Raw genomic sequence first — 54937 nt, forward strand, 5'->3', positions numbered from 1 at the left:
CGTCATCGTGAAACGCGTCGAGACAGGCGCGGCCCAGGCCCTTGCGGCGGTGGTCGGGATCGGTGGCGATGGTCAGCAGCTCGGCCTCGTCCAGCACGACGCGCCCCAGGGCGAAAGCATGGTCCCGTGTGACCAGGACGGCCCCCGGCTGGGCCAGCAGGTCGCGGAACCCGTCGGCCGGGAAGGGCGGCGGCACGGTGATGGCGCGGGCGTGGAGCCGGGCCAGGTCCTCGGGCGTCATGCGACCGGGGGCTGGGCGCGGGCGGGGGCGGCGTCGGGCGGGCGCACGTAAAGCGGCGCGGGCCGTTCGGGCGCGGTGTCGCCGCCCATGTGCCGCCGCTCGGCGATCTCGCAGATGCGCGGCGCGATGGCGTCGAGGTCGGTTTCCAGCGCGGGCAGGCCCAGGGCGGGGCCGACGTGCAGCGCCAGCGGGCCGACCGCCTGCATCCCGGCGCCCGTCGCCAGGTCGCCTGGCGGATCGGAAGGGTCGATCAGGCGGGCAGGGCCGTCCGGGGCGCCGTCGCGATAGGCGCGCACGTGGGCCATGTCGCGCGGCGCGGGCAGGCAGACCAGCGCATCGCCCGAGGTGGCCGACAGCGCGACGTCGAAGCTGGACACGCCATGGCAGGGGCGGTCGAGGCCCAGGGCAAGCCCCCGTGCCGCCGCGACGCCCACGCGCAGGCCGGTGAAGTTGCCGGGACCGATCCCCACTGCCAGCGCATCAAGGTCGCCCCAGCAAAGGCCCGCCTGCGACAGCAGCTCTTCCAGCATCGGGATCAGCCGTTCGGCCTGTCCCCGCGCCATGTCTTCCTGTGCCAGCGCCACGAGCGACCCGCCCGAACGCAAAGCGGCCGCGCAGTGCGCGGCCGATGTGTCGAAGGCAAGAAGCGTCGGTGCGTCAGGCAACCGGCCGCACCTCGATGACCTCGGGGATGTAGTGGCGCAGCAGGTTCTCGATCCCCATCTTCAGCGTCAGGGTCGAGGACGGGCAGCCGGCGCAGGCGCCCTGCATGTGCAGGTAGACGACGCCACGCTCGAACCCGTGGAAGGTGATGTCGCCGCCGTCCTGCGCCACGGCCGGCCGCACGCGGGTGTCCAGCAGTTCCTTGATCTGGACGACGATCTCACCGTCGGGGCCTTCGTGGTCGGCATGGCCGCCCGACTGGTCGGCGCCGCCCGCCATGACCGGCTGACCGGACTGGAAATGCTCCATGATGGCACCCAGGATCGCGGGCTTGATATGGTCCCACTCGGTCCCGTCCTGCTTGGTCACGGTGACGAAGTCGTTACCCAGGAACACGCCCGTGGTTCCGTCGACGGCGAAGATGCGCGTCGCCAGCGGCGAGGTGTCGGCGGTTTCGGCCGAGGGAAAGTCGGCCGTGCCGGTCTCGAGCACGGTCTGGCCGGGCAGGAACTTCAGCGTGGCGGGGTTGGGCGTGGATTCGGTCTGGATGAACATTGCGGCGTCTTCCTTACTGCTGCACCCGATATGCGGAATGGCGCCCGCCATGTCAAGGACTCTAGAACCGTTCTAAAGTAGCCCCAGCTGCCGCGCGCCCATGAGGATGGCCAGCAAAATGGGCTGGTGCAACAGGTAGATCACCAGCGAATGCCGCCCCATGCGGGCCAGCAGGTCCGAGGCGACCGGGCCGCGGGGCAGGGGGGCGATCCGCGCCACCAAGAGCCCCGCCAGCGTGGCGGCGAACCAGGGGAAGACCGGCTCGTAATCCAGGGCGAACCAGCGGGTCGGCGACAGCCCGAGCGGGTAGAGCGCGGGGTGCGAGAAGACATCCGAGGTCAGGAGATGCGGCGCGGCCAGCGTCAGCAGGGCGGCCAGCGCCACGAGCCAGCCGGGCGCGAACAGGAACGGCAGCGCCAGCACCGAGAAGACGGCGATGGCGTGCAGGATGCCGAACCACACCGCCGCGCCCATGGCGTAATGCGTGGCGAGCGTGACCGCGGCGGCGGCCAGCATCAGTTGCCCCAGCCGCCGCAGAAACCCGCGCCAGCGGACACCGCGCCCGTGGGCCAGTTGCAGCGACACGCCCGCCAGCGCGATGAAGCTCCCGGCGATGGACATGGCGAACAGCCGCCAGCCCGGCGCGCCGCCCACGTCCCATTGGGTAACGCCCAGCATGTCCAGGTCGTAGCTGAAGTGGAAGACGACCATCGCAACCAGCGCGATGCCCCGCGCCCGGTCGATCCAGGCCACGCGCGCGGCCGGACGGGCGCCGGCCTCCACCGTGCCGTGCGGGCGGTCGCCTGCGCTCATTTCAGGTGATCGCCTCGAGCTGTTCCTTGCTCAGGTTGCCCGGCACCACGGTCAGCGGCACGGGCAGCGATCCGGCGATCTTCGACAGGTGCTGGACCAGCGGCCCCGGCCCGCCCTTTTCGCTGCTGGCGCCGAGAACCAGCACGCCGATCTCGCCGTCTTCCTCGATCTGCGCCATGAGCTGCGGCACCGCCTCGCCTTCGCGGATGACCAGCTCGGGATCGACGCCCTGCCGGTCGCGCATCCACTTGGCGAAGACCTCGTAATGGGCGCGGATCCGCTCGCGCGCCTCTTCGCGCATGATCTCGCCCACGCCGACCCAGTGGTTGAACTCGTCGGGGGCGATGATGGACAGGATCTGCACGCCGCCGCCCGTCCGCGCGGCGCGCATGGCCGCGAAGCGCATGGCGTTCAGGCATTCGCGGCTGTCATCGAGGATGACGAGGAACTTACGCATGGATACCCCTGGGGTGTCTTCGACGCGGATGATGCATGCCGTCCGTCGGCCTGTCCAGCCGAGCGGCGCTGTCCGCCGTATACGAAAGACGCCTGCGCATTGTGCTGACGCAGGGTCATATGCCTCAAAATCCGGCAATCGAGGCGGGCCTTGCGGGTCTCAACCGCTGAGTCCTGTGCGAATCCGCCTCCGAACGCTCCATTCGTCCCGCCGGGTGATCAAACCGGCATCAGATGTGCGACGGCGCCACCAGTCTGCGAAACCGAACCGCGCCGCCGCACGCGCAACCGAAATTGCGTGGGCAGGGATATGTTGCGGTGACGGCCCGTGTCGAGCCGGAATCCCCCCGTTCCGCGCGCCTGATGAGGGGTCATCATGTCTATCCGTTCCGTTCTTCTTTCCTCCGCCGTCGTTCTGGGGGCGCTTCCCGCCGCCGCCCAGGACGTCTCGTGCCCGATCAAGGTCGGTGTGCTGCACTCGCTGTCGGGCACCATGGCCATCTCCGAGACCACGCTGAAAGACGCCATGCTGATGCTGGTCGAACAGCAGAACGAGGCGGGTGGCGTGCTGGGCTGCGAGCTCGAGGCCGTGGTCGTCGACCCGGCGTCGGACTGGCCGCTCTTCGCCGAGAAGGCGCGCGAACTGCTGAGCGTGCACGAGGTCGACGTGATCTTCGGCAACTGGACCAGCGTGAGCCGCAAATCCGTTCTTCCGGTCATCGAAGAGCTGAATGGCCTGCTGTTCTACCCGGTGCAATACGAGGGCGAGGAGTCGTCGAAGAACGTCTTCTACACCGGCGCGGCGCCGAACCAGCAGGCGATCCCGGCTGTGGATTACTTCCTCGAGGAACTGGGCGTCGAGAAATTCGCGCTGCTGGGCACCGACTATGTCTATCCACGCACCACGAACAACATCCTCGAAAGCTACCTGAAGGATGCGGGCATCGCGGACGAGGACATCTTCGTCAACTACACCCCCTTCGGCCATTCGGATTGGTCGACCATCGTGTCGGACGTGATCGAACTGGGCTCGGACGGCAGCCAGGTGGGCGTGATCTCGACCATCAACGGCGACGCCAACGTGGGCTTCTACAAGGAACTGGCCGCCCAGAACGTGAGCGCGGATGACATCCCCGTCGTCGCCTTCTCGGTCGGCGAGGAAGAGCTTTCGGGCCTCGACACCTCGAACCTCGAAGGGCACCTGGCCGCGTGGAACTACTTCATGTCCGCCGACACCGAGGCCAATGCCGAGTTCATCGCCGCCTGGCAGGACTTCATCGGCAGCGAGGACCGCGTGACCAACGACCCGATGGAGGCCCACTATATCGGCTTCAACATGTGGGTGAACGCGGTCGAAGAGGCCGGGACCACCGACGTGGACGCCGTGCGCGAAGCCATGTGGGGCCAGGAATTCCCCAACCTCACCGGCGGCACCGCGGTGATGGGCACCAACCACCACCTGGCCAAGCCCGTGCTGATCGGCGAAATCCGCGCCGACGGCCAGTTCGACATCGTCACCCAGACCGACCCGGTCCCGGGCGACGCCTGGACCGACTACCTGCCCGAGTCGGCCGTGCTCGAGTCCGATTGGCAGGAGCTGGAATGCGGGATGTACAACACCGAGACCGACACCTGCGTGCAGATCAAGTCGAACTACTGACCTGAGCCTCTGGGGCGCGCCGGCCGACCGGCGCGCCCATTGCCCTGACCGGGACGATCCATGCGCCGCCTTTTCCTCGCCCTCGCCCTTGCCCTGTGCCTGTTCGCCCCCACCGCGGTGGTCGCGCAGGACCTGCAATCGATCCTCCAGACCCACGCCGACGAGGTCGCCGACCCCGGCCGCCGCAGCGTGGGCGTCGTGATCGACGACCTGCTGGCCGCCGGTTTGCCCAACGCGCCGGATTTCCTGGCCGCGTGGCAGGACCGCGACATCGTCCGTGACACCGCCGATGGCCGCTTCTACCGCGCCGGGCGCACGTCGGACGGGCAGATCACCCTGATCGACCTGGACACCGGCGCCGGGGCCATGGTGCCCGAGGACCGCGTGGAAGAGGTTCGGCCCAATGGCGGCGTGCGCCGGGTGCTGGGCGGCGCGCTGGTCCGCTTCCGCCTGTCCGACCCCGCGCCCGAGGTGCGGCGCGAGGCGCTGACCTCCATCGCGCGGCGGCCCGATGCCGACCAGATCGAACCGCTGACCCAGTCCATTCCCGACGAGCCCGTCGCCGCCATCCGTGCCGAGAAGGATCGTCTGCGCAACATCCTGATCGCCCGTTTCGGCGAGACCACCGAGGCCCGCGTCGAGGCGATCGAAGGGCTGGGCGGCACCGTGTCCTCCGACGCCCGCGCGGCGCTGAGCCAGATCCTCGAGACCGAGGAGCGCGTGGCGGCGACCCTGCCGGATGACGTCAACGTCGCCCGGATCCTCACCCCGGGCGAGGACATCAGCCGGGTCGAGGCCTATGGCCGGCTGGTCGACGAAGGCCTGGCCCCCGCCCGCGTGTCCGATGCGGCGCTGCGCGACGCGTTGATCGCGGCGATCGAGGACGGCACCGTCGCGGGCGTGCCGGTCGAGACGCTGGACACCGACGCCGCCCGCCGCGACGCCTATGTCACCCTGGCCGAAGCGGGCGAGGTTCCGCCTTTCGTCACCGAGGAAGAGGTCGACGCCGCGCTGACCGATCACGTGTTCTTCGCGGCCTACGACGAGGACGATCCCGCCATCACCGACGCCGCGCGCGAAACGCTCGAAGCGGTGGATCTGCGCGTCGGCGCCGCGCAGACCGCCGATCTCGCGCTCGACGCGCTGTCGCTGGCCTCGATCTACTTTCTGGCGGCCATCGGGCTCGCCATCACCTTCGGCGTCATGGGGGTCATCAACATGGCCCATGGCGAATTCATCATGATGGGCGCCTATACCGGCTATGTCGTCCAGCAATTCGTGCCCGACTACACCCTGTCGCTGGTGATCGCGCTGCCGCTGGCCTTCCTGGTCGCGGGCGCCGCCGGGATCGCGATGGAGCGGCTGGTGATCCGGCACCTCTATCACCGCCCGCTGGAGACGCTGCTGGCGACCTTCGGCATCTCGATCGCGCTGCAGCAGCTGGCCAAGAACATCTTCGGCACGCAGGCGCGACCGCTCACCGCGCCGGGCTGGCTGGACGGGCAGTGGGTCCTGAACGAGCTGGTGGGCATCAGCTATATCCGCATCGCCATCTTCGTGCTGGCGGCGCTGTTCCTGGGGCTCTTGCTGTTCATCCTGAACCGCACGCGGCTGGGGCTCGAGGTGCGAGCGGTCACGCAGAACCCGGGCATGGCGGCCAGCATGGGCATCGACCCCGACCGCATCAACATGGCGACCTTCGGCATCGGCTCGGGCATCGCGGGGATCGCGGGCGTGGCCATCGGCCTCTACGCGCAGGTCACGTCCGAGATGGGCGCCAACTACATCGTGCAAAGCTTCATGACCGTGGTCGTGGGCGGCGTCGGCAATGTCTGGGGCACGCTGGCGGGGGCGGGGCTGATCGGCGTCCTGCAGAAGCTGATCGAGTCGCTGAACCCGTCCAACACGCTGGCGGCGCAGACCTACATGATCCTGTTCATCATCGTGTTCATCCAGTTCCGGCCGCGCGGCATCGTCGCGCTGCGCGGACGTGCGGCGGGGGACTGAGCCATGGCCGTCAGCGAAAGCCTGCCCCTGCGCCCCACGCCGCGTCCCGCCACGGCGCCGTCGACCTGGGTGTTCCTCGGGGCGCTGGCCGTCTTCACGCTGGTCGTCACGGTGATGGCCAGCCAGGGCATGATCTCGACCGCCTTCGTCAAGACGCTGGGCAAGACCCTGTGCCTGATGCTGGCCGCCGTCGCCATGGACGTGGTCTGGGGCTATACCGGCATCCTCAGCCTCGGGCACATGGCGTTCTTCGGGCTGGGCGGCTACATGATCGGGATGTGGCTGATGTACGCGCGAACCGAGAACATCGTCGCGCCCGCGCTGGCCCAGCAGCCCCTGCCGCCCACCCAGGACGAGATCCGCGATGCCATCGGGTCGCAGATCTTCGGCGTCGTGGGGTCGTCCGACTTTCCGCTGGTCTGGATGTTCTCGCATTCGCTGGTCGCGCAGCTTGCCCTTGTCGTGCTGGTGCCGGGGCTGCTGGCGCTGGTCTTCGGCTGGCTGGCCTTCCGCAGCCGAGTCACGGGCGTCTACCTGTCGATCCTGACGCAGGCGATGACGCTCGCCCTGGCGCTCTACCTCTTCCAGAACGACAGCGGTCTGCGCGGCAACAACGGGCTGTCGGGGCTGCAGAACATTCCCGGCTACGAACAGGTGCCGCAGGCGACGATCTCGCTGTGGTTCCTGTGGGCCTCGGCGCTGGCACTGGCGCTGGGCTACCTGCTGTTCGCCTGGGTGGTGTCGGGCAAGATGGGCAGCGTGCTGCGCGCCGTGCGCGACGACGAGGCGCGGGTGCGGTTCCTGGGCTACCACGTGGAGGGCTTCAAGCTGTTCGCCTTCACCCTCACCGCGGTGGTCACGGGGATCGCGGGCGCGCTTTATTACCCGCAGGCAGGCATCATCAACCCGGCCGAGATCGCGCCCATCGCCTCGATCTACCTGGCGGTCTGGGTCGCCATCGGCGGGCGCGGGCGGCTCTACGGCGCGGCCATCGGCGCGGCGCTGGTGTCTCTCCTGTCCAGCTGGTTCACCGGCGGCGGCGCGCCCGACATCAACCTGGGCGTCTACACCGTGCAATGGACCGACTGGTGGCTGGTGCTGCTGGGCCTCAGCTTCGTCTGCGTGACGCTGTTCGCGCCCAAGGGCATCGGCGGGCTGGTGGACCTGGTGCAGGCGCGGCGCGTGCCCGACCGGCAGGGGGACTACGGCCCCGACAAGGGCGCCAAGCGGCAGGAGGAGGGCCGCGAATGACCCTGCTGGAAGTTTCGGGCGTGTCGGTCAGCTTCGATGGCTTCCAGGCCATCGACAACCTGTCCTTCTCCATCGGCGAGCCCGAGCTGCGCGCCGTGATCGGCCCCAATGGCGCGGGCAAGACCACCTTCATGGACATCGTGACCGGCAAGACCCGGCCGGATTCGGGCCACGTGCTGTGGGGCGAGGACAACCGCAACCTGGTGGGGCTCAGCGAGCAGGCCATCGCGCGGCTGGGCGTGGGCCGCAAGTTCCAGAAGCCCACCGTGTTCGAAGCGCAATCGGTGCGAGACAACCTGGCCATGGCGTTGAAGGCGCCGCGGGGGCCGTTCGACGTGCTGCTGCGCCGAAGTGTCGACGAGGGCCGCTTGCACGAGGTCGCGGCCGAGATCGGGCTGGAAGATCACCTCGACCGTCCCGCCGGTGCGCTGAGCCATGGGCAGAAGCAGTGGCTCGAAATCGGGATGCTGCTGGCGCAGGAGCCGCGGCTTCTGCTGGTGGACGAACCCGCGGCCGGCATGACCACCGCCGAGCGTGAGCATACCACCGACCTTCTGAACCGGCTGGCCCAGCGGCACGCCATCGTCGTGGTCGAGCACGACATGGCCTTCGTCCGCCGCCTGGGCTGCAAGGTCACCGTTCTGCACGAGGGCCGCGTGCTGGCCGAGGGATCGCTGGACCACGTGACGCAGAACAAGGACGTGATCGATGTCTACCTGGGGCGCTGAGCGATGCTGGACGTAAATGGTCTGACCCTGCGCTATGGCCAGAGCCAGGTGCTCCACGGTGTGGACCTCGTGGCGCGGCCGGGGCAGGTGACCGCGCTCATGGGCGTGAACGGGGTCGGGAAGACCTCGCTGATGAAGGCCATCGCGGGGCGGCACCCATTCACCGAGGGGCGGATCAAGCTGGACGGCCGCGACCTGGGCCATCCCAATGCCGTCACGGCGGCGCGCGCCGGCATCGCCTATGTCCCGCAGGGACGCGAGGTGTTCCCGCTGCTGAGCGTGGCCGAGAACCTGGAAACCGGCTTCGCCTGTCTGCCGCGCGGCGGTCGGGACGTGCCCGACCGGATCTTCGAGCTGTTCCCGGTGCTGGCCAAGATGCGCCATCGCCGTGGCGGGGACCTGTCGGGCGGGCAGCAGCAACAGCTGGCCATCGCGCGGGCGCTGATCGCGCGGCCGCGCGTGCTGCTGCTGGACGAGCCGACCGAGGGCATCCAGCCGTCGATCATCAAGGATATCGGCCGCGTCATCGAGGTGCTGCGCGACGAGGGCGAGATCGCCATCGTGCTGGTCGAGCAATATTTCGACTTCGCGCTGGGCCTTGCCGACCGGGTGACCGTGCTGCAGGGCGGACAGGTCAGTTTCCGGACCGAGGATGTCGCCGCCGACCGCGACAAGCTGGCCGAAGCCATGGCGCTGTGATCCCAATTATCCGAGACGATCCTGGACCTACTGCACATTATCGCGGGGCATCCGCGCCCGCCTTCACTCGCGCCGCAGGGTGATCGCCGTGTCCGCCGCGACCGGCTGCCAGTCGCCCACTGTGCCGTCGGGCCACGTGATGCGCAGCTCGGCCATATCCGCGTCGCCCAGCCCGAAATGCACCGGCCCCGCCTGGCCGCCCGCGTGGCCGCCGCCCACCGTCACCTCGCGCGATTGTGGTCCGGCGGCCCCGCGCAGGTCGATCCACGCGCCCACGGCATTGCGGTTCGGCCCCGGCTGCGTCAGCTTCACCGACAGCCAGCGACCGGAATCGGGGGTCGCGTTCTGCCAGATCTCGAGCGGCGCGCGGCGGTTCACCACCACCAGGTCCAGCCGCCCGTCGCCGTTCAGATCGGCAAGGCCGCCGCCGCGCGACCGGGCCACCGTGGCGACACCGGCATCGGCCGCGGCCTCGACGAAGGTGCCGTCCGCGCCCTGCATCAGCAGGTTGTTGGGATCCTCCATCGCGAGGCCGGGCATCTGGTCGACATTGCCCTTGGCGATGAACAGGTCCAGCCGCCCGTCATTGTCCACATCGCCGAACTCGGCGTGCCAGCCGGTCGAGGGGCGTCCGTCGTCCCCGGTATGCGGGCGCTGGGCGTAGGCGCCGATGGCGAAGGGGAAGGCGGTGAACCCGCCGCCCGTGTTCTCCATGATCATCTGGTCGCCCATGGAGGTCAGGACCACCTCGGGCCGCCCGTCGCCGGTGATGTCGCCGCTGGCGATGCCCATGCCCCACAGGCGCATGGTGTCCCAGCCCTCGGCCGCGCCCCATTCGCGCAGGGGCGACAGGTCCCACATCTGCTCGTACCCCTCGCTGAGGTAGTAGTGCCGGTCGTTCGACACGCGCAGCAGCGGATCCCCCTCGCGCCGCCAGTCCGAGATCAGCATGGACAGCGGGCAGAAGGACGGCGCCAGCGGGATCGGCGCGCCATAGCGGTCCCCCTCGGGGCGGAGCAGGTAGCTTTCGTCGCAGGTGCCGAAGGGCCCGTCCGGGTCGTCGCGGTCAACGTAGTTGCCGATGGCGAGGGTGGGTCGGTCCGCGCCGTCCTCCCACGTGGCGCTGAAGGCCGTGGTCCAGCGCGCGTCCTCGGGCAGGCCCATCCTGGCGGTGGCATCGGTGAAGCCGCAATCGCCATCGCCGCGCAGAAGCCGGTTCACGCCATCGCGCAACACGAAGAGGTCCATCTGCCCGTCGCCGTCCACGTCCAGCGGGTAGGCTCCGATGACCCCGGTCTCCTGCACAGGACCCGCGCGGAAGGTGATGTCGCTACCGGGGGCGGTGTCGTTCACCAGCAGGCTGGCGGGCGCCGCGCCACCGGCGGCGAAAAGGTCGGGCCGGCTATCGCCGTTGCAATCTAGGATCGCGACACCACCGCCGACGAAATGCGTCCAGCCGCCTTCGTAGACATGGGGCGCGGGCAAAGCGCCCGACCGGTCGATGAACGCGGGATCGGCATGGGCGGGCAGGGCGAAAAGCAGGGGCAGGATCAGGCGACGCATGAGGCCTCGTCCAATGCGCCGGGGGCGCCCAGGCGCTGGGCCGTCACGGTCGACAGGGCCAACGCGGCGGCCCCGCGCGCCCAGATCAGGTCGCCCCAGGCGTGGATCTGCACCCGCGGCGCGGGCCGGTCCACCTGGATCGCGGCGGCGGCCATGTCGCGGAGCACCTCGTCGGCGTACAGGTAATCGTATTCCATCCGCTCACCCGACAGGATGATGAGCTCGGGGTCGAACAGGTTCACCACGTTGGCCAACCCCACCGCCAGGTAGCGCCCGGCGCGGCGGAAGATCGAGCGGGCGGCGGTGTTGCCGGCCTTGGCGTGGTCGTAGAGCTCGGACAGCATCTCGCGCGGGCCCAGCAGGTCCTTGCCCGACCAGTCGAGCGCGGTCGACGCCTCGCGCACCAGGGCATAGTCGGCCACGTAGGCCTCCAGGCAGCCGCGCTGGCCGCAGCGGCAAAGCGCGCCGTCGAGCTGCACCTTGGTGTGGCCGAGCTCGGTCCCCAGACCCCGCCCGCCGCGATAGAGCCTGTTGTTCAGGACCAGCCCCATGCCGACCCCGTGCTCGATCGTGACCACGGCGAAGTTCGACACGTCGCGCCCGTCGCCGAACCAGAGCTCGGCCAGGGTCATCAGGTTGGCGTCATTGTCGATGATCACAGGGCAGCCCAGATGGTCGGACAGCAGCTCGGTCAACGGCAGGTTGGCGTCCGACAGCATCGACGACCACAGGGCCTGGCCCGTCTCGCCGTCGATGAAGCCCGGCATGCCCAGCCCCACGGCGGCCACCTGGTCGCGGGTGATGCCCGTCTGGCCCAGCAAGCCATCCAGCAGCTGGGCGACGGTCGCCTTGACCTCGGCGCGCGACAGCGGCCGCACCGCGCCGGGCAGCGTCATGTCGGCCAGCGCGCCGCCCGCGAAATCGTAGAGCACGGCGGAATGCCCGGCCTCGGAGATCTTGATTCCCGCGACGGTTCCGGCCGCTGGATTGACTGCCAGCCCCACGGGGGGGCGGCCGCGCGTCGTCTCGCCGTCGCGCGGTGCGGTCTCGACCTCCTGCAGGTAGCCGGCCGCGATCAGGTCGGCGGCGGCCTGCGTGACCGATCCGGGGCTGACGCCAAGCATGCGCGCGATCTCGACCCGGCTGAGCGCGCCGCCCGCGCGAACCGATTCGAAGACCTGCTGGCGCAGCGGCACCGCCGAATCACCCGAATCCGCGCGGCTGATGCGCAGCGGTCCGCATCCGCCATGCTGCGGTGCGGAAAGAGCGGCCGCCGTCACGATCGGCGCATTTCTTTCATTTGCCATAGATAAGGGCGCCCGTTTTGCCGCGGTGCACCGAGATTTTCGGCGCTGCAGCGAAGAATGTTGCTCCAGATTAGGCGACATGCGTGATCTCGCAACGTTTTTATTTTGACAGGTGAAATAAAGAACTCCATGGTCTTGCCACGCAAAGACCGACCCCGCCGTCACAAGGCAGGGGCGTATCCAAATGGGAGGAAAACATGCGTCTTTCGCTTCTGGCAGCCGCCGCGCTGTCCACGTCGCTCACCACCGTGGCCTTCGCGGCCGAGCACACGTCCGACATGACCGTCGGCGTCAGCTGGTCGAACTTCCAGGAAGAGCGCTGGAAAACCGACGAAGCCGCCATCATGGGCGCGCTCGAGGAAGCCGGGGCCGAGTACGTTTCGGCCGATGCCCAGTCCTCGTCGGCAAAGCAGCTGTCGGACGTCGAATCCCTGATCTCGCAGGGCGTCGATGCGCTGATCATCCTGGCCCAGGACACCCAGGCCATCATCCCCGCCGTGCAGGCCGCGGCCGATGCCGGTATCCCGGTCATCGCCTACGACCGCCTGATCGAGGACGAGCGTGCCTTCTACCTGACCTTCGACAACATCGAAGTCGGCAGGATGCAGGCCCGTGCCGTGCTCGAGGCGCAGCCGACCGGCAATTACGTGATGATCAAGGGCTCGCCCACCGACCCGAACGCGGACTTCCTGCGTGGCGGCCAGCAGGAAGTCCTGCAGGACGCGATCGACGCCGGTGACATCACCATCGTCGGGGAGGCCTATACCGACGGCTGGCTGCCCGCCAACGCGCAGCGCAACATGGAGCAGATCCTGACCCAGCAGGGCAACGAGGTCGATGCCGTGGTCGCGTCGAACGACGGCACCGCCGGTGGTGCCGTGGCCGCTCTGACCGCGCAGGGCCTCGACGGGATCCCGGTTTCCGGCCAGGACGCCGACTTCGCCGCGCTGAACCGCATCGCGCAGGGCACCCAGACTGTCAGCGTCTGGAAAGACAGCCGTGACCTGGGCGCCGCCGCGGGCCAGTACGCGCTGGAACTGGCGTCGGGCACCGAGATGTCCGAGCTGGAAGGCGCGGAAGAGTGGACTTCGCCCGCGGGCACCACGCTCTGGGCCGAGTTCCTCGAGCCCGTGCCGGTCACGCAGGAGAACCTGTCGGTCGTCGTCGACGCCGGCTGGATCAGCCAGGAAGAGCTTTGCCAGGGCGTCTCGGACGGCCCCGCGCCCTGCAACTGATCGACACGTCCGGGCGGGCCACGACGTCCGCCCGGCACCAGACCCGTCGCGGCGGCGCCTGAGCGCGCCGCGACTTTCCCCTTTCTACACATGGCAGGAGCGCGGACATGAGCGATTCCACCTCGGGGCAGGCGTCCTCCGCCGGACGCAGCGGCCCCAATCGAAGCTTCTTTTCACAGCTCGAGCTCGATCTGCGCCTTCTGGGCATGATCGGTGCCTTCCTGCTGATCTGCATCCTGTTCAATATCATGACCGGCGGGCAATTCCTGACGCCGCGCAACCTGTTCAACCTGACCATCCAGACCGTGTCGGTCGCGATCATGGCCACCGGCATGGTGTTCATCATTGTCACCCGCCATATCGACCTTGCCGTGGGCTCGCTTCTCGCGACCTGTTCGGCCGTGATGGCGATGATGCAGACGGCCTGGCTGCCCGACATGCTGGGCATCCCGCTGGGCAGCCCGTCGCTCGCCATCCTTGCCATCATCTTCGGCGTCATCGTGGGCGGCATCATCGGCGGCTTCCAGGGCTACCTCGTGGGCTTCCTCGGCATCCCGGCCTTCATCGTGACGCTGGGCGGCCTGCTGGTCTGGCGCAACGTGGCCTGGTACCTGACCAACGGTCAGACCATCGGCCCGCTCAACGAGACCTTCCAGCTCTTCGGCGGGATCAACGGCACGCTGGGCGAGACGTGGTCCTGGATCGTGGGCCTCATCGCGGCGGCCGCGGCGGTCCTGGCGCTGGTTTCGGGGCGCCGGTCCAAGCTGCGCCATGATTTCCCGGTGAAGCCGATCTGGGCCGAGTTCGTGGTGGGCGGCATCTTCGTCGCCGCCATCCTGGGCTTCATCGCCATCCTGAACGCCTACGAGGTGCCGTCGCGCGTGCTGGAGCGCCAGTTCGAGGCGCGGGGCGAAACCGTGCCCGAGGGCTTCACCGCCTCCTACGGCCTGCCGATCTCGGTCCTGCTGCTGATCGCCGTGGCGATCGTGATGACGGTCGTCGCGCGCAAGACGCGGTTCGGACGCTACATCTTCGCCACCGGGGGCAACCCCGACGCGGCCGAGCTGTCGGGCATCAACACCCGCATGCTCACCGTGAAGGTCTTCGCGCTGATGGGCGTGCTGGTCGCCATCGCGGGCCTCGTCGCCTCGTCGCGCCTGACCTTCCATTCCAACGATATCGGCACGCTGGACGAACTGCGCGTGATCGCCGCCGCCGTCATCGGGGGCACCGCGCTCGCCGGCGGGGTCGGCACGATCTACGGCGCCATCCTCGGCGCGCTGATCATGCAGTCGCTGCAATCGGGCATGGCGATGGTGGGCGTGGATGCGCCCTTGCAGAACATCGTCGTCGGCAGCGTCCTGGTCGCCGCCGTCCTGATCGACATCATCTATCGCCGCCGCGTGGAGGGCTGAGACCATGGCCGAGACCAAGCAACAGATCGACCGCAGCTGCACGCCGCTGGTCGCGATGAAAAACATCTCGATCGCCTTCGGCGGCGTGCAGGCCGTGGACGACGTCAGCATCGACGTCTACCCGGGCGAGGTGGTGGGCCTGCTGGGCCACAACGGCGCGGGCAAGTCCACGCTGATCAAGATCCTCGCCGGCGCCTACCGGATGGATTCGGGCGAGATCTGGATCAACGGCGAAAAGGCCGACATCCGCAGCCCGGCCGGCGCGCGCGACTACAACATCGAGACGATCTACCAGACGCTGGCCCTGGCCGATAACCTGGACGCCTCGGCCAACCTGTTCCTGGGCCGCGAGATCACCACGTCGCTCGGCCTTGTCGACGACAGCGCGATGGAGGCCGAGACGCGCAAGATCATGCACCGGCTGAACCCCAACTTCAAAAAGTTCAGCGTTCCGGTGTCGGCCCTGTCGGGCGGGCAGCGGCAGTCGGTGGCCATTGCCCGGGCGGTCTATTTCGACGCCAAGATCGTCATCATGGACGAGCCGACCGCCGCGCTGGGTGTGCACGAAACCGAGATGGTGGCCGAGATCATCAAGGAGCTGAAGGCCCAGGGCCTGGGCATCGTCCTGATCAGCCACGACACGCGCGAGATGATGGCCCTGTGCGACCGGGTGTCGGTGATGAAGAACGGCGCGCTGGTGGGCACCGAGCATGTCGAGGACGTCACCGAGGACGACATCCTCTCGATGATCATCCTCGGCAAGAACCCCAAGCGCGAAGCGGCGTAAAGGGGCGGGTCGATCCCGGAGAGTCCCTGGCAGAACATCCGGGATGGTCGGACCGACACGGGATCGCACCCCTTGCCTGTGGGGGCCCACAGGCACCTCTGCAAAACATTGTGGGGGCAGCTTCCGGGTCCGAGATGGCGGCCTCTCGAGCGGGGCCTTCATCTATCGAATTCGACCTAAAGGCTTGTAATTTAGACCGCATTCGCCAAGCTCAGCGAGCTTCAGGGACCTAATAAACCCCCGCTGTCACACCATGGCGATGACACTTCGATCCGGGCGTCGATCGTCTGCGTGACTCGTGATAGGCGGTCACCTGGTCCGCCCATCCCCGAGTGAGAAGAGTCGCCGAACCATGCCCGAGCGTCGAATGTTCAACCGTCGCCGCTTTCTCCAGGTCATCGGCCTCGGGGCGATATCCTCTGCCGCCTTGGGGTCATACGCGTTCGCCATCGAGCCGCTCTTGCGCCTGCAGACGACACGCCATGCCTTCACGCCCGCCGGCTGGACCCCGGGACTGAAGCTCAAGGTGGCGCTGGTTGCGGATATCCATGCCTGCAATCCGTGGATGAGCATCGATCGCATCGCGCGCACCGTCGAGCGGACCAATGCGCTCAAGCCCGACGTCATCCTTCTTCTCGGGGACTACTCGGCGGGCATCTCCTCGCGGTTCGTGACCTCCTACGTCCATTCGAGCGAATGGGCCCCGATCCTGGCGGGTCTCCAGGCGCCCCTCGGCAGGTATGCGATCCCAGGCAATCACGACTGGTGGGAGGACAAGACGGCCCAGCGGCGTGGGCATGGACCGACCTTCGGACAGCTCGCCCTCGAAAAGGCGGGACTGCCGGTCCTGCAGAACGAGGCGATCCGCCTGACACAGGGCAACCATCCGTTCTGGATCGCCGGGCTCGGCGACCAGCTCGCTCTCTTGCCGGGGCGCAAATACGGGCGGACGACATGGCGCGGCGTGCATGATGTCGGGGGACCCTGCGCGCGGTCACCGATGACGCGCCCGTCATTCTCATGGCCCGCGAACCCGACATCTTTCCGGACATCAAATCGGCCGAGCGTCCCGTCGCCCTGACGGTATCGGGACATACCCATGGCGGACAATTCCGGGTTTTCGGACATTCGCCGGTCGTGCCGTCCCGTTACGGCAATCGATACGCCTATGGACACGTCGTCGAGCCGCGCCCCGACGGAACACCGGCGGACCTTGTCGTTTCGGGGGGCTGGGATGCTCCATCGCACCCGTCCGCTTCGGTGTCCCGCCCGAGATCGTGCTGCTCGAGCTGGGATGACGGGGCGGGGCCGGTGCGTGTCGAGCTTTTCCGCAAGATGCTTGCGGCAGGCGAAGATCGGGCCGTTCGAGATCATAGCGGATGAAAAAAGGGGCGCCCTCGGGGCGCCCCTTCGTTCTTATCTCAGGTCAGGTGCGGATCACTCGGAGGTGCCGAGGCCAATCCGCTCCTGGAAGGCCTTGTGGCTTTCGACCAGGGCCTGGGTTTCGGGCGTCTTCTCGGCCCAGCTGTCCCACTGCTTCACGGCCGCCGCGCGGAAGGTGGCGCGGTCCTCGTCCGACCAGTCGTAGAGCGTCACGCCCTGCTTGGGCAGCTCGGTCGCGGCCTCGCCGTTGGCCACCAGCGTGTTCAGCATCAGCTTGAGCGAGATCTGGTCCATCGCGGTTTCCAGGATCGCCTTGTGCTGGTCGCTGAGCGTCTCCCACACGGCGGTCGAGCAGGCCAGGTGGTCCGCCGACATCGAGTGGAAGCCCGGATAGGTCGCGTGGCTGACCACGTCGTAGATCCCCAGGCCCACGTTGTTGGCCAGGGTCGAGGCGTCGGCCCCGTCGATGATGCCCGTCTCGAGCGCGGTGAAGATCTCGGTGAAGTCCATCACGATGGGCGAGGCGCCGAGCTCGGCGAAGATCTCGGTCTCCATGCCCGGGGGCGAACGGAACTTCCAGCCTTCCAGGTCGTCCGGGCCTGCGATCGGCGTCGACGAGTTCATGGATTCCTGGCCGCCGGTATAGGCGCCGATGAAGTGCATCCCGTTCGCCTCGTACAGTTCCTGGATGGCGTCTTCGCCGCCGCCGTACTGGACCCATGCGAGGAATTGCAGCGGCGTGTCGTAGCCGCCCATGGGGTCGGACACGAACTGAAACGCCGGGTTCAGGCCGGTCTGGTAGCTGCCGTTCGTCATGTCGCAATCCAGGATGCCCTGGGCCGCGGCGGTGAAGGTCTCGGTCGTGGCGACCACGGGCGAGCTGTAGAACATCTCGATGGTCAGGTCGCCGCCCGACATCCGCTCCACGTTCTCGACGAATTCGCCGATGAGCTCACCCCAGACGGACTCGGCCGACTGGTGGGTCTGGATGCGCAGGTTGGTCTGGGCGCTGGCGGCACTGGCGGTCAGAAGCGCGGCGGCACAGGCCGTGGCAAGCGTCTTTTTCATCTCTCTCTCCCTGTTGGCAATTTGGTATACCATTTGAGAAAATAGAGAGTGACGCCGCGACAGCAACCCCGTCCCGGCGGATTTAGCGCTCACAAGCGGGCAGTTTTTTGTCCACTTTGTTTAGGAAAAGCGGCTGTCGCGGGCCGGGGCCGGCCCGCGAGACGCGGTCTCAGTCCGAGGGCAGGGCCGCGCAATGGGCGCCCGACGCGGCCGCGCCGGACCCCAGCGCGATCAGCGGGGGCGCGCGATAGATGTTGGGCGGCTCGCTTGCGGCGAGATCCCACGCCATGAAGGCGGTCAGCCCCAGAAGGGCGATCCCGGCGGTGACCCAGCGGCTCATTTCCGGCCCTCCAGCCCCAGGACGGGCCGCAGCTTGATCCCGTAATACGTTCCCCCGAAGGCGCTGGCGAACCAGACCCAGCCATGCAGCGACCCGGTCGAGATCCCCGAGAAGAACGCCCCCACGTTGCAGCCGAACGCCAGCCGCGAACTGTAGCCCAGCAGGAAGCCCGCCACGATGGTGGCGACCCAGGCGCGTGCGGGCAGGTCGGGCATGCCCGCCGACAGCCCGCCGCGCCACGCGGCCACGAGGAAGGCGCCCGCGATGATGCCGAGATTGGTCAGCGAGGTCACATCGGTGAGCGCCGAGTTGTTGAGCCGGTCGATATTGCCCGGCGTGCCCCAGAAGGGCGATGCCGTCACGTCCGCGCCCAGTGCGGCGGCGCCCTTCGCGGCCCAGAGGCCCAGGCCGTAGACCACGCCCCAGGGCTGCCCCGCCACGGCGAAATTGGCCAGCGCCAGGGCGGCCAGCAGCACGGCGGCCACGATGTAGCGGCGCGGGATCGCCCGCTTGCCCGGCGCGCCGATGGCCAGCAGGAACACCGCGACCGCGGCCAGCGCCACCAGCGTCAGGAGCGTGCCGGTCGTGCCTTCCAGCGCGATCACCGGGAGCGCGCCGAGATTCGTCCACCACAGCAGGTGGTAGGCGCCCGCGAAGCTGCCGATGGCGAAGAAGGGCAGTGCGACAAGGCTGACCGGGTTGCCGCTGCCCGCGTTGACCAGCGTGCCCGAGCCGCAGCCCATGACCAGCTGCATGCACAGCCCGAAGACGAAGGCGCCGGCGATCATGGCGAAACCCACGGGCGCGCGGGCGCCCAGCAGCTCGCCCCCGTTCGAGGCCAGGAGCGGGATGGCGAAGATCGCCACGATCCCGATGGACAGCAGGTGCGCCAGGACGCCGCCGGGATCGCGGTCGGTGATCATGCGGCGCCACGGGCCGGCAAAGCCGAAGCGATAACCCTCGAGCACGATGCCGAAGCCCAGCCCGATCAGCAGCAGCAGGCCATAGCGCGCACCGACGAACAGGGCGACGGCCAGCGAAACAGCCAAGGCCGCCCCGATCAGGGCGGCCTTTCCGAAGGTCGAGGCACCGGCGGGGGCCGCCGATGCGCTTGCAGTGGTGGTGGCCATGCTGACCCCTTCTTAGAAGACGTTCTTGATCTGGTTCCAAAGCGTCCGGATCGGGCCGGGCACGTTGGCCATGTCATAGCCCGCGTTGGACCAGCCGACCATGCTTTCGGGGAACAGCTTCACGTTGTCGATGCCCGCCAGCTCGCTCAGCGCGAACCAGTTGGTCGCCGCCCAGTGGCCGGTATTGCAGAACGAGATCAGCTGGTCGGCCTCGCTGAAGCCCTGCTCTGCGGCGAGGCTTCGGGCCGCGCTGGCGTCGATGATGGCGGGGCCGTCCGAGAACCAGCCGGCATGTTCGAAATACTCGGACTGGGGCAGGGTGCCGGGGCGCGCCGCGGCGGGGTGCGACTGCTCGCCCGACCAGAAGCTTTCGGGGCGCGCGTCCAGAAGCAGCGCGTCGTCGTTGCCGTCCAGCACCGCCTGGACGTCCTCGGCGGTGGCGAGCCATTCGTCCGAGAAGGTCACTTCGATCTGGCTGGGCGAGACCTCGGGCGTGCCGGTGCCCAGCGACTTGCCGGTCTCGGTCCACGCATTGATGCCGCCGTTTAGGATGGCGAGCTCGCTCACGCCGCTGGATTTCAGCGTCCAGTAGACCCGGGCCGCGGCGCCGAAATCGGTGATGCTGCCGCCTTGGTAGGTGATGACCGTGGGCCGGTCGGTGGTGGCGCCGATGTCGCGCAGGATCTCGGTCAGGCGATCCTCGGTGGGCAGCTGGCCGGGGTTGTCGGCCGGACCGCGGAACAAGCCGTAGGGCGCGTTCACCGCGCCGTCCACGTGGCCGGCCTCGAAGGCGTCGCTGTCGCGGATGTCGACGATCAGCAGGTCGTCGATGTTCGACTGCGCTTGCTCCAGTCCGCCCGGGGTCAGCAGCGGGCCGAAGTCCTCCTGCGCCAGCGCGGGCGCGGCGGTGAGCGTGACGGCGAATGCCGCCGAGACGATCGCGTGTTTCATGGCAGGGCCTTTCGTGACGTGGCGTTCAATTCTGACCCTCATTTGGGCCGTGGGACGGGGAAAACAACTGCTTTGAGGGGCAAAATGCGGCCCGTGGGCGGAACGCTGTTTCGCGGCCTGCCTGGCTGCCGGAACAGATGTTCTCCCTCGCCGGTGATGGGCGGATAGGCTTGGACCGGCATCCGCTTGTCCGGCGCCGCCGGTTCTTATTTCACGCAGGCGGGCCCTGTCGCCACGCGTGGACCGGATGCGACATTTCGCGCGCGGCCCGCCCGGACCCAGGCGGCGCGACGGGATTTGAGGCTATATAATTCTTCGGTCCGAAAGGGCCGCCCATACCAGGAGCTTTGCCATGCCCAGCACGGATCGCGACACGGCCCGGCTCGACCGGCCCAGCGAAAGCATCGACAACAACCGGCTGCAACCGACACCCTGGAGCGTGACCGACAGACGCGGCGCGCTGTATCTGGGCCGGGACGGCGCGCAGCATCGCCGCTTTCACGGCCTGTTCGAGGACATGTTGAATTGAGTGTTCACCTGACAATCTTCGGCGCCACCTCGGGCATCGGCAAGATCGCCATGGAAACGGCGCTGGCCAAGGGGCACCGCGTGCGGGCCTTCGCGCGCAGCGCGGATGACATGGCCGCCCGCGACGGGTTGGAGACCATGGCCGGCGACGCGCTGGACCCCGCGGACGTGGGCGCGGCGCTCGAAGGGACGGACGCGGTGATCTACGCGCTGGGGATCAAGGAAAGCGTGTCGATGCTCTGGACCCCGGTGACGCTGTTCTCGGACAGCACGCGCCTCCTGCTGGACTGCATGGCCGAGCGGGGGCCGCGCCGCCTGGTCGCCGTCACCGGTTTCGGGGCCGGGCGGTCGCGCAATGCCATGAGCGCGGTGGAACGCGCGGGCCACTGGGCCTTGCTGGGTCGGCCATACGCCGACAAGGACCGGCAGGAAGAGCTGATCCGCAACACCGCGATCGACTGGACCATCGTGCGCCCCGTCATCCTGACCAATGGCGGGGCCAGCGGCCGCTACCGCGTGCTGCGCGAACCGTCCGAGTGGCGCAACGGCCTGATCTCGCGGAAGGACGTGGCCGATTACCTGGTCGAGGCGGCGACCTCGGATCTCGACATCCGCCGCGACGTGGTGCTGGCGCGCTGACACCGGCCCGGGGTTGACGCACTCACCGCGCGGCACACAATACCAATCATACGCCAGGGGCGCCTTCGGGCTGAGATGTACCCTTCGAACCTGAACCGGGTCATGCCGGCGGAGGAAGGCGAGCGCCACTGGCGCCCCATCCCGCATGGCCCGACCCCAAGACGAGGACGCCATGCCGGACGACTTCACCCCACCCGATATCGCCCTGACCCGCCTGCGCGAAAGCGTGCCTCTGGTCCATTGCATCACGAACTACGTGGCCATGGACCTGGCCGCCAACGTGCTGCTGGCCGCCGGCGGCTCGCCCGCGATGATCCACGCCGAGGAGGAGGTCGCCGATTTCGCCCCCATCGCCGGGGCGTTGACGATCAATATCGGCACATTGTCCGCGCCATGGCTGCGCGCGATGGAGGCGGCGGCGGATGCCGCCAACGGCGCGGGCGTGCCCTGGGTGCTGGATCCGGTGGCGAATTTCGCGACGCCCTACCGCCGGGATGCGGCCCAGCGGCTGCTGGAGCGCAAGCCCGCCATCCTGCGCGGCAACGCGTCCGAGATCCTGGCGCTGGCCGGGCAGTCCGGGGCGGGCAAGGGCGCCGATAGCGGCGACACCGTCGAGGCGGCCGAGGACGCGGCGCGCGCGCTGGCGCGGCAGACCGGCGGCGTCGTCGCGGTGACCGGGCCGGTGGATTTCGTGACCGATGGCAGCCGCGCCGCACGCGTGTCGGGCGGATCGGACCGGATGCCAAAGGTGACGGCCATGGGCTGTTCGCAGGCCGGGCTGATGGGCGGGTTCGCCGCCGTGGTGCCGCCGCTCGACGCGGTGGTCGCGGCGCTCGTGCTGTTCGCCGAGGCGGGCACGCAGGGCGAACGCGCCTCCCACGGGCCGGGCAGCTTCCGGGTGGCTTTCCTCGATGCGCTGGCGGGGATCACGCCCGAGGATTTGCGCAACGCCCCGCATCTCGCATGGCTGTAAGCGACGACCAACTGCGGCGATACCTGCGGCTCTACCTCGTCACCGATCCGGGGTTGTGCCCGGCGTCCGAGCTGCCCGCCCGGGTGCGCGCGGCGGTGGATGGCGGCGTCACGATGGTGCAGTTGCGCGACAAGGACGCCGACACCGCCAGCCGCGTGCGGACGGCCAGCGCCATACGCGCCGCGCTCGAAGGGACCGGCGTTCCGCTGATCGTCAACGACGATCCTGCGGCGGCGATCGCCGCCGGGGCGGACGGCGTGCATATCGGGCAGGAGGACGGCGACCCGGTCGCGGTGCGGCGCCGGATCGGCCCGGACCGGCTGTTGGGCCTGTCCTGCGAAACGCCCGCGCACGTGGCGTCCGCGGCCGATGGCGGTGCCGATCACCTCGGGCTGGGACCCGTCATGGCAACGGCAACCAAGCCGGGACACGCCGCGCCGCTGGGCTTCGACGGACTTGCCGCCATGGCCCACGCCACGCGTCTGCCCAACGTCGCCATCGGCGGGCTGAAAGCACCGCATGCGGGCCTTGTGCGTGACGCGGGATGCGACGGCATGGCGGTTGTGTCCGCCATCCTTGGCGCGCCCGATCCCCGCGCCGCCGCACGCGACATCATCCGAAACTGGAGAGAAGAATGACCCGAAAGATCCCCAACGTCCTGTCCATCGCCGGATCGGACCCGTCCGGGGGGGCCGGGATACAGGCGGACCTGAAGGCGATCTCGGCCAATGGTGCCTATGCCATGGCCGCGCTGACGGCGCTGACGGCCCAGAACACCCAAGGGGTCAGCGGCATCCATCCGGTTCCGCCGGAGTTCGTGGCGGCGCAGATCGACGCGGTGTTCGACGATATCGCCGTCGACGCGGTGAAGGTGGGCATGATCTGCAACGCCGACATCGCCGCGCGGGTGGCCGACCGGCTGCGCGCGCGGGCGGCCGAGCGGATCGTGCTCGACCCCGTCATGATCGCCAAGGGAGGCGCCCCGCTGCTCGAGCCCGACGCGGTGCGCGTGGTGCGGGACGACCTGTTGCCGCTGGCGCTGCTGCTGACGCCGAACCTGCCCGAGGCGGCGCATCTGCTGGACCAGGGCGTGGCGCGGACCGAGGCCGAGGTCGAGGCACAGGGTCGCGCGCTGCTGGCTCTGGGGCCGCGATACGTTCTGATGAAGGGCGGTCACGGGCAGGGGGCGGACAGCGCCGACTGCCTGGTCTCGGTCGACGGGGCCATTTGGTCCCGCGCGCCGCGCATCAACACCGCCAATACCCACGGCACGGGGTGTTCGTTGTCCTCTGGGTTGGCCGCGCAGCTCGCGCGGGGCATTTCACCCGCCGAGGCCGTTCGCGCGGCGAAGGATTTCGTGACGGCCGCGATCCGCGCCGCGGACCGGCTGGATGTGGGGCAGGGGCACGGGCCGACCCACCACTTCGCGGCGCTCTGGGCGAAGGCCGGCCTCTGACCGGGCACAGCGTCGCGCCCGCCCCGGATGCGCGACATTGCGCCGTGCACCTTCTGGTCATCGGGGCGCATGTGTTCCATACCGGCAATCGCCCGGTCCGATGGATCGGTCCACGTCATTGCTCGCCCCTGAAGTCGGAGAGGCCTTCCAATGAAAATCGACGGCACGCATTACCGGTCGCTGTGGTGGGACGCGGACGCCCGGGTCCTCAAGATCATCGACCAGCGCTGGCTGCCCCATGATTTCCGCGTCGCCGACGTGAGAACGATGCAGGATTTCGCCGATGCCATCTACCAGATGCGGGTGCGCGGCGCGCCGCTGATCGGGGCCACGGCGGCCTATGGCATGGCCCGCGCCATGGACGAGGATCCCGGCGACGCCAACATGGATGCGGCCTGGACCTTCCTTGAGAAAACACGGCCCACGGCGATCAACCTGCGCTGGGCGCTGGATCGCTGCCGCGCGGCGCTGCGCCCGCTGGCGCCCGCCGAGCGGGCCGCGGCCGCCCTGAGGCTGGCGCACGAGATCGCGGACGAGGATGTCGAGATCAACCGCCGCATCGGGGCCCACGGGCTCGAGATCATCCGCGAGATCGCTTCGCGCAAGCCTGCGGGCGAGCCGGTGCGCCTGCTGACCCATTGCAACGCGGGCTGGATCGCCACCGTCGATTGGGGCACGGCCACAAGCCCCATGTACCAGGCGCATGATGCCGGCATTCCGCTGCATGTCTGGGTGGACGAAACCCGGCCCCGGAACCAAGGCGCGCTGACCGCGTGGGAGTTGGGCAGCCACGGCGTGGCCCATAGCTACATCACCGACAACGCGGGCGGGCACCTGATGCAGCACGGAATGGTGGACATGGTCATCACCGGCACCGATCGCACCACGCGGCGCGGCGACGTGTGCAACAAGATCGGGACCTATCTCAAGGCGCTGGCGGCCCATGACAACGGGGTGCCGTTCTACGTCGCGCTGCCGTCGCCGACCATCGACTGGACGGTGAGCGACGGTGTCGCCGAGATCCCCATCGAGGAACGCGACGGCGCCGAAATCAGCCATATCCAGGGGCGGCTCGAGGGGGGCGGGATCGGCACGGTCTGCGTCACGCCCGAGGGCACCGGCACGGGCAACCCTGCCTTCGACGTGACGCCCAGCCGGCTGGTGACCGGTCTGATCACCGAGCGCGGCGTCTGCGCGGCCACCGAGGACGGCCTGGCCGGTTTGTTCCCCGATCTGGCACGGGCCGCGGGCTAGGTGGCGAAGGGCCTGACGGCCCGGCCGTGGACCGGTCGAGGCCCGGTGCTGCAAGACCGGGTCGCCGTCTTCACCGGCGGCACGAACGGCGTGGGACGCCAGCCGCATGGCGACCCCGTCGCCCTTCTCGCGTCCAAGGGCCTGGTGCGCCGTGAGTGGGTGGTGCGGGCCGCGACCCGAAGCCCGGGCGGTGCCGCAAGAGCGGTTCGCCTGCCGTCCCGAACCCGATATAGCCCCACCCGGAACCCCGCTGGAGACTGACGAATGACCACCGCGCCCCTGCCAGATACCGCGGCCACCCGACAGGCCCTGATCGACGCGTGCCGCGCCATGAACGCCCGTCACCTGAACCAGGGCACCTCGGGCAACATCTCGGCCCGGGTCGCGGATGGCGTGCTCATTACGCCATCGGGCGTGGCCTACGACGCCCTGGCACCCGACATGATGGTGACCATTCCGCTGGAGGGATCACCGGACGAAATAGGGCCGAAGCCGTCGTCGGAATGGCCGTTTCACCAGGCGCTCCACAAGGCCCGGCCCGACATGCCCGTGGTCCTGCACGCCCATCCGCCCTATTGCAGCGTGCTGGCGGTGCAACGGCGGGCGATTCCGGCCTGCCATTACATGATCGCGGCGTTCGGCGGCGATGACGTGCCGCTGGTCGATTACGCGCTCTTCGGCAGCCAGGCCCTGTGCGACAACATGGCGGCGGTCATGACCGAGCGTCATGGCTGCCTCATGGCCAATCACGGCGCGACCGTGCTGGGCGAGACCGTCGAAAAGGCCCTGTGGCGGCTGGAAGAGCTCGAGTCGCTGGCCCGGACCTATCTGTTCAGCACGATCGGCGGGGCGCCGCATATCCTGACCGCCGAAGAGATGGCCGAGGTGCATGTCGCCTTCCGCAGCTACGGTCCGCGCTCGGACAACAATTCAGTAGCATAGGCTCGGGGCCTCTCGGTAAGCTTGGCCTGGCGCGCCGGGTTCTTTACGCCTCGAGCGTGTCACCCTCTCACCGCATCATTGCGCCGCCGCTTACGGCCCGTCGCGGGGCCGGCGAGCCGCCGAAGCGGTGCGCCGTGGGATCGACCGTCAGAAGAAGCTGGGCTCCGACGAGGGGGTGGCCGCCGACGCGCGGCCGGTCAGCGCGGCGCGCACCTGCTCGAGCCGCAGGTCGCGCGTGACCGGGTGCAGCGCGACCGGAGGCATGGCGCCGCACTGCGAGGCCAAACCGGCAACCGCGCGGCGCAAATCGGCCGTCGTCTGGGTCAGGCGATCGAGTTCCTGCCACGCCCGTCGGTCGCCTGTCGTGCCGATGGCATGGCCCAGGATGGCCGACGCCGCCACGTCTTCCAGCCCCCGCGACATGGCTTCCACCCGCGACAGTTCGCCCTCGAGCCCCGACAGGATCTCGACCAGCGGCAGGGTGGCATCGCTCATAGCTTGCCCGTCACGGTTTCCAGGCAGGCACGCATCTTTGCCGTGTCGAAGGGCTTGGACAGAAAGTTGTTGAGGCCCAGCTTCTTGGCCTCGGCCAGGATCGACGGCTTCATGGACCCGCTGATGAGAATGAAGCCGATCCGCGATGTCGCCTTCTGCAGCCGCAATTTCTCCAACAGTTGCAGGCCGTCCATTCCCGGCATGTTGTAGTCCGAAATGACGATATGAAATCCCTGACGTGTCGCGCGTTCAAGCGCTACGTCACCGGCGTTGCAGCTATCGACGTTCTTGATTCCGATTTCTTCCAGCGCATTGCAGATCAGCCCGCGGCTGACGCTGGTGTCGTCCACGACCAGAACCTTGAGCTGTTCGCGTAGGGACATTGGGGGCGCTCCTTGACTTTGGGATGGCGGCTTATTGGGACATGGCGGCACCCGGCCGCCGGAACGAGGTCGGACCGAAAAGCTCCAGCCGATCGGACAGTGGTGGCCCGATCCGCTCGGAATGGCCGATGAACAGGACACCGTCGCGGTCGAGGACCTGTTCGAGGCCGCTCCAGATCCGCATCTGCGTGTCGGGCTCCATGTAGATTGCCACGTTGCGGCAGAAGATCACGTCGAATGGGCCCGACACCGGCCACGGGTCCATGAAGTTCAGGTACCGGACCGTCACAAGCTTTCGCAGCGCGGCGCGGACACGCAGCATGCCGTCCGCGTCCCTTGTCTCTTCGAAAAGGCGCGCGGCGAAGTCCGGGCCCGCGTCGCGCTTGGCGGTCGCGGGGTATCGGCCGTCTTGCGCGGCTTTCAGGACCTTGCTGTCGATATCGGTGGCAAGGATCCTGAAGTTGTGTTGGCCCACGTCGGGCATGCATTTGGCGACCACTGCGGCGATGCTGTAGGCCTCTTCGCCGCTGGAGCAGGCCGCCGACCAGATCCGGACGCGGCCGCCGGCGCGGGCCTTCTGCGCCAGTCGCGGCATGATATCCTGCTCGAGGATGCGAAAATGGCCGGCTTCCCGGAAGAAACGCGTGGTGTTGGTGGTCAGCGCATCGATCATCGCCGCCAGGTCCTCGGCGCCGCTCGGTCTGCGAATGTGCTCGAGAAACGCCTCGAAACTGGCGAGGCCGAGCCGACGCAGGTGCTTCGAAAGCCGCGACACGACCAGGCGTTCGGTCCCGGGCTCCAGCCGGATGCCCGTCCGCTCCGCCAGGATGGCGGCGATCTGCTCGAAGGCGTCGGTGCTGAGTTCGAGCCGGATCAGGTCCGTCCCCGTCATGCGTCGACCTGCGTTGCAATCATCGAGGCCGACAGGGTCGCGATGTCGAGCACGCGCAGCGTGCGGTCCTGGGATGCAATGATGCCCTTCACGAAGCTGTCGCTGTCCAGCCCGTCCATGCGAGGCATGGGCTGCACCTCGTCCGGGGCGATGCTGACGATGTCGGACACGGCAGAAACAAGAAAGCCGACCGTTTGCTCGCCGATATTGGCCACGATGATGACCGTGCGCCCCGCGTCGCGGCAGCGTTCCAAGCCGAGGCGGGCCGCCAGGTCCACGATGGGCACCACCGCCCCGCGAAGGTTCATGACGCCCATGACATCGGGCGGCGAGTGCGGCAGCATGGTAACGCCCGTCCAGCCGCGGATCTCGCGCACGGCCATGATATCCATGCAGAAATCCTGATCTCCGATGGAAAAGGTGATCAGCTCGGACTTGCCGGGTTGGAGATCGGTTCGGTCGTCGGTCATGCGGGCACCCTGGCGGTTGAGGGGGTTGCGGAACGGGCGGCGGCGCCCTGGTGGGTGATCTCGTCGAGGTCGACGATCAGCGCGATCTGGCCGTCGCCCAGAATGGTCGCGGCGGCCACGAAGGGTATGGTTCCGTAATTGGCCTCGAGGCTCTTGATCACGAGCTGACGTTGGTCGCGGATCCGGTCCACGGTCAGCGCGTACTGGTCGCCGCGGTCGTCCTCGACCAGCAGCAGGACACAGTCGCGGGCCGCAGGCCGTTGCGAGGTGAAGCCGAAGATGTCGGCGATGTCGATCACCGGCACCATGCTTTCCCGCACGGCGACCATCCGGGTGCGCGGGCCGATGCTGTGGATCTGCTCGGGGCGGGGGCGGATGGTCTCGACGATCGCCGAGATCGGCACGACCATGGTCTCGCCCGCGACATCCACGACCATCCCGTCCAGCACCGCCAGCGTGAGCGGCAGGCTGATCGAGATCGTGGTTCCGCGCCCCTTCGTGGAAAGGATCGAGACCCGTCCGCCGAGGCGCCTGATCTCGCTGTTGACCACGTCCATGCCCACGCCGCGGCCCGACAGGTTCGTCACGGCGCTTGCGGTCGAGAATCCGGGCGTGAAGAGCAGCCGGTCGATCTCGGCATCGGTCAGATTCGCGGTGTCGGGCACCAGTCCCTTGCGGATGGCCGAGGACAGCACCTTCTCGCGATCGACGCCGCCGCCGTCATCGCGCACCTCGATCACAACGCGACCCGAGCGATGCGCGGCCGACAGGGTGACGGTGCCTGTAGGGTCCTTGCCTGCATCCCTCCGCGCCGCGCCGGGCTCCAGCCCGTGATCGATGGAATTCCGCAGGATATGGGTCAAGGGGTCGACAAGCCGTTCGATGACCGTGCGGTCGACCTCCGTCTCCTCGCCTTCGACGACGAAGCGGACGTCCTTCTCGGCGATCTGGGCGGTTTCGCGGACGATCCGGCCCATCCTCTGGAAAAGCGGTTTCACCGACTGGGCGCGGATCGCCATGATTCCTTCCTGGATCTTGCGGGTCAGCGTCTTGAAATCTTCCAGCGTGGCGGCCATTTCCCGGCCCTCGGCGCCGCCTGCATCGGTCAGGGACTGGGTCATGACCGATTGCGTGATGACCAACTCGCCCACCATGTTGATGAGCTCGTCCACGACCTCCAGATCCACCCGTACGGTCGCCTTCGACACTTTCTGGGCACGGGTTTTCTGCGGATCGACGGGCGCAACCTCCTTGGTGGAGACCTCTGGCCCCGGCGTCTCGGTCACCGAAGTCGTGTCCGTGGCCGAGGGCGGGGCTCCCCGACCTTCGTCCGACGACCCGGTCTCGGGCACCTCGACGTCGGAATCCGCGCCCGGCCCGGTTGGCGGCGGCACGGCGTCCACGCGTTGGATGTCGATCCGGGCAAACCCCTTGGCAAACTCGAATATCTCGTGAATGGCCGTTTCGCTCTGGTCGGTGCGCAGGGTCATCTGCCACATGTTTGCCGGTCCGGCGTCGTCCCAGGCGATATCGTCGTCCAATGTCGCGGTCACCGAGAGGGTGCCCAGCGTTTCGAGCTCGTGGAACAGCTGAACGGGCTCGTGCCCGTTGGAATACAGGCCGGCTTCGGGCACGAAGGTGATTACATAGTCGTCCGGCGCCATATCCGGCGCACCGTCCGCGCCGACCCCGAAGTCGAGCGCGATGGGGACGAATTCGGCGCTGCAGTCCGGCTCCGATACGTCCTCTTCGGGCACTGGTGCCTCGGCCGCGATCGGAGTCGCCGAGAGGGCCATGACCTCGTCGATATGGGTCTGAAGGTCGGCCGTACTGACGGGCGAGTCGTCGGCTCCGGAGGCGACCAGGTCGGCCAGGAAATCCGCCGCCCGGTAGAAGACGGTGACGAGGTCTCGGGTCACGGCAATCTGACCGCCGCGCAATTCGTCCAGAACCGTCTCGAAGGCATGGGCGTAGCGGGTGATCGCCTCAAGTGAGAAGGACGCCGCGCCGCCTTTGATCGAGTGCACGGCGCGGAACATGCGGTTGATTGTTTCGGGGTCGGGTGCGTCGCCCGGCCCGAGATCCTCGATCTCGGCCAGGCCATCCGTCAGCTCTTCCAGCTGGTCCTCGCATTCCTGGAAGAAGACTTGGCGCAGTTCGCTGAGGCTCGCCATCGTTTACACCCGCGCCACGCGACGGATCGCCGAGATCAGCCGCTGGTCGTCGAAAGGTTTCACGATCCAGCCGGTGGCCCCGAGGCCCCGCGCGCGATCCTTCAGCTCGGAGCCCGACTCCGTGCTCAGAACCAGGATCGGAACCGACGCGGCGCCGTCCGATTTCCGCACGGCCTCGATGACGCCGAAGCCGTCCATCACCGGCATGTTGATGTCGGTGATGATCACGTCCGGTGTGGCGCTTTCGAGCTTGCCGATTCCGTCGGCGCCGTTTTCGGCGGTGGTGACGTTGAAGCCGACTTCTTCCAGCGCGCTGCGTAGAAGGTCGCGCATGGTACGCGAGTCGTCGATTGCGAGGATGCTCAGGCTCATCTCAAAGATCCTTTCCAAGCAGCAGGTGATCGAGGCCGAGAATCCGCAGATCGTCATGCAGGTCGGGCGAGGCGGCGCAGGTGAGCGTGCCGCCGGCCGCCTTATGGGCCCGTTTGAAACGGCAGAGCACTTCGGCGACCCGTGCACCCATCGTTCGAACCTGCAGCCCATCCAGGTGCACGCTGCCCGCCTTTACCTGCGCCAGCCGCTCGATGAGCTGATCGGCGGCAAGCGACGGCATCCGGGCATCGAGCGTCACGGTTTCTGTTCTGGTTTCACCGTCCATGGTTCGTTCAATCCTCGAAAAACTGAATGTCGCTGGCTTTGGGGCGGGGGGGTGGCGTTCCGATCAGGGCTTCGGCGTCTTCCACCAGTTTCTGGCTGGCGCGACCCGTTGTCGGCAGGAAGCGCAGGCGGCGGGCCTGCTGGCCGCCCAGGCTGGTGGCCCGGACCGGGATCCCCTCGCGGGCCAGGAAATCGATGGCGAAGCGGCCGTTCTCGGCGCCGATGTGCCCCATGACGCCCGACATGGTCGCGCCGCCGAAAAGCTTCGCCTCGAGCCGTGACTTGCTGGCCCCGAGCTTCAGCAAACCGTTGATCAGGACCTCCATGGCATAGAGCCCGTAGCGCTCCGAGGCGTCGGGCCGGCCGGGCCGGCTCGCCAGGAGAAAGTGGTTCATCCCCCCCACCTGCGCGACGGGGTCGAACAGGCAGGTCGCGACACAAGATCCCAGCAGGGTCGACAGAACCGCGGCCGGATCGTTGCTGACCCGGTACTCGCCCTGGACCACCACCTGTTCGCGCGGTGCGGTCGCGAGCCCGCTGGGCTGTATCCGTGTGTCTCTCATTGGGGGTCCCCCGGTTGTGCATCGGCTGGCGTTGCGACCGGATCAGAAATCCGTCCAGGCGCCATTCGCGGCCTTGGCAGGGGCTTGCGCTTCGGAAGATCGATCATGCTCGCGTTGCGCGGGCTTCGCCGGATCGGCGGGCTTGGTCCCCGTGGCGCGCGGAGTCAGGGAAACGACCCGGTCGGACAACTGGAAATGACCGATCGTGTCCACCAGGGCGACTGCCTCGCTTTTCAGGGCGTCGGATGCGGCGGTCGTTTCTTCCAGCCGGGCGGCATTCTGCTGTGTCGACTGGTCCAGCTGGGTCACGGAGACGTTGATTTCCTCCAGCGTCGCGGACTGGCTCTGGGCCGATCCGGCGATCTCCGAGACCTGTCCCGAGATGTCGTTGACCGAGCTGGCGATGCGACGCAGCGACTCGCCCGTTTCGCCCACCAGGTCGACGCCAAGCTTCACCTGGGTGACGGACTGGGCGATTAGGTCGTTGATCTCGCGCGCGGCGTCGGACGACCGCTGGGCCAGGGCGCGCACCTCGGAGGCGACGACGGCGAACCCCCGTCCGGCCTCGCCCGCGCGGGCGGCCTCGACCCCGGCATTCAGGGCGAGGAGGTTGGTCTGGAAGGCGATATCGTCGATGACCTTGATGATCGACGAAACCTTCTCGGAAGAGGCGGAGATCTCGTCCATGGCGGCCACGGTCTTGAGCAACACCTGGCCGCTGTCCTCGGCATTAGACTTGGCGACGCGCACGATGTCGTTGGCATTCTTGGCGCGCTCGGCGGTCAGCCGCACGCCACCCGTCAGGTCGTCCAGGGCTGCCGCCGCCTGCTCGAGGGTGGCGGCGGTGGACTCGGTTCGCCGCGACAGGACCTCGGCGTTGCCGCTGATGTCCTGGCTTTCGTTGCGAATGGTCTCGGCCCGCTCGGAGATGGCGGCCATGGCCTCGCACAGTTGTTCGACCGTGGCGTTGAAATCCTTGCGCAGTTCCTCGTAGCGGCTGGCGAAGGGCTCTGACAGTGTGGCGCGGAGGTCGCCGGCGCTGAGCCGTTTCAGCCCGACACGGAGCGCCTCGACCACGGCCGCCTGCTCGGCCTCGATCTCGCGCCGCTCGGCGCGCTGGGTTTCGCTCGTGCGCTCATGCTCGGTGATATCGCGACCCAGCAGGAACACGCGATACGGCTTGCCGTCGCTGTCACTGACCTGGATCAGGCTGCCGTCGAGCATGACGGTGCCATCGGTGAGTCCGCGCAGGGCGATCTTCCCGGCGAAGCCGTCACCCGTCGCGATGCCTTCCATCACCGTCTCCTGGCCGGGAGCCAGGATCTTGTTCAGGGACGGCTGGGCGCGATCCTTGTTGGACAAGCCCACGATGCTGTGGAACAGGTCGTTTTCGGCCACCAGTCGACCGTCGGGTGCAAACTCGGCCCGGAGCTGGCTGGTGTTGATTTCCGACAGAAGGGCCTTGTTCTTGCGGGTCTCCGTGACGTCGGCCCAATTCAGGACGTATCCCGTCAGGACGCCGTCGCCGTTGCGGATCGCGACGATGTCGACAGCGATGCGCAGGTCGTCGAGCGCGAGTGTCAGGGACTGCCTCTCGCGATCATCGGTGAGCGAGGCCCCGGGCAGATACTTCGTGAAATTCTGCCCTTCCAGGGCGGCCGGATCGAAACCGGGATAGGCCGTCCGGAACTGATCGAGCCGATCCGCGCACAGATCGCGGAATGCCGCGTTCACCGCGAAGACGTCGCCTCCCGCATCGGCGAGCATCATGGAGGACGACGAGGTGTTGAATGCCGCGCTCTTGAAGAAGGCGTCCTTCGAGGCCTGGAACCCCTTCGAGAGATGGCCGCGCAGGTCGTCGACGGCGCGGGCCAGCGTGCCGAATTCGTCCTGCCGTTCGACGATCTCCAGGTCGGCGTCGTATTTGCCGGTGCGCAATTCTTCGACCACGGTGGTGAGGCGGCGCAGCGGCTTCAGAACGAGCCACCGGAAGGTCATGTAGGACAGGACCACCGCCACGATACCGGCCAGGGATGCGACCAGCAATTCGCGCAGCGCCATCTGCGACATCGCGGCGTCCATGGCACGGGTCGACCAGCGCGTGGCCATCGCGCCGACCCTGCGGTCGGAGCCGTGGAACAGCGGGAACGCCACCACGTCGGCATCGGCGACATGTGCATCGGCGGGTTGATCGAGGGATGCCCGTGCCATTTCAAGCAGTTGCGCGTCCACGTCGGCGCCTTCGCGCGCCACTTCGCTGGCATCCGCGTCGACGACCACCACCCCGGTGAACTTGCCCGCGCCACCTTCAACGAAATCGGCCAGCAGCGCGGCCACCATGTCGGGTTTGCCGAACGCCACGTGCGGCGGCAGAAGGTCGGAGAGCAGGCTGCCTTGTGCCGTCGCCTGGTCCGCCACCGCATTATCGGCGAAGCGATCCAGGGTAGCGTTTTGCAGGATGACGAGACAGGTCATCACCATGGTGATGGACAAGACCACGGCCAAGGCGAACTTGACCGCGATTGAACGAAGCAGCGACGGGGCGGCGGGGGAGGTCACGGGGCGGACTCCTTGGCTGTGGCGAGGATCAGTTGAAGGCGCTGGCGTCGAGGCCGAAGGTCACGGCGCCGATGGGCATGCCCGTCGAGGGGTCGGTCAGCGTGCCCGATACCTGCTGCAGGTAGAGGTTCGACGATTCGTCGAATTCGACCGTGTCCACGAAGACGGAGCCGGCGCCCTTCGGGTAGGTTTCGAGGTATTTCGCCTCGTCGCCCTGCCAGTAGTCCGAGGTGATCGCGCTGATCGCGGCGTTCATGCCCATCTTGTCCATGACGATGATCTCGACGATCCGGCCGTTCGCCGCCTCGACGATTTCGCGCAGCGCATCGCTGGCATCCGATTCGAGCACCGGCGTGATGACGGTGTCGGAGGTGCTGCCGATCTCAGCGCGCCAGGCGGCGTCGAGTTCGAGGATCTGGGCCTCGTCCAGGGCGCCGTGGCGCAGGTTGCTGGCCTTGACCACGGATGTGATGTCGGGCGTTTCGCCCAGCGCGGCCAGCTGTGCGCGGGCGTAGGCCAGCGCTTCGGCCTCGGCGGCGTGAAGCGTGGGCGCCGTGAACCCGGCGCAGGCAATGGCGAGAACGGTTGGGATCAGGCGCGGCATCGGTCGGCTCCTTCCGGAAAAATGGGTGCTGTGGGCCGCACCATCGAGCGCAAAGCTTGAAAATTGGTGAACCGGGGCGGCGCGATAGGAATTCGTTTGTCGCCCGGGCGGACCCATCCGGGGTCGACGCCCGTTAATATTCGTGTTTTCGATTGTGTTGAGGGGGGCGGTAAGGCCCCGACATGAAAAGGAGCCGAACCATGAGCATTCTCTGGAAAGACAGCCCGTCGCGCGGGCCGGGCAGCCCGCGGGTCGTCGGCTTCCACGAGCCCGATACCGGGAGTTGCCAGTACATCTGCATCGACCCCGCCACGCGGAAGGCGGCGCTTGTCGACGTGGTTCTGAACTTCGACCCCAAGGCGGCGCGCACCTCGACCACCCACGCGCAATGGGCGCTGGATTTCATCGCGCGCGAGGGGCTGGACCTGGAATGGATCCTCGACACCCATCCCCACGCGGACCACTTCATGGCCGGGGCCTGGCTGAAGGCGCAGACCGGCGTGCAGCAGGCCATCGGCGTGAAGGTCAATAAGATCGCCGAGCTTTGGCGCGACCTTTACAACATGCCGCAAGCCTTTGATCCCGAGAGCGATTTCGACCACCTTTTCGCCGATGGCGACAGCTTCACCATCGGAGAGATCGACGTCCGCGTGATGCTGTCACCGGGTCACACGCTGGGCTCGGTCACCTATGTGGCGGGCGACGCGATCTTCGCCCATGACACTTTCATGCAGCCCGATGCCGGCACGTCGCGGTGCGATTTCCCGGGTGGCTCGGCGCGGGAGCTCTATGGCTCGATGCAGGCGATCCTCGAGCACCCCGACGACCACCGCATCTTCATCGGCCACGACTACGGCACCGATGATCGGGAAGAGCCCGCGTGGGAAAGCACGGTCGCAGAGCAGCGTGAGACCAACATTCACCTGGGCGGCGGCACGCCGTTGGACGAATACGTGGCGCTGCGCGAAAAGCGTGATGCCACCCTGAGCCTGCCCACCCAGATGCTGCACGCGTTGCAGGTGAACCTGCGGGGCGGACGCCTGCCGCCGGCCGAGGATGACGGGCACAGCTACTTCAAGATTCCGGCCAACCGGTTCTGACCTGCGGCCCCGGGCGGCCCGGGCGCCATTGACCGGACGGCACCGGGCGGTATGTCACGGTGCCGGGGCAGGCGGGTCACGTCGCCCCGGCACGGGGACAGTGGAAAGGGTGCAGCATGGACGGTGCGGTGGCGGAACTCCTGTGGTCGGTCGCGGGGCCAGCCGTGGCGGCGGGGATCTTCGGCGGGATCCTCGCGGGGCTTCTGGGCGTGGGCGGTGGCATCGTGATCGTGCCCGCGCTGTATTTCGCGCTGTCGCTGACGCCGATGGACCCGGGCCAGGTAATGCAGCTTTCGGTGGGCACGTCGCTGGCCACCATCGTGTTCACCTCGGTCAGTTCAAGCTGGGGCCACTACAAGAAGGGCGCCATCGATTTCGACCTGCTGAAGCTCTGGGGGCCGTCGATCCTGGTCGGCGTGGTGCTGGGCGGCATCCTCGGAGGGATCGTCTCGGGCCTGGCGCTGATCGCGGTCTTCGCCACGGTGGCGGCGCTTGTCGCGGCGGACATGGTGCTGCGCAAGGGGCAGGACAGCGACACTCCGCGCAGCTTTCCCAAGACCGTCTGGGCCGCGCTGGGCGTGGTCGCGGGGGCGATCTCGGCCATGATGGGGATTGGTGGCGGGACGGTCTGCGTGCCTTTGCTGAACTTCCTCGGCTACGATATCCGCCGCGCGGTGGGCACCTCGGCGGCGATCGGGTTCATCATCGGGGTGCCGGGCGCGATCACCTACGTGCTGACCGGGCTCGGCACGCCGGATCTGCCGCCCCTGTCGCTGGGCTACGTGAACCTGGTCGCGGCGGTCATCATCATCCCGCTGACCATGACCTTCGCGCGGGTGGGCGTGGCGCTGGCACACCGCATCCCGCGCCGGGCGCTGCGGCTGGCCTTCGGGCTGTTCCTGGCGGTGACCTCGGCCCGGATGTTCTGGGACCTGTTCCAGGCGCTGGGCTGACCTTGGATGCAGGCGCCCCCGAGAAGCGAGGGGGCTTGGCCTGCGTGTTCCGCCGCGCGGTGTGCCCCGCGCTGCATGTCGGCCGGGCGGGACGGAGCGGGTCAGCTGCGATCGATGCCGTTCGGAACGAGTTCCGATTTCATCCAGTGAATGTCTGACTGGACATGGCCCGCCCGGACATATTTGCCCATCCGCTCCGGCATCGAGCTTTCCGGAAATGCATCGGCCCACCGCGCGACGAAGCCTTCCTGGCGGTCCAGGTCCAGATCGCGCGCAAGGTCTTCGAACAGCGACGCCCGGTACGGACCACGACAAAGGGTCGGCACGGGGTGGATGCCCAGCTCCTCGAAGCGGGCCAGCGTGGGATCCCACGCTTGCACCCGGTCGTCGATGATCCACGCAAAGCCCAGGAAATACGACGGCAGCGCATCATAGGCCACGGAGTGCCTTGCGTGGGGATTCTCACCGATGATGCGCTCCCCTTCCGCAAGCTGAGGGGATATGCCCGCCGCGAATGCTTTCAGCCAATCTCGTGATGGGTGGTAGCGACTGTCGGGGCTCCGCGCATGCGTGCCCGCCGCATGGATGGTCGTATTCTCACCGTCCATCTTCTCCGTCACGACAAGATCGTCGACAGCCAACCCGTCAAGCGAGGACATGACCTTGTCGTCGCTGGTCGCACCGGGCGAAATCGGAAGGTGGAAGGTGCGACCGTACTTTTTCATGCATCGGGGCTAGCACGCAGGCCGAGTTGCGAACAAGGTCGAGAGCGGCCCGGCGGCGGAGCACCGGAAGAAGAGCCTCCGGGTCTCGGTCCGATCGATCGGCACGGCTTCGCGCAGCTGTCTCTCGGCGCGCGGTCGGCCTTTTGGTTGAGCGGCAAGAAGGGCGCACCGGTCGGCCAGGCCTTCCCTGAAGCCGCGCCGCACAGGTCCGAAGGAACCTTCGACTTCGGCACCATGCAGGACGTTCGGCACGAAGCTGACCGGCGAATTTGTGCTTTTGAAAGGGCAAAGATTGAAAGGGCCCGAAGCGGACAGCGCGCTCCGGGCCCTTCGTTGCTCTGGATCATTGCGCCCGCGAAGGACTATTCCCTTCGCGGTTTCGCCATGTCGGCGATCAGCCGTCGAAATCCACCCGCTCGACCATTTGCAGGGCCTGGGTGCGGTTTTCGGCGATGGCGTCCAGCGCGGTCAGGTCGGGGTTCAGGTCGCCCCATTCCTGCACCTGCTCGGTGGCCGGGGTGTCGGGATCGACCGGGTACTCGTAGTTGTCGCGGGCGTAGACCGCCTGCGCCTCGGGCGAAGACAGGAACTCGATGAAGGCGCGCGCATCCTCGGGGTTGGGCGCGGATTTCGCCATGGCGACGCCCGAGATGTTCACGTGGGTGCCCGAGCCGTCTTCGAATTCAGGCATCTCGATCCGGACCGCGTTGGCCCATTCCTGCTGCTCTTCGTCCTCGAGCATCTTGCCCATGTAGTAGGTATTGCCCAGCGAGATGTCGCATTCGCCGGCCCAGATCGCGCGGACCTGCGCACGGTCGTTGCCCTGCGGCGCGCGCGCCAGGTTAGACTTCACGCCTTCCAGCCATTCCTCGGTCGCCTCGGCGCCGTTATGCTCGATCAGGGCCGAGATCAGGCCCAACGTGTAGACATGCGTGCCCGAGCGGGTGCAGATGCGACCTTCCCATTTCGGGTCGGCCAGGTCCTCGTAAGTGGTGACCTCGTCCTCGCCCACGCGCTCCTTGCTGGCATAGACGATGCGCGCGCGGGTGGTCAGGCCGAACCAGTGGCCTTCGGAATCGCGCAGGCTTTCGGGAATGTTCTCGTTCAGCACCTCCGACTCGACCGGCTGGGTCACGCCGGCGTCCTTGGCATCGGCCAGGCGGCTGATGTCCACGGTCATGATCACGTCGGCGGGCGAGCGGTCGCCCTCGGCCTGCAGACGCTCGGTCAGGCCCTTGTCGATGAACGCGACGTTCGTTTCGATGCCGGTTTCCTCGGTGAAGGCGTCCAGCAGCGGCTGGATCAGCTCGGGCTGGCGGTAGGAGTAGATGTTCACCTCGGCCATGGCGGGCAGGGCGGTCGCGGTCATGAGCGCGGCGAGGGTCAGGGAACGCATGGAGTCCTCCGGGTTTGCGTTGGTATCGATACGCCCGATAAATCCGACCTTTTCTATCGGGTCAATAGCCGATCAAACTTGTCAGAATATTTTCATCCCCGCGACTCGGCCCGCTTGGCCGCGACCCAGAGCGCTTCCATCTCGTCCAGGTCGGCGGCGGCGGGGCTGCTGCCGCGCGCGGCCAGCTCGGCTTCGATATGGGCGAAGCGGCGGGTGAACTTGTCATTGGTGCCGCGCAGGGCGGCCTCGGGATCGACGCCCAGGTGCCGGGCCAGGTTGGCCAGCGCGAACAGCAGGTCGCCCATCTCGTCCGCGATCTTCTCGGGCGACAGCGTATCGCGCGCCTCGGCCAGCTCGGCGGCCTCCTCGGCGATCTTGGCGGCCACCTGGTCCGTCTCGGGCCAGTCGAAGCCCACGCGGGCGGCGCGCTTCTGCAGCTTTTCGGCGCGGGTCAGCGCGGGCAGGCCCAGCGCCACGCCCTCCAGCACGCCGGCGGACCCGCGCTCGCGCGCCTTGGCGGCTTCCCAGTCGGCGGTCTGCTGGGTCGCGGACTTGTCGCGGCTTTCGTCCCCGAAGACATGGGGATGGCGGTCGATCATCTTGGCGGTGATGCCCGCGATCACGTCGTCCAGGTCGAAATGCCCGGCCTCCTCGGCCATCTGCGCGTGGTAGACCGACTGGAACAGCAGATCGCCCAGCTCGCCCCTGAGCTCGTCCATGGCGCCGCGCTGGATGGCATCGGCCACCTCGTAGGCTTCCTCGATCGTGTAGGGCGCGATCGAGGCGAAATCCTGCTCGAGATCCCAGGGGCATCCACGCTCGGGATCGCGCAGCCGCGCCATGACCGCGCGCAGGCGGGGCAGGCCGTCGGGCATGTCGTGGATCGGATCGGCCATTGCGAAGCGCCTTCCTTTGGGGGCATTACGGGCCCGACCGAACCTCATACCCGAAGAAGTGTCCAGATGCCTGTCCTGAACCGGATCGCCGCCTTTGCCGATGACATGGCCAAGTGGCGCCAGCACCTCCATCGCAACCCCGAGCTGGGGTTCGAGTGCCACCGCACCGGCCATTTCGTGGCCGAGCGGCTGCGCGAGATCGGGGTGGACGAGCTGCACGAGGGCATCGCCCAGACCGGCGTGGTCGCGATCATCAACGGCCGCGCGCCGGGCCCGACCATCGGATTGCGGGCGGACATGGACGCGCTGCCCATGCCCGAGGAGTCGGGCGCAGACTATGCCTCGGTCATCCCGGGCCGTGCCCATGCCTGCGGCCATGACGGCCACACCACCATGCTTCTGGGCGCCGCGCGCTACCTGGCCGAGACGCGCAATTTCGCGGGCCGGGTCGCGCTGCTGTTCCAGCCCGCGGAAGAGGGCGGCGGCGGCGGCCGGGTCATGGTCGAGGAAGGCGTGATGGAGCGGTTCGAGATCGCCGAGGTCTATGCCCTGCACAACGCCCCGCAGCACGAATTCGGCCATTTCCACACCTCGCCCGGTCCGATCATGGCCGCGGTGGACGAATTCGCCATCACGGTGCGCGGCAACGGCGGTCACGCCGCCTGGCCGCAGACCTGCATCGACCCGATCCCGGCGGCGGTGGCGCTGGCCCAGGGGTTCGACACGATCGTGTCGCGCAACGCCGACCCGCTGGACCGGCTGGTGGTGTCGGTCACCCAGATCCATGCGGGCACCGCGTTCAACGTCATCCCCGGCACCGCCACCGTCGGCGGCACCGTGCGCACCTTCACCGACGCCATGCGCGAACTGGCCGAGCGGCGCATCCGCGAGATCGGCAAGGGGATCGAGGCGATGTTCGGTGTCGGGGTCGAGGTCGAGTATATCCGCGACTATCCCGCCACGGTGAACCACGCCGACCAGGCGATGCTGGCCGCGGACGTGGCCGCCGACGTGGTGGGCGCCGCGCGGGTCGAGCGGGACACGCGCCCCTCCATGGGCGCCGAGGACTTCGCCTACATGCTCGAGGCGCGGCCGGGCGCCTACCTGAACCTCGGGATGGGCGGCGGGCCGCTCTGTCACAACCCCGCCTTCGATTTCAAGGACGAGCTGTCGCCCATCGGCGCCAGTTTCTTCGCCCGGCTGGTCGAGATGCGCCAGCCGCTGGCCGGGACAGCGAAAGGAGAAGCCGCATGAAATGGGTATTGATCGTCCTTGTCCTGATCGTGCTCGCGGTGCTGGCCGCCGCGATCTTCATCCGGTCGCGCCCGGTGCCGCAATCCGCGCTGGACTTTCCGCAAGTCACGCGCGGGGCGGGGGACGACACCCGGCAGTCGGGCTTCACCGCCGTGCGCACGCCCGATGATCCGGAGGCCGCCGTGCTGCGCCTTCTGGACGCCGCCCGCGACACCCCGCGCACCGATATCGTGCTGAACGAGCCCTATCGTTTCGTCGCCGTCACCCGGTCGCTGGTCATGGGCTTTCCCGACGTGGCCCATGTCTGGGCCGATGGCGACCGCGTCATCGTCACGTCGTCCCTGGTCATGGGGAAGTACGATTTCGGCAAGAACCAGGAGCGTATGCGCGGCTGGCTGGAGGCGGCGCAGCTCTAGCTGCTGAGGCAGCCGGCGGAAACCTCGCGCCACATGGGCACGTTCAGCGACATCTCGCAGCGGGCCATGAACTCGCGCCCGCCCACGCTGAGGCAGACCGACTGGCCCATTTCCACCCGCGCGCCATCCGCATCCGTGCAGTAGCAGTCGACGCCTTTCGCGTCCTGCGCTACGGCCGCCGTCGTCATCGCAAGGGTGAGCCAGATCCATCGCATGGGTGGCAGGATACCACGCGTGGGTGGCCTTGACCAAGCGCGGGCTTTGCGGGATTGATCGCCGCCATGGTGCCCCTCGACCGCCTTGCCCAGATCACCGACAGGTTCGAATATCTAGAAGCCGCCATGTCCGATGGCAGCGGCGATATCGCCGCCCTGGGCCGCGAATACGCCGAGCTGCGTCCCGTGGTGTCCGAGATCCGCGAGTATCGCGCAACGCTCGACGCCATCGCCGAGGCCGAGGCAATGCTGGACGACCCCGAGATGCGCGAACTGGCCGAGGACGAGCTCCCGCTGCTGCGCGAACGGTTGCCGGAGCTCGAGGAGAACCTGCGCATCGCGCTGTTGCCGAGGGACGCCGCCGACGCCCGCCCGGCGATCCTGGAAATCCGGCCCGGCACCGGCGGGGAAGAGGCGGCCCTGTTCGCCGCCGATCTCATGCGGATGTACCAGCGTTTCGCCGAGGCACAGGGCTGGCGGTTCGAGATCGCCGAAATGGCCGAGACCGAGCTGGGCGGACTGAAGGAACTGGTCGCCAACGTGCAGGGCGACGGCGTCTTCGCGCGGCTGAAGTTCGAATCGGGCGTGCACCGGGTGCAGCGCGTTCCCGCGACCGAGTCTGGCGGGCGCATCCACACCTCGGCCGCGACGGTCGCCGTCCTGCCCGAAGCGCAGGAGGTCGACATCCACATCGACCCGGCCGACCTGCGCATCGACACCATGCGCGCCTCGGGTGCGGGCGGGCAGCACGTCAACACCACCGACAGCGCGGTCCGCATTACCCACCTTCCCACGGGCATCGTGGTGACCAGCAGCGAGAAATCCCAGCACCGCAACCGCGAGATCGCCCTGCAGGTGCTGCGCGCGCGGCTCTACGACGCCGAACGCCAGCGCGCGGATTCGGAACGGGCGGGCGCGCGCAAGGCGCAGGTGGGCAGCGGCGACCGGTCCGAGCGGATCCGCACCTACAACTTCCCGCAGGGCAGGCTGACGGATCACCGGATCAACCTGACGCTCTACAAGCTCGACCAGGTGATGCAGGGCGACCTGGGCGAGGTCGTCGACGCGCTGGTGGCCGAGGATCAGGCCGCGCGGCTGGCCGAACTGGACGCATGAGCCGCCACGGGGCGTTCCTGGACAGGCTGCGCGCTGCCGGCGTTCCCGATCCGGCGGGCGATCTGCGGCGGCTGACCGACTGGGCCTTCGCGGGCCTCGACGACACCGCGCCCGAGGGGCTGGCGCGGCTGGAAGAGGCCGTGAACCGTCGCGCCGCGCGTGAACCGGTGTCGAAGATCAAGGGCCTGCGCGCCTTCTGGAAGCACGAGTTCGAGGTGACGCGCGACACGCTGGACCCGCGCCCGGATACAGAATCGCTGGTGGAACAGGCGCTTGCGGCGCCGTTCTCGCGGGTGCTGGACCTGGGCACCGGGACGGGCTGCATCGCGATTTCGCTTCTGTCCGAGCGGCCGGATGCCGTTGGCGTGGCCACGGATACCAGCGACGCGGCATTGGCCGTGGCCGCCCGCAACGCGGCGCGCATCGGCGTCGAAGATCGGCTGAAGCTGATCCGCGCCGACTGGTTCGATGGCGTGGACGACCGCTTCGACCTCGTCGTGTCGAATCCGCCCTATATCACGCCGGCCGAAATGGCGGCGCTGGATCCCGAGGTGGCGCAGTTCGACCCGGCCGAGGCCCTGACCCCGGGCGGCGACGGCCTGCACGCCTACCGCGCCATCGCGGCGGGCGCGCCCGGACATCTGGCTGCCGGCGGCCGGCTGTTTTTGGAGATCGGGTGGAAACAATCCGACGCGGTGCGCGAGATCGTTGCCGGTGCGGGGTTCGTGGATATCGTCTGTCACCGGGATCTCGGCGGGCGAGACCGTGTCATATCGGCCGTTAGACGCTGAAGTCCTGTCGATTTCGACCCAAATCCCGACTTTCGGCTTGTCAACGCGGACGTGGCATGGTCTGTCGAAGGGAACAGGCAAGGGATCGGTCGATCGATCCCGCCTGACATTGCCAATACATGAGACGCCCCCCTGCGTTCGCATCATCCAAGCGAGCGGATCAGCTTGAAGCCGGGGCCGGGCGCGTCACACAAGGCCGGATACATCACTTTATGCGCTCTTCGAACAAACGCTCGCGGTCCAAGAACAACCGCAACCGTCAGCCCTCGGGCGGCAATATCGTCAACCGGGTCTTCGACAGCTCGGGCCCCGAGGGCAAGGTGCGCGGCACGCCGCAGCAGATCATCGACAAGTACAACCAGCTGACCCGCGACGCGCAGCTGTCGGGTGACCGCGTGGCGGCCGAGAACTTCGCCCAGCACGCCGAGCACTATACCCGGATGCTGGCCGAGGCTCAGCGCGAGATCGAGGCCAAGCGCGAGCAGCACGAGCAGCGTCAGCAGAACAACAGCAACCAGAACAACAACCAGAATCAGTCGTCGAACAACCAGAACCAGCAGGGCGGTCAGCCCCAGCAGGGCGGGCAGGATGACGGCGGCAAGGGCGACCAGTCCGTCCAGGACAACAGCCAGCAAGCCGACCAGTCGGGGGGCCAGCAGGCAGGTGACGGCCAGGACGATGGCCAGCAGCGCAAGCCGCGCAACCGCCGCAAGCCGGTGCAGCGCGACACGGACGTGATCGATACCAAGGACGGCGACGACGAGGATAACCTGGTCGAAACCCCCGAGAACGCCCCCAAGCCCAAGCGGACCCGCAAGCCGCGCCAGAAAGCGGCGGACACCGCCGCCGAGGGTGGCCAGGGCGACGGCGCCGACACGGCCGCCGAATAGAGCTCAGCCGTCGCGCGCCGTGTCGAGCGCGCGGGCCAGGGCGCAGAATTCTTCCAGCGATAGCTCCTCGGCCCGGCGGGTCGGGGCGATGCCCACGCCGGTCAGCACGTCCTCGATCGCCGGGTGCATCGGCTTCAGCGACGCGCGCAGCATCTTGCGCCGTTGCCCGAACGCGCGGGCCGTCAGGGCGAACAGCGTTGCCGCCCGCGCCGGGTAGCGGGGCGTCTCGCGCGCCGTCAGGTGCACCACGGCGGACCGGATCTTGGGCGGTGGGGTGAAGGCCCCGGGCGGCAGCTCCATCACGATCCGCGCGTCGCTGCGCCACTGGGCCAGCACCGCCAGGCGGCCATAGGTCTTGGTGCCGGGCTGGGCCACGATGCGCTGTGCGACCTCTTTCTGGAACATGAGCGTGAGCGAGGTCCAGAAGGGCGGCCAGTCCGGCGGGTCGAGCCAGCGGGTCAGAAGCTCGGTTCCGACGTTGTAGGGCAGGTTCGCCACGATCCGCACCGGCGGCGCCAGGTGCGTGAGCGGATCGATCTCGAGCGCGTCGGCATTCAGCACCTCGAGCCGCCCGGGGTAGGCCGCCGCGATCTCGGCCAGCGCGGGCAGGCAGCGCGCGTCCTTTTCCACCGCCAGGACCCGGCGCGCGCCCTCGGCCAGCAGGCCCCGGGTCAGACCGCCGGGGCCGGGGCCGATCTCCAGGATGTCCGATTGGCCCAGGTCGCCCGCCTGCCGCGCGATCTTGGCGGTCAGGTTCAGGTCCAGCAGGAAGTTCTGGCCGAGCGCCTTCCGGGCCGACAGGCCGTGCGTGGCGATCACCTGCCGCAGCGGGGGAAGGTCGTCGATGCCGCTCATGCCGTCACCCATCGAGGGGCGCTGCCCCGCGCGGGCAAGCCGCGCCCCCGAGGTATTTGGAGAAAGATGAAGCTATTCATGCGGCAGATGCGCGGCGGGCGGCCATCTGGCCCGCCATCCGCAGCGCCGCGATCAGCGATGTGGGATCGGCGCGGCCCGTTCCGGCGATGTCGAAAGCCGTGCCGTGATCGGGCGAGGTCCGGATGAAGGGCAGGCCAAGCGTCACGTTCACGCCGCCCGAGAAATCGATGGTCTTGATCGGGATCAGCGCCTGGTCGTGATACATGGCGATGGCCGCGTCGTAGGTGGTCCGCGCCGCGGCATGGAACATGGTGTCGGCCGAGGCGGGGCCGCGCACGCGCAGACCCTCGCCCGCCAGCTTGTCGACCACCGGGGCGATCAGCGCCGCATCCTCGTGCCCCATGGCGCCGCCTTCGCCGGCATGGGGGTTCAGCCCGGTGACGGCAATGCGGGGATCTTCGAAGCCGAAATCCCGCATCAGTGCGGCATGGGTGATGCGGATCGTCGCCTCCAGCCCCTCGGCCGTCAGCGCGCGTGGCACCTGCGACAGCGGGATATGGATGGTCGCGGGCACCACGCGCAGCGCGTCGCAGGCCAGCATCATCACCACCCGGTCCACGCCTGCCAGCGCCGCCAGGTACTCGGTATGCCCCGGGTAGGCGAAATTCGCCCCGTCGATCAGCGCCTTCTTGTGGATGGGCGCGGTGCAGAGCGCGCCGGCCGCGCCCGATTGCACCAGGTCCACGCCGCGGGCGATGGCGGCGATGACACCGGCGGCGTTGGCGGGATCCGGCGCCCCCGGCGTGGCCCGGCCCGCCAAGGGGTGGGCCAGCACCGGCAGGCCGGTCGCGGCGGCGGCCGCGGCCTGGTCCGGCGTGTCGATCAGCGAGACGGGCGTGTCCCGGGGCAGGTGCGCGGGATCGCCGATCCAGAAGAAGGGCAGGGCGGTCCCCAGCGTGCGCCACGCGGCCACCGCGATTTCGGGGCCGACACCGGCGGGTTCGCCGCAGCTGAGCGCGATGGGCGCCGGGGCGGCCGGGATCATGGATAGGTGATGGTGGCGTTGGCGCGCAGTTCGGCCAGGTAGGCATCGGCCTGCCGGCCAACGCGGCGGTTGACCAGCGCGTCACGCAGGGCGTTCCGGTCGATCTCGGCCAGCTCTTCCTCGGTCTTGTAGAGCCGTTCGCACAGCATGAGGTAGACGCGCGTCTGCCCGCCCGCACGGCTGAGCGCCACCGACCGTTCCCCCGGGTCGAGCTGCGCGAGCTCGACCGCCACGTCGCCGGGGATCTGCGCGGGGGGCAGCGTGTCGCGCTGCAGGCGCTCGGCCGGCAGGCCCTGCGCCACGCTGTAGAGATCGTCGCAGGTCTGCACCTCGGCATCCAGCCGCGCGATGGTCTGGGCCGCCGCGCCGGTGCCGCCGCCGGGGATGTAGAAGGCGGCGTAATCGATGCCGATCACCGGCTGCGCGGGGTCGGTTTCCTCGATCGCGCGGAGCTGGAACAGCGCGATGGCGTTCGGCACCTCGATCGGCGGGGTGACCTCGCCGGGTTGCAGGCCCTGCACCACGTTGCGGATCTGCGGCGGCAGTTCGTCCAGGGCCAGCCAGTCGAGCCGCCCGCCCCGGTCGCGCGAGGGCGAGGCCGAGTATTCACGCGCGGCCGACGCGAAGGCCGGCAGGGTCGAGATCGACCGCAGCCGGGGCAGCAGCGCCTGCGACCGCTGGGCGTTCTGGGGGGTATTGGCGGGCAGGATGATCTCGCTCAGCAGGACCCGCAGGCCGGGCTGAGGGGGCGCCTTCGCGGCCTCCTCGACATCCTCGGGCGTGACCAGCTGCGCGGCCTGCGAGCCGAATTGCTGGCGGACGATCGTGCGCCACGCCTGGCCCGCGCGCACGAAGTCGTCGAAGGTCGTCTCGTCGATCCCCTCGGCCGCGAGCACCTGGATGAACTCCGCGGTTTCGAGCCCGGCGCGGCCCGCGAACTCGGCCTTGCCCTCGGCAAGCTGCTCGTCGGTGACCGTCACGCCCTGGCGCCGCGCTTCGGCCAGTTGCAGCCGTTCGTCGATCAGCGCGTCGAGCGCCGCCTCGCGCGGATCACCCGGCGCCTGGAACAGGCGCATCATGCGCGCGCGCTGATCCAGTTCGAAGGCGGTGACCACGCGGCCGTCCACGTCGACCACCGGGGCGAACATGTTCTGCGCGTGGGCCAGCGGCGCGGCGAGAAGGGCGAGGCAGACGGCGAGGGAACGAAGGATCATCGTGTCACGGGCTTTCCGGGCTGGTCGTGGTCGGGCAAGCCTTATCATCCATTGCAGGTCTTGCGATAGGTGCTGTCGGCGCGTCCGTTGCCCACGCCGGCCAGCGACACGCCGAAGCCGAACTGGGTCGAGGCGCTGACGGCCTGGGTTTCGGTGAACCGGCGCGACACCGACAAATCGACGGTGATGCATTCGGTGCGGTATTGCAGCCCGACGCCCGAACGCTGCGCGCGGTCCTGGTCGAAATCGTACCGGGTGTTGAAGCTGCCGGTCCAGTGGCGCGACAGGCGGTAGGCGGTCTCGAGCGTCAATTCGTGGGTGTCGCGGGGGCGGTTCTCGGACGCGTCGCCGTTCAGGAAGACGTAGGATGTCTCGAGGCTCAGCCGGTCGTCGTTATAGCCCAGCCGCGCCTCGTTCTTCGTCATCTCCAGGTCGTCGTCGAACACCGCGCGGGCGGTGACGGCAAAGCGCGGCCCCAAGCGAAGCTGCGCCGCCGCGAGCCAGTCGGACTTGGTCCCGAAAAGCCCGCTTGCGGGGGAAAAGCCGCCGCCGGGACCCTGGGTCGTCCGCGCGCCCAGGTCGTTCACCGCGTCTTCGCGCCAGACGCGGCCCAGCACGGCGCCCAGGGTCCAGCCCGATGGCGCGGTGCGGGTGTAGCGCACGCCGAGATTGGCGCGGACGCCCGTCTCGATCCGGTCCTGGCCGGGAAAGCGGCTGAGCGCGAACAGGTTGCCCTCGTCGAATTCCACCAGGATGCTGTCCTCGTTCGGCACGGCGTCGCCGCGGGTGTCGGACCAGGCCAGCTGGACCACCGGCTCGATCAGGTGGCGCACGCCGCCCGCGCCGTTGCGCTGCAACGGCAGGCGCAGGGTCGCCGCGGCATGGGGCACGAGACGCGCGTTGTAGTCGGGGAAGTTGGGATCGTCGAAGGTGCGATAGACATCGGTATCGGCGCCGATGTTCAGATCGGCCAGCAGCCCGACCGGCGCCAGCCAGCTGCGCCGGTATTCCGCCGCGAATCCGAGCCGCGCCGTGTCGCGCCCGTCCGTCGGCAGGGACGAGCGCCGCGACAGGACCTCGAGATCGCCGCCCAGCACCAACTGTCCGCCCCCCGCGCGGATGGCCCGTTCGTAGGACACCGTGCCGTAGACGCCGGGCAGCTGGTCGCGGATGGGGATTTCCGAACTGCGCAGCGTCTCGAACCCCGAAAGCGACGCATCGAAAAGCGAGTCGCGCCGCGCCCGGAACAGCCGCGCGCCGGTTTCCAGGCGGTCGCGGTCCGAATATCCGTAATCGATCAGGTAGGCCTCGTCCGAGACCTCCTCGATATCGAGCTCGAGCCGGAAGTCGCGTGGCAGGTCGAGGCGCCCGCGCCCGAACACGTAGTAGCGCGTGTCGTCCGGGAACAGGTCATCCCGGGTCAGCGCCGCGTCGAACTTAAGCGTGCCGAAGCGGAACGCCTGGCGGTAGCGCGCTTCGAGCGTGGTGGTCGATGTCGACAGGTAGGGCGTCAGCGTCAGGTCCGCGTGATCGCCCAGCCGGAAGAAATACGGCACCTTCACCCCGGTGCCCAGTTGCGACGTGGTGCGGATCGACGGGATCAGCAGGCCCGAGGTCCGCGTCAGCGTGGGGTCGGGCAACCGCAGGTAGGGGAAGAACGCGATGGGCAGGCCGAGCACCCGGAACTGCGCGTTCTCGAAATAAAGCTGCCGTTCCTGCTGGTCGTGAACCACGCGGCGGGCCCGGATCTCCCATGTCGGGATCGGGTTCTCGGCGCAGACCTCGCAGGAAGAGGCGACGGTGTTCGACAGCTCGGTATAGCGGCCCGAGACCCGCGCCAGCTGGGTCGCGGCCAGTTGCAGCTGCTGGTCCAGCACCATCCGGGCCGACCGCAGCACACCGTTCTGAAGATCCGCGTCCAGCTCGGCCATGTCGGCCAGAACCACGGTATCCTCGCCGTCGCGCAGGGTGATCGGGCCGGTGATCATCAGCCGGTCGGCGGGCTGGTCATAGGTGATCCGCGTGGCCTGTAGCCGCACGCCGTCATACAGAACCTCGACCCGGCCCTCGGCCACGAGCTGGTTGCCGGTCTCGACCTCGACCCGGTCGGCCACCAGCGTCGCCACGGGCGGGGCCGCCGCCTGCGCCAGCGCGGCCAGCGGCAGAAGCGCCGCGATCAGGGCAAGGCACAGCAAACGCATCAGCCGTCTTCCCAGTGCAACAGCAGGCCCAGCGGCAGCAGGATGGCGGCCACGGGCGGTCCCCAGGCGGCCAGGAGGATCGGGATCTGGCCGGTCTCTCCCAGGATTTGCGCGAAATTTCGGATGAAGAAAAGTGCGAAGCCCAATCCGAGTGCCAGGAGAACCATCAGCCCGGTGCGTCCGAACCGCGTGTGGCGCATGGTGAAACCCGCGCCCACCAAGACCATCGCGGCCAGCAGAAGCGGCATGGACAGCTCCATCTGCAGCCAAACCCTGTGCTTGCGGGCCGAGAAACCGGCGGATTCCAGCTGGTCGATGAAGCGCGGCAGATCCCAGACCGCCACGCCCGACGGGTTCGCGAAGCTGTCGAGGATCTGCGTCGCGGTCAGGGTCGCGTCCACCACCAGATCCTCGTGGGTCCGCGCTCCCTGCTCGGGGTTGGGGCTGTCGAACCGCCATTCCTTGGCATCCGTCAGCCGCCACTCCGCGCCGTCGAGCCGGGCCTCCTCCGCCTCGATCCTGTAGGAGGGCGCCCCGAAGCTGGTGAAGCCGAGGAAGCTTACCCCGTAAAGGATCGTGCCGTCGGGATTGGCCCGCACGGCGCGGATCACGGTCTGCTGTCCGTTGCCGCCCTGGCGCAGCCACAGGCCGTCCTCGCTGATCGTCAGCGCGGCCCGGTCGCCGCCCTGGATCAGCGTGACCTGCCGGTCGTATTGCTGGCTGGTGGCCGCGACGATGGGGTTCAGCACCGCCACGCCCAGCCCGCCCACGACCAGCGCGACCGCCACCGGTGCCGTCAGGCTGCGCAGGGCCGAGCGCCCCGAGGCCCGGGTGACCACCAGCTCGGACGTGCGGGCCAGGTTCAGGAACAGCGCCAGCGTCGCCATGATGACCAGCAGCGGCAGGATGCGGTAGAGCGTTTCGGGCACGCTCAGGGCCGTCAGTCCCAGAAGCCGCGCGAAGCTGACCCCGTCACCATCGAAGCGGCGCACCTGCTCCACCAGGTCCAGCAGCATCAGGATGCCGAAGAAGATCGCGGCCACCATGAGGAAGGTGGTCAGGAACCGCCGCGCGAAATACCGATGCAGGATCATGCCGCCGCCCGTGCCTGTCTTCGACGCGCGGGCCGGGCCGCCTGCCACAAGAGGATCGCGGTCAGCAGCAGCCCGAACGCGGTCGCAGAATAGGCCATGACCATGGGCGCCCCGGACATCACCATGTCGGCGGCCAGGTTGTCGATGAGCTCGACCGCGATCAGGCAACAGACCGCGCCGACGATCTGGGGCGTGGCGCCGAAACGCGAGAACCGGCCCAGCAGCATCACGGCGAATCCCACAAGGGGCGTGACCATGGCGGCCAGGGCCTGGGTGAAGCGCTCGTGACCCTGGAAGACCAGGGCGCGCCGGTCGTCCCCCGTTTCGGCCTGCAGGTCGGGCGTGGCGCGGAACAGCTCGGCCGTGCTCAGCGCGTCGGCGTCCCGCGCGCGGCTCTGCATCGGGTCCACGAGGTCCGAGATGTCGAAGGCGAAACTGTCGAACCGGGTGGTCGCCAGCCGCTGGGTGGCAAGGTCGAGCGTCTGGACCGTGCCGTCGTACATCACCAGCCGGGGCCCGAGATCGGAGCGCACCAGCAGCCCCCGGCGGGCCGAGTAGGTCACGCGCCGCGTGTCGTCGCGGGCGTCGGACAGGAACAGGCCCATCAGCTCGGTCTCGGGCGTGATCTCGGCGATGAACACGGTGATGCCGTCGGAAGGATACAGGAACTCGCCGTCGGTCAGCAGGCCCGCGGTCACGTCCTCGGCGATCTCGGCGCTGCGCTGGTCCAGCCGGTCGGTCGAGATCGGCACCAGCACGTGGGTCAGCACCATCGCCAGCGTCGCGCAGATCAGCCCGAACACCGCCACCGGCCGCACCAGACGCGCGGGCGAGAAGCCTGCCGCCTGGATGACCACCAGCTCGCTGTCGCCGCGCAGGCGGTTCGCCACGTAGACCGATGCCGCGAAGGCCGAGACCGGCAGCACGACGCGGATCACGTTCGGCAGCGACAGGGCCGTGAACTCGAGAAACACCAGCGCCGACTGCCCGTTCGAGATCAGCCGGTCGAACAGGACGACGGCGCGGTTCACCCAATAGACCAGCACCAGGACAAGGCTGAAAAAGCCGAACAGCATCAAGAGCTGCGACAGCACGTAGCGATCGAACCGCGGCACGCTTCCCCCTCGATGGCCTGTCCCCTGGCGCGACCCTAGCGCAGGTCGGCGGGCGCGGAAACTGCCTTCTGGTCAACACGGCGGCGCGCGACTAGGTGTGCCGGAACCCTATAATGATCCAGGAGCCGCCGATGACCCGCCCCGCCACGTTGACCTTCCGCAAGACCGACACCGACGCCCTGGCCGAGCTCACTGGCCACGTGGTGGTGTTTCTCGGCGAGGATGGTGCGCTCGGGTCCGGTGCACAGGCCGTCGACAGCGCGGCGGGCGGCGCCGTGGCGCGATTTGCGGCCAGCAAGAGCGGAACCAAGATGAAGACCGGCGCCGCGCAGACCATCGCCTGGCCCGGCGGCATTAAGGCCGACAGCGTCATCGCGGTGAAACTGCCCGCCGATGCCTCCGCCGAAGACGCGCGGCGCGCGGGCACGGCCGCCATGCGCGCGGCCGGCGACGGCCCGCTTGCCATCCTGGCCGAGGATCGCGACGATGCCGAGCTGATCGCCCTGGGCGCGCTGCTGCGCGACTACGACTACACGGATCAGAAAACGCCCGGAAGCGACGGGCACCCGGGGCCGCGCGACGTCGTGGTCATGGCCGACCGCCCCGAAGGACTCGACGCCGCGGCGGTGCAGGCCGTGGCCGAGGGCGTGTTCTTCACCCGCGACCTCGTGAACGCGCCCGCGAACGTCCTGACCACGACCGAGTTCGCCGACCGGCTTTCGGCCCTGGGCGACCTGGGCCTTGAGGTCGAGGTGCTGGACGAGGACGAGCTGGCCGCGCTCGGCATGGGCGCGCTTCTGGCCGTGGGGCAGGGCAGCGACAGCCCGTCGAAGGTCGTTGTCATGCGATGGAACGGGGGCGGCGACGAGGCGCCGCTGGCCCTGGTCGGCAAGGGTGTGGTCTTCGACACGGGCGGTATCTCGCTCAAGCCCGGGGCGGGCATGGAAGACATGACCATGGACATGGGCGGCGCGGGCGTCGTCTCGGGCGTGATGAAGACGCTGGCGCTGCGCAAGGCGCGCGCCAACGTGGTAGGGCTGGTGGGCCTGGTCGAGAACATGCCGGGGCCAAACGCCACGCGCCCCGGTGACGTGGTCAAGTCCATGAAGGGCGACACGATCGAGGTCATCAACACCGACGCCGAGGGCCGGCTCGTCCTGGCGGACGTGATGTGGTACGCGCAGGACCGGTTCAAACCGGCGGCGATGATCGACCTGGCGACGCTGACGGGTGCGATGATCGTGGCGCTGGGTCACGACACGGCAGGCTTCTTCAGCAATGACGACGCGCTGTCCGAGGCGTTGAGCGCGGCGGCGAAATCCGAGGACGAGGCCGCCTGGCGTCTGCCGCTGGGCAAGCCCTATGCCGATCTGCTCAAGTCGCGCATCGCGGACGTGAAGAACGTGGGTGGCCGGCCCGCCGGCGCGATCACGGCGGCCGAGTTCCTGCAACGCTTCGTCACCGAGGGCACCGCCTGGTGCCATATCGACATCGCCGGTGTCGCGCTGACCAAGTCCGACAGCCCCTATGCCCCCAAGGGTGCCTCGGGCTGGGGGGTCCGCGCGCTCGACCGGCTGGTGCGCGACCGGTACGAGGGCTGAGCCCCGCCATGGGCGTCGCGATGTTCTACCACCTGACGCGCCGCCCGCTCGAGGCGGTGTTGCCCACGCTGCTGGAGAAGTCGCTGGCGCAGGGGTGGCGGGTCTGCGTGCGCGGCGGCAACGCCGTCCGGCTCGACCAGCTGGACCAGGCGTTGTGGACCTATTCGGACGACAGTTTCCTGCCCCACGGGCGGGCGGGCGGCCCCCATGATGCGCTGCAACCCGTTCTGCTGGCCGATGGTCCGGACCTGCCGCCCCGGACCGCCTGCCTGATGAGCGTGGACGGGGCCAACGTGTCGCTGGACGAGGTCAATTCACTGGAACGGGTCTGTATCCTGTTCGACGGCAACGATAACGGTGCGCTGGAAAAGGCGCGGTCCCAGTGGCGGGACCTGACGCGGGCGGGCGCGTCGGCGCAATACTGGTCCGAGGAGTCGGGCCAGTGGCAGAAGAAGGCCGAGTCCTGACGCGCCCTACGGGCTGAGCGTCAGCCGGTCGTTCTCGATCGAGATGCGGCCGAAGCGCTGGAGATAGCTCATCCCCAGAAGCGAACTGCTCATCTCGCCGCCATTGACCGAGGCGCGCACGTCCTCGGCCACGAACTCTCCCACCGACACTTCCGAGAGCATCACGAACGCCATGGGCACCGTGCCGTTCGCCGTGCGCGCGCGCCCGGTATAGGCCAGCTGTTCGGGGTCGAGCCCCACGCGCCGCGCATCGCGCTGGCTCAGCACCATGTCCGACGCGCCGGTGTCGACGATGAAGTCGACGGGGATGTCCTGGATGTTCAGCGTGACGCGATAGTGACCGTCGAAGCTGCGCGGCACCACCAGTTCGCCCCGGCTGCTCAGAACCTGGGCGGGCGCGACGTCGTCGCGCAGATCGCTCCATAATCCAGCGACGGCGATGGCGCCGACGAAGATGAGGCCCCAGATGGCGGCCTGCTGCATGGTCTTGCCCAGGCTGTTCCGGTTCGAGACGAAGAAATACCCTGCAATCACAGAACCAAGCAGGACCAGATACACAAGCGAAGCAATCGAATCACCATTCATGCACCTGATGTAAGGCCCGGAAAACGGTGTGCCAAGCTAGGCTTGCAGGCCAAATCCGCGCAGCCCGTCCAGCACGAACTGAACCGACAGCGCCGACAACAGCATCCCCAGCAGCCGCGTGACCACCAGGACGCCGGTGTCGCCAA

Annotated in this window: 58 protein-coding genes and 1 riboswitch (2 of these 59 only partly in view); of the genes, 25 read left to right on the forward strand and 33 right to left on the reverse strand. The window is 68.3% G+C overall.

Annotated features, from left to right (window positions below; translation table 11 throughout):
• The 5 genes from BUB76_RS10530 to BUB76_RS10550 all read right to left on the reverse strand — a co-directional run.
• Positions 1 to 241, reverse strand: the 5' portion of a protein-coding gene (locus tag BUB76_RS10530) for a GNAT family N-acetyltransferase (RefSeq protein WP_073128745.1). 176 nt of this gene lie to the left of the window's left edge; only the first 241 of its 417 coding nucleotides appear in the window; the start codon lies at positions 239 to 241; its stop codon lies off the left edge, out of view.
• Complete coding sequence (gene tsaB / locus BUB76_RS10535; RefSeq protein WP_073128746.1) at positions 238 to 906, reverse strand: tRNA (adenosine(37)-N6)-threonylcarbamoyltransferase complex dimerization subunit type 1 TsaB; 669 nt, start codon at positions 904 to 906, stop codon at positions 238 to 240. Before tsaB ends, BUB76_RS10530 begins: the two co-directional genes overlap by 4 nt.
• Positions 899 to 1459 carry a NifU family protein gene (locus BUB76_RS10540; RefSeq protein WP_073128747.1) on the reverse strand — a complete coding sequence of 187 codons (561 nt, stop codon included), beginning with the start codon at positions 1457 to 1459 and terminating at the stop codon, positions 899 to 901. Before BUB76_RS10540 ends, tsaB begins: the two co-directional genes overlap by 8 nt.
• Positions 1460 to 1531: 72 nt before the next feature.
• Entirely contained in the window at positions 1532 to 2272 is a 741-nt protein-coding gene (locus BUB76_RS10545; protein ID WP_073128748.1) for a heparan-alpha-glucosaminide N-acetyltransferase, read from the reverse strand.
• 1 nt (position 2273) lies between these two features.
• On the reverse strand, positions 2274 to 2729 hold the full coding sequence (locus tag BUB76_RS10550) for a universal stress protein (protein ID WP_073128749.1): 456 nt from the start codon (positions 2727 to 2729) through the stop codon (positions 2274 to 2276).
• A gap of 375 nt (positions 2730 to 3104) precedes the next feature.
• On the opposite strand from BUB76_RS10550, the gene urtA reads away from it, so the two are divergent.
• Genes urtA through urtE form a run of 5 tightly spaced genes read left to right on the forward strand, consistent with a single transcriptional unit; the run spans position 3105 to position 9073 of the window.
• Entirely contained in the window at positions 3105 to 4388 is a 1284-nt protein-coding gene (gene urtA / locus BUB76_RS10555) for an urea ABC transporter substrate-binding protein (protein WP_073128750.1), read from the forward strand.
• A 60-nt stretch (positions 4389 to 4448) separates the two neighbouring features.
• Positions 4449 to 6395, forward strand: coding sequence for an urea ABC transporter permease subunit UrtB (gene urtB / locus BUB76_RS10560; protein WP_073128751.1), 1947 nt, complete (start codon positions 4449 to 4451; stop codon positions 6393 to 6395).
• 3 nt (positions 6396 to 6398) lie between these two features.
• Positions 6399 to 7646: an urea ABC transporter permease subunit UrtC gene (gene urtC, locus BUB76_RS10565; RefSeq protein WP_073128752.1), complete on the forward strand. Its 1248-nt coding sequence runs from the start codon at positions 6399 to 6401 to the stop codon at positions 7644 to 7646.
• The gene (urtD, locus tag BUB76_RS10570; protein ID WP_073128753.1) at positions 7643 to 8374 is read left to right on the forward strand and encodes an urea ABC transporter ATP-binding protein UrtD; all 732 of its coding nucleotides are present in this window, start codon (positions 7643 to 7645) and stop codon (positions 8372 to 8374) included. The genes urtC and urtD overlap by 4 nt, the downstream gene beginning before the upstream one ends.
• 3 nt (positions 8375 to 8377) lie before the next feature.
• Positions 8378 to 9073 (forward strand): urea ABC transporter ATP-binding subunit UrtE, encoded by a 696-nt coding sequence (urtE, locus tag BUB76_RS10575; RefSeq protein WP_073128754.1) that lies wholly within the window; start codon positions 8378 to 8380, stop codon positions 9071 to 9073.
• 63 nt (positions 9074 to 9136) lie between these two features.
• Here the strand turns inward: urtE and BUB76_RS10580 are convergent, their stop codons facing one another.
• Complete coding sequence (locus tag BUB76_RS10580) at positions 9137 to 10636, reverse strand: CRTAC1 family protein (RefSeq protein ID WP_073128755.1); 1500 nt, start codon at positions 10634 to 10636, stop codon at positions 9137 to 9139.
• Positions 10624 to 11832 carry an ROK family protein gene (locus BUB76_RS10585; protein ID WP_308417673.1) on the reverse strand — a complete coding sequence of 403 codons (1209 nt, stop codon included), beginning with the start codon at positions 11830 to 11832 and terminating at the stop codon, positions 10624 to 10626. The genes BUB76_RS10580 and BUB76_RS10585 overlap by 13 nt, the downstream gene beginning before the upstream one ends.
• Before the next feature lie 308 nt (positions 11833 to 12140).
• On the opposite strand from BUB76_RS10585, the gene xylF reads away from it, so the two are divergent.
• The 4 genes from xylF to BUB76_RS10605 all read left to right on the forward strand — a co-directional run bounded on the left by xylF (position 12141) and on the right by BUB76_RS10605 (position 16461).
• Positions 12141 to 13178, forward strand: a complete 1038-nt coding sequence (xylF, locus tag BUB76_RS10590) for a D-xylose ABC transporter substrate-binding protein (protein ID WP_073128757.1) — start codon at positions 12141 to 12143, stop codon at positions 13176 to 13178.
• A 107-nt stretch (positions 13179 to 13285) separates the two neighbouring features.
• A complete protein-coding gene (locus BUB76_RS10595; protein ID WP_073128758.1) occupies positions 13286 to 14593 on the forward strand; it encodes a sugar ABC transporter permease in 1308 nt (435 codons plus the stop codon).
• A gap of 4 nt (positions 14594 to 14597) precedes the next feature.
• The gene (locus BUB76_RS10600) at positions 14598 to 15380 is read left to right on the forward strand and encodes an ATP-binding cassette domain-containing protein (RefSeq protein ID WP_073128759.1); all 783 of its coding nucleotides are present in this window, start codon (positions 14598 to 14600) and stop codon (positions 15378 to 15380) included.
• Between the two features lie 367 nt (positions 15381 to 15747).
• Positions 15748 to 16461 carry a metallophosphoesterase gene (locus BUB76_RS10605; RefSeq protein ID WP_214607532.1) on the forward strand — a complete coding sequence of 238 codons (714 nt, stop codon included), beginning with the start codon at positions 15748 to 15750 and terminating at the stop codon, positions 16459 to 16461.
• A gap of 356 nt (positions 16462 to 16817) precedes the next feature.
• On the opposite strand, the gene BUB76_RS10610 is transcribed toward BUB76_RS10605, so the two are convergent.
• From BUB76_RS10610 to BUB76_RS10620, 4 genes are all read right to left on the reverse strand, one after another.
• Positions 16818 to 17831, reverse strand: coding sequence for a TRAP transporter substrate-binding protein (locus tag BUB76_RS10610; protein WP_073128760.1), 1014 nt, complete (start codon positions 17829 to 17831; stop codon positions 16818 to 16820).
• A gap of 169 nt (positions 17832 to 18000) precedes the next feature.
• On the reverse strand, positions 18001 to 18171 hold the full coding sequence (locus BUB76_RS17945; RefSeq protein WP_175481628.1) for a hypothetical protein: 171 nt from the start codon (positions 18169 to 18171) through the stop codon (positions 18001 to 18003).
• Entirely contained in the window at positions 18168 to 19301 is a 1134-nt protein-coding gene (locus BUB76_RS10615) for a YeeE/YedE family protein (RefSeq protein WP_073128761.1), read from the reverse strand. The genes BUB76_RS17945 and BUB76_RS10615 overlap by 4 nt, the downstream gene beginning before the upstream one ends.
• A gap of 12 nt (positions 19302 to 19313) precedes the next feature.
• A complete protein-coding gene (locus tag BUB76_RS10620) occupies positions 19314 to 20252 on the reverse strand; it encodes a sulfurtransferase (RefSeq protein WP_073128762.1) in 939 nt (312 codons plus the stop codon).
• Positions 20253 to 20604: 352 nt separating this feature from the next.
• Here BUB76_RS10620 and BUB76_RS17950 point away from each other — a divergent pair, with 352 nt between their 5' ends.
• The 7 genes from BUB76_RS17950 (at position 20605) to BUB76_RS10650 (ending at position 26044) form a co-directional block, all read left to right on the forward strand.
• Positions 20605 to 20781 (forward strand): hypothetical protein, encoded by a 177-nt coding sequence (locus tag BUB76_RS17950; protein ID WP_175550298.1) that lies wholly within the window; start codon positions 20605 to 20607, stop codon positions 20779 to 20781.
• Complete coding sequence (locus tag BUB76_RS10625) at positions 20778 to 21419, forward strand: NAD(P)-dependent oxidoreductase (RefSeq protein WP_236737900.1); 642 nt, start codon at positions 20778 to 20780, stop codon at positions 21417 to 21419. Before BUB76_RS17950 ends, BUB76_RS10625 begins: the two co-directional genes overlap by 4 nt.
• A 45-nt stretch (positions 21420 to 21464) precedes the next feature.
• Positions 21465 to 21553: riboswitch (TPP riboswitch) on the forward strand.
• A gap of 11 nt (positions 21554 to 21564) precedes the next feature.
• Positions 21565 to 22392, forward strand: coding sequence for a hydroxyethylthiazole kinase (thiM, locus tag BUB76_RS10630; protein ID WP_373280051.1), 828 nt, complete (start codon positions 21565 to 21567; stop codon positions 22390 to 22392).
• Positions 22383 to 23030, forward strand: coding sequence for a thiamine phosphate synthase (gene thiE / locus BUB76_RS10635; protein ID WP_214607533.1), 648 nt, complete (start codon positions 22383 to 22385; stop codon positions 23028 to 23030). Before thiM ends, thiE begins: the two co-directional genes overlap by 10 nt.
• Positions 23027 to 23848, forward strand: a complete 822-nt coding sequence (thiD, locus tag BUB76_RS10640; RefSeq protein ID WP_073128764.1) for a bifunctional hydroxymethylpyrimidine kinase/phosphomethylpyrimidine kinase — start codon at positions 23027 to 23029, stop codon at positions 23846 to 23848. Before thiE ends, thiD begins: the two co-directional genes overlap by 4 nt.
• A gap of 150 nt (positions 23849 to 23998) precedes the next feature.
• Complete coding sequence (gene mtnA, locus BUB76_RS10645) at positions 23999 to 25102, forward strand: S-methyl-5-thioribose-1-phosphate isomerase (protein ID WP_073128765.1); 1104 nt, start codon at positions 23999 to 24001, stop codon at positions 25100 to 25102.
• A gap of 264 nt (positions 25103 to 25366) precedes the next feature.
• The gene (locus BUB76_RS10650) at positions 25367 to 26044 is read left to right on the forward strand and encodes a class II aldolase/adducin family protein (RefSeq protein WP_073128766.1); all 678 of its coding nucleotides are present in this window, start codon (positions 25367 to 25369) and stop codon (positions 26042 to 26044) included.
• 147 nt (positions 26045 to 26191) lie between these two features.
• Here BUB76_RS10650 and BUB76_RS10655 read toward each other — a convergent pair whose 3' ends face one another.
• The 10 genes from BUB76_RS10655 to BUB76_RS10700 all read right to left on the reverse strand — a co-directional run bounded on the left by BUB76_RS10655 (position 26192) and on the right by BUB76_RS10700 (position 34841).
• Positions 26192 to 26539: a hypothetical protein gene (locus BUB76_RS10655; RefSeq protein WP_073128767.1), complete on the reverse strand. Its 348-nt coding sequence runs from the start codon at positions 26537 to 26539 to the stop codon at positions 26192 to 26194.
• Positions 26536 to 26889, reverse strand: coding sequence for a response regulator (locus BUB76_RS10660; RefSeq protein WP_308417674.1), 354 nt, complete (start codon positions 26887 to 26889; stop codon positions 26536 to 26538). The genes BUB76_RS10655 and BUB76_RS10660 overlap by 4 nt, the downstream gene beginning before the upstream one ends.
• Positions 26890 to 26953: 64 nt before the next feature.
• On the reverse strand, positions 26954 to 27814 hold the full coding sequence (locus BUB76_RS10665; RefSeq protein WP_073128769.1) for a CheR family methyltransferase: 861 nt from the start codon (positions 27812 to 27814) through the stop codon (positions 26954 to 26956).
• Positions 27811 to 28284 (reverse strand): chemotaxis protein CheW, encoded by a 474-nt coding sequence (locus BUB76_RS10670; RefSeq protein ID WP_073128770.1) that lies wholly within the window; start codon positions 28282 to 28284, stop codon positions 27811 to 27813. The genes BUB76_RS10665 and BUB76_RS10670 overlap by 4 nt, the downstream gene beginning before the upstream one ends.
• Positions 28281 to 30458: a chemotaxis protein CheA gene (locus BUB76_RS10675; RefSeq protein WP_073128771.1), complete on the reverse strand. Its 2178-nt coding sequence runs from the start codon at positions 30456 to 30458 to the stop codon at positions 28281 to 28283. Before BUB76_RS10675 ends, BUB76_RS10670 begins: the two co-directional genes overlap by 4 nt.
• Before the next feature lie 3 nt (positions 30459 to 30461).
• Positions 30462 to 30830 carry a response regulator gene (locus BUB76_RS10680; protein ID WP_073128772.1) on the reverse strand — a complete coding sequence of 123 codons (369 nt, stop codon included), beginning with the start codon at positions 30828 to 30830 and terminating at the stop codon, positions 30462 to 30464.
• A gap of 1 nt (position 30831) precedes the next feature.
• Complete coding sequence (locus BUB76_RS10685) at positions 30832 to 31116, reverse strand: STAS domain-containing protein (protein WP_073128773.1); 285 nt, start codon at positions 31114 to 31116, stop codon at positions 30832 to 30834.
• 7 nt (positions 31117 to 31123) lie between these two features.
• A complete protein-coding gene (locus tag BUB76_RS10690; protein WP_073128774.1) occupies positions 31124 to 31678 on the reverse strand; it encodes a chemotaxis protein CheD in 555 nt (184 codons plus the stop codon).
• Positions 31679 to 31720: 42 nt separating this feature from the next.
• Positions 31721 to 34237, reverse strand: a complete 2517-nt coding sequence (locus tag BUB76_RS10695; RefSeq protein ID WP_073128775.1) for a methyl-accepting chemotaxis protein — start codon at positions 34235 to 34237, stop codon at positions 31721 to 31723.
• Between the two features lie 28 nt (positions 34238 to 34265).
• Complete coding sequence (locus tag BUB76_RS10700; RefSeq protein ID WP_084140626.1) at positions 34266 to 34841, reverse strand: hypothetical protein; 576 nt, start codon at positions 34839 to 34841, stop codon at positions 34266 to 34268.
• Between the two features lie 200 nt (positions 34842 to 35041).
• Here BUB76_RS10700 and BUB76_RS10705 point away from each other — a divergent pair, with 200 nt between their 5' ends.
• The gene (locus tag BUB76_RS10705; RefSeq protein WP_139250846.1) at positions 35042 to 35941 is read left to right on the forward strand and encodes an MBL fold metallo-hydrolase; all 900 of its coding nucleotides are present in this window, start codon (positions 35042 to 35044) and stop codon (positions 35939 to 35941) included.
• A gap of 116 nt (positions 35942 to 36057) precedes the next feature.
• Positions 36058 to 36894: a sulfite exporter TauE/SafE family protein gene (locus BUB76_RS10710; RefSeq protein ID WP_073128777.1), complete on the forward strand. Its 837-nt coding sequence runs from the start codon at positions 36058 to 36060 to the stop codon at positions 36892 to 36894.
• A 101-nt stretch (positions 36895 to 36995) separates the two neighbouring features.
• Here the strand turns inward: BUB76_RS10710 and BUB76_RS10715 are convergent, their stop codons facing one another.
• From BUB76_RS10715 to mazG, 3 genes are all read right to left on the reverse strand, one after another.
• Entirely contained in the window at positions 36996 to 37619 is a 624-nt protein-coding gene (locus BUB76_RS10715; protein WP_073128778.1) for an RNA ligase family protein, read from the reverse strand.
• Between the two features lie 394 nt (positions 37620 to 38013).
• Entirely contained in the window at positions 38014 to 39015 is a 1002-nt protein-coding gene (locus BUB76_RS10720) for a Fe(3+) ABC transporter substrate-binding protein (protein ID WP_073128779.1), read from the reverse strand.
• A gap of 92 nt (positions 39016 to 39107) precedes the next feature.
• Positions 39108 to 39911 (reverse strand): nucleoside triphosphate pyrophosphohydrolase, encoded by an 804-nt coding sequence (gene mazG / locus BUB76_RS10725; protein ID WP_073128780.1) that lies wholly within the window; start codon positions 39909 to 39911, stop codon positions 39108 to 39110.
• Positions 39912 to 39977: 66 nt separating this feature from the next.
• Between mazG and BUB76_RS10730 the strand changes: the two genes are divergently transcribed.
• Both BUB76_RS10730 and BUB76_RS10735 read left to right on the forward strand, forming a co-directional pair.
• Positions 39978 to 41165: a M20 aminoacylase family protein gene (locus BUB76_RS10730; protein ID WP_073128781.1), complete on the forward strand. Its 1188-nt coding sequence runs from the start codon at positions 39978 to 39980 to the stop codon at positions 41163 to 41165.
• The gene (locus tag BUB76_RS10735; protein ID WP_073128782.1) at positions 41162 to 41581 is read left to right on the forward strand and encodes a DUF1499 domain-containing protein; all 420 of its coding nucleotides are present in this window, start codon (positions 41162 to 41164) and stop codon (positions 41579 to 41581) included. The genes BUB76_RS10730 and BUB76_RS10735 overlap by 4 nt, the downstream gene beginning before the upstream one ends.
• Here the strand turns inward: BUB76_RS10735 and BUB76_RS10740 are convergent.
• Positions 41578 to 41796 carry a hypothetical protein gene (locus BUB76_RS10740; protein ID WP_073128783.1) on the reverse strand — a complete coding sequence of 73 codons (219 nt, stop codon included), beginning with the start codon at positions 41794 to 41796 and terminating at the stop codon, positions 41578 to 41580. The two genes, BUB76_RS10735 and BUB76_RS10740, sit on opposite strands and share 4 nt — an antisense overlap.
• Before the next feature lie 66 nt (positions 41797 to 41862).
• Between BUB76_RS10740 and prfA the strand changes: the two genes are divergently transcribed.
• From prfA to BUB76_RS10755, 3 genes are all read left to right on the forward strand, one after another.
• Positions 41863 to 42912 (forward strand): peptide chain release factor 1, encoded by a 1050-nt coding sequence (gene prfA / locus BUB76_RS10745; protein WP_073128784.1) that lies wholly within the window; start codon positions 41863 to 41865, stop codon positions 42910 to 42912.
• Positions 42909 to 43703, forward strand: coding sequence for a peptide chain release factor N(5)-glutamine methyltransferase (gene prmC / locus BUB76_RS10750; RefSeq protein WP_073128785.1), 795 nt, complete (start codon positions 42909 to 42911; stop codon positions 43701 to 43703). The genes prfA and prmC overlap by 4 nt, the downstream gene beginning before the upstream one ends.
• 212 nt (positions 43704 to 43915) lie before the next feature.
• Entirely contained in the window at positions 43916 to 44593 is a 678-nt protein-coding gene (locus BUB76_RS10755) for a DUF4167 domain-containing protein (protein WP_073128786.1), read from the forward strand.
• A 3-nt stretch (positions 44594 to 44596) separates the two neighbouring features.
• Here BUB76_RS10755 and rsmA read toward each other — a convergent pair whose 3' ends face one another.
• The 6 genes from rsmA to lptF all read right to left on the reverse strand — a co-directional run bounded on the left by rsmA (position 44597) and on the right by lptF (position 52138).
• Entirely contained in the window at positions 44597 to 45448 is an 852-nt protein-coding gene (rsmA, locus tag BUB76_RS10760; RefSeq protein WP_073128787.1) for a 16S rRNA (adenine(1518)-N(6)/adenine(1519)-N(6))-dimethyltransferase RsmA, read from the reverse strand.
• Positions 45449 to 45524: 76 nt separating this feature from the next.
• On the reverse strand, positions 45525 to 46514 hold the full coding sequence (pdxA, locus tag BUB76_RS10765; protein ID WP_073128788.1) for a 4-hydroxythreonine-4-phosphate dehydrogenase PdxA: 990 nt from the start codon (positions 46512 to 46514) through the stop codon (positions 45525 to 45527).
• Complete coding sequence (locus BUB76_RS10770) at positions 46511 to 47728, reverse strand: peptidylprolyl isomerase (protein ID WP_073128789.1); 1218 nt, start codon at positions 47726 to 47728, stop codon at positions 46511 to 46513. The genes pdxA and BUB76_RS10770 overlap by 4 nt, the downstream gene beginning before the upstream one ends.
• Positions 47729 to 47772: 44 nt before the next feature.
• On the reverse strand, positions 47773 to 49929 hold the full coding sequence (locus tag BUB76_RS10775) for an LPS-assembly protein LptD (protein ID WP_073128790.1): 2157 nt from the start codon (positions 49927 to 49929) through the stop codon (positions 47773 to 47775).
• Positions 49929 to 51023 carry an LPS export ABC transporter permease LptG gene (gene lptG / locus BUB76_RS10780; protein ID WP_073128791.1) on the reverse strand — a complete coding sequence of 365 codons (1095 nt, stop codon included), beginning with the start codon at positions 51021 to 51023 and terminating at the stop codon, positions 49929 to 49931. The genes BUB76_RS10775 and lptG overlap by 1 nt, the downstream gene beginning before the upstream one ends.
• The gene (lptF, locus tag BUB76_RS10785) at positions 51020 to 52138 is read right to left on the reverse strand and encodes an LPS export ABC transporter permease LptF (RefSeq protein ID WP_073128792.1); all 1119 of its coding nucleotides are present in this window, start codon (positions 52136 to 52138) and stop codon (positions 51020 to 51022) included. Before lptF ends, lptG begins: the two co-directional genes overlap by 4 nt.
• Before the next feature lie 131 nt (positions 52139 to 52269).
• Between lptF and BUB76_RS10790 the strand changes: the two genes are divergently transcribed.
• Both BUB76_RS10790 and BUB76_RS10795 read left to right on the forward strand, forming a co-directional pair.
• A complete protein-coding gene (locus tag BUB76_RS10790; RefSeq protein WP_073128821.1) occupies positions 52270 to 53739 on the forward strand; it encodes a leucyl aminopeptidase in 1470 nt (489 codons plus the stop codon).
• Between the two features lie 8 nt (positions 53740 to 53747).
• Positions 53748 to 54206 carry a DNA polymerase III subunit chi gene (locus BUB76_RS10795; protein ID WP_073128793.1) on the forward strand — a complete coding sequence of 153 codons (459 nt, stop codon included), beginning with the start codon at positions 53748 to 53750 and terminating at the stop codon, positions 54204 to 54206.
• 6 nt (positions 54207 to 54212) lie between these two features.
• Here BUB76_RS10795 and BUB76_RS10800 read toward each other — a convergent pair whose 3' ends face one another.
• Positions 54213 to 54791 (reverse strand): retropepsin-like aspartic protease family protein, encoded by a 579-nt coding sequence (locus BUB76_RS10800; RefSeq protein ID WP_073128794.1) that lies wholly within the window; start codon positions 54789 to 54791, stop codon positions 54213 to 54215.
• A 36-nt stretch (positions 54792 to 54827) separates the two neighbouring features.
• Positions 54828 to 54937: the end of a MarC family protein gene (locus tag BUB76_RS10805; RefSeq protein WP_073128795.1), read on the reverse strand. 523 nt of this gene lie beyond the right edge of the window; only the last 110 of its 633 coding nucleotides appear in the window; the start codon falls outside the window, past its right edge; the stop codon is at positions 54828 to 54830.

The organism is Palleronia salina, from assembly GCF_900141995.1.
GTDB classification, from domain to species: domain Bacteria; phylum Pseudomonadota; class Alphaproteobacteria; order Rhodobacterales; family Rhodobacteraceae; genus Palleronia; species Palleronia salina.

Bases quoted from the DNA above. Each gene is read 5' to 3' on its own strand.
- BUB76_RS10720 (WP_073128779.1), bottom strand. From the start codon at position 39,015: ATGCGTTCCCTGACCCTCGCCGCGCTCATGACCGCGACCGCCCTGCCC.
- BUB76_RS10655 (WP_073128767.1), bottom strand. From the start codon at position 26,539: ATGAGCGATGCCACCCTGCCGCTGGTCGAGATCCTGTCGGGGCTCGAG.
- BUB76_RS10770 (WP_073128789.1), bottom strand. From the start codon at position 47,728: ATGATCCTTCGTTCCCTCGCCGTCTGCCTCGCCCTTCTCGCCGCGCCG.
- BUB76_RS10685 (WP_073128773.1), bottom strand. From the start codon at position 31,116: ATGGACGGTGAAACCAGAACAGAAACCGTGACGCTCGATGCCCGGATG.
- BUB76_RS10700 (WP_084140626.1), bottom strand. From the start codon at position 34,841: ATGCCGCGCCTGATCCCAACCGTTCTCGCCATTGCCTGCGCCGGGTTC.
- mazG (WP_073128780.1), bottom strand. From the start codon at position 39,911: ATGGCCGATCCGATCCACGACATGCCCGACGGCCTGCCCCGCCTGCGC.
- BUB76_RS10790 (WP_073128821.1), top strand. From the start codon at position 52,270: ATGACCCGCCCCGCCACGTTGACCTTCCGCAAGACCGACACCGACGCC.
- BUB76_RS10605 (WP_214607532.1), top strand. From the start codon at position 15,748: ATGTTCAACCGTCGCCGCTTTCTCCAGGTCATCGGCCTCGGGGCGATA.
- pdxA (WP_073128788.1), bottom strand. From the start codon at position 46,514: ATGATCCCGGCCGCCCCGGCGCCCATCGCGCTCAGCTGCGGCGAACCC.
- BUB76_RS10620 (WP_073128762.1), bottom strand. From the start codon at position 20,252: ATGAAACACGCGATCGTCTCGGCGGCATTCGCCGTCACGCTCACCGCC.
- BUB76_RS17950 (WP_175550298.1), top strand. From the start codon at position 20,605: ATGCCCAGCACGGATCGCGACACGGCCCGGCTCGACCGGCCCAGCGAA.
- rsmA (WP_073128787.1), bottom strand. From the start codon at position 45,448: ATGAGCGGCATCGACGACCTTCCCCCGCTGCGGCAGGTGATCGCCACG.
- BUB76_RS10735 (WP_073128782.1), top strand. From the start codon at position 41,162: ATGAAATGGGTATTGATCGTCCTTGTCCTGATCGTGCTCGCGGTGCTG.
- BUB76_RS10670 (WP_073128770.1), bottom strand. From the start codon at position 28,284: ATGACCGACGACCGAACCGATCTCCAACCCGGCAAGTCCGAGCTGATC.
- lptG (WP_073128791.1), bottom strand. From the start codon at position 51,023: ATGATCCTGCATCGGTATTTCGCGCGGCGGTTCCTGACCACCTTCCTC.
- BUB76_RS10710 (WP_073128777.1), top strand. From the start codon at position 36,058: ATGGACGGTGCGGTGGCGGAACTCCTGTGGTCGGTCGCGGGGCCAGCC.
- BUB76_RS10775 (WP_073128790.1), bottom strand. From the start codon at position 49,929: ATGCGTTTGCTGTGCCTTGCCCTGATCGCGGCGCTTCTGCCGCTGGCC.
- BUB76_RS10615 (WP_073128761.1), bottom strand. From the start codon at position 19,301: ATGGCCACCACCACTGCAAGCGCATCGGCGGCCCCCGCCGGTGCCTCG.
- BUB76_RS10595 (WP_073128758.1), top strand. From the start codon at position 13,286: ATGAGCGATTCCACCTCGGGGCAGGCGTCCTCCGCCGGACGCAGCGGC.
- BUB76_RS10755 (WP_073128786.1), top strand. From the start codon at position 43,916: ATGCGCTCTTCGAACAAACGCTCGCGGTCCAAGAACAACCGCAACCGT.
- BUB76_RS10680 (WP_073128772.1), bottom strand. From the start codon at position 30,830: ATGAGCCTGAGCATCCTCGCAATCGACGACTCGCGTACCATGCGCGAC.
- urtC (WP_073128752.1), top strand. From the start codon at position 6,399: ATGGCCGTCAGCGAAAGCCTGCCCCTGCGCCCCACGCCGCGTCCCGCC.
- BUB76_RS10715 (WP_073128778.1), bottom strand. From the start codon at position 37,619: ATGAAAAAGTACGGTCGCACCTTCCACCTTCCGATTTCGCCCGGTGCG.
- BUB76_RS10730 (WP_073128781.1), top strand. From the start codon at position 39,978: ATGCCTGTCCTGAACCGGATCGCCGCCTTTGCCGATGACATGGCCAAG.
- BUB76_RS10550 (WP_073128749.1), bottom strand. From the start codon at position 2,729: ATGCGTAAGTTCCTCGTCATCCTCGATGACAGCCGCGAATGCCTGAAC.
- BUB76_RS10545 (WP_073128748.1), bottom strand. From the start codon at position 2,272: ATGAGCGCAGGCGACCGCCCGCACGGCACGGTGGAGGCCGGCGCCCGT.
- BUB76_RS10665 (WP_073128769.1), bottom strand. From the start codon at position 27,814: ATGACGGGGACGGACCTGATCCGGCTCGAACTCAGCACCGACGCCTTC.
- BUB76_RS10705 (WP_139250846.1), top strand. From the start codon at position 35,042: ATGAGCATTCTCTGGAAAGACAGCCCGTCGCGCGGGCCGGGCAGCCCG.
- thiE (WP_214607533.1), top strand. From the start codon at position 22,383: ATGGCTGTAAGCGACGACCAACTGCGGCGATACCTGCGGCTCTACCTC.
- BUB76_RS10740 (WP_073128783.1), bottom strand. From the start codon at position 41,796: ATGCGATGGATCTGGCTCACCCTTGCGATGACGACGGCGGCCGTAGCG.
- urtB (WP_073128751.1), top strand. From the start codon at position 4,449: ATGCGCCGCCTTTTCCTCGCCCTCGCCCTTGCCCTGTGCCTGTTCGCC.
- urtD (WP_073128753.1), top strand. From the start codon at position 7,643: ATGACCCTGCTGGAAGTTTCGGGCGTGTCGGTCAGCTTCGATGGCTTC.
- prfA (WP_073128784.1), top strand. From the start codon at position 41,863: ATGGTGCCCCTCGACCGCCTTGCCCAGATCACCGACAGGTTCGAATAT.
- BUB76_RS10795 (WP_073128793.1), top strand. From the start codon at position 53,748: ATGGGCGTCGCGATGTTCTACCACCTGACGCGCCGCCCGCTCGAGGCG.
- BUB76_RS10610 (WP_073128760.1), bottom strand. From the start codon at position 17,831: ATGAAAAAGACGCTTGCCACGGCCTGTGCCGCCGCGCTTCTGACCGCC.
- thiD (WP_073128764.1), top strand. From the start codon at position 23,027: ATGACCCGAAAGATCCCCAACGTCCTGTCCATCGCCGGATCGGACCCG.
- BUB76_RS10675 (WP_073128771.1), bottom strand. From the start codon at position 30,458: ATGGCGAGCCTCAGCGAACTGCGCCAAGTCTTCTTCCAGGAATGCGAG.
- prmC (WP_073128785.1), top strand. From the start codon at position 42,909: ATGAGCCGCCACGGGGCGTTCCTGGACAGGCTGCGCGCTGCCGGCGTT.
- BUB76_RS10650 (WP_073128766.1), top strand. From the start codon at position 25,367: ATGACCACCGCGCCCCTGCCAGATACCGCGGCCACCCGACAGGCCCTG.
- BUB76_RS10580 (WP_073128755.1), bottom strand. From the start codon at position 10,636: ATGCGTCGCCTGATCCTGCCCCTGCTTTTCGCCCTGCCCGCCCATGCC.
- urtA (WP_073128750.1), top strand. From the start codon at position 3,105: ATGTCTATCCGTTCCGTTCTTCTTTCCTCCGCCGTCGTTCTGGGGGCG.
- BUB76_RS10690 (WP_073128774.1), bottom strand. From the start codon at position 31,678: ATGAGAGACACACGGATACAGCCCAGCGGGCTCGCGACCGCACCGCGC.
- urtE (WP_073128754.1), top strand. From the start codon at position 8,378: ATGCTGGACGTAAATGGTCTGACCCTGCGCTATGGCCAGAGCCAGGTG.
- BUB76_RS10800 (WP_073128794.1), bottom strand. From the start codon at position 54,791: ATGAATGGTGATTCGATTGCTTCGCTTGTGTATCTGGTCCTGCTTGGT.
- xylF (WP_073128757.1), top strand. From the start codon at position 12,141: ATGCGTCTTTCGCTTCTGGCAGCCGCCGCGCTGTCCACGTCGCTCACC.
- BUB76_RS10600 (WP_073128759.1), top strand. From the start codon at position 14,598: ATGGCCGAGACCAAGCAACAGATCGACCGCAGCTGCACGCCGCTGGTC.
- BUB76_RS10540 (WP_073128747.1), bottom strand. From the start codon at position 1,459: ATGTTCATCCAGACCGAATCCACGCCCAACCCCGCCACGCTGAAGTTC.
- BUB76_RS17945 (WP_175481628.1), bottom strand. From the start codon at position 18,171: ATGAGCCGCTGGGTCACCGCCGGGATCGCCCTTCTGGGGCTGACCGCC.
- mtnA (WP_073128765.1), top strand. From the start codon at position 23,999: ATGAAAATCGACGGCACGCATTACCGGTCGCTGTGGTGGGACGCGGAC.
- thiM (WP_373280051.1), top strand. From the start codon at position 21,565: ATGGCCCGACCCCAAGACGAGGACGCCATGCCGGACGACTTCACCCCA.